Genomic DNA, 57,671 nt, shown 5'->3' with positions numbered 1-57,671 from the left:
AAATCTGTTGGCGTCTGTGTTGGTCAACACAATAATGCCCAGCTTTTCTTCGGGCAGCAGCGTTACACTGGTTACAAAACCATTTACACCCCCGGTATGCGAAACGATCTTTCTGCCGCTGTATTCCTGCAGCATCCAGCCGAGGCCATATAATAAAAAGTGTGCTTTATTGTACCGATGCCCACCATTGCCCATAATTGAATGCGGATACCATGTTTGCGCTAAGGCGCCGGCTGGTATAACCTGTTTTTCGTTATACTTACCGCCATTTAACTGCGCCATTAACCAATGGCTCATATCGTTTATGCTGGAAGAAATACTACCGGCGGCAGCGAGGTTATCAATATGACCGTAAGCGATCTTTTTCAAAATGCCTTGTGCTACGGTATGTGCGGTAGCTTTATTGCCTGCATTGGTAATATCTTTCGTTAATGCCAGCGTACTGCTCATTTCAAGGGGTGCAAATATTTTTTCTTTCAGGAACTCAGCCCAGGTTTGTCCACTCACTTTAGGTATAATTTCACCGGCCGTCATAAACGCGGCATTGGTATAACCCCACTTGCTTCTGAAACCGTACATCGGTTTTACCCTGCTGAATTTTTCCCGCACCTGCGCCGTAGAAAGGTCTGAGTCGAAGTAAATAAAATCGCCCTGAAAGGTTTCGAATCCTAACCGGTGACAAAGCAGATCGCGTACATTGACCTGCTTCGTTACCCAGGGATCGTACAATTTGAAATCGGGTAAATATTTTATAACCGGGCTATCGAGCGATAACTTTTTATCAGCGGCCAACATGGCAAGCGCCGTTCCGGTAAATGCTTTTGTGTTGGAACCGATCATGAATAAGGTGTTTTCATCTACCTTATTGGTTGTGCCCAGTTCTTTAACGCCATAGCCTTTCATTACAACCACCTTTCCATCCTTCACCACGCATACGGCCACACCGGGAATTTGCCAGTCGGTCAATGCCTTTTGTACATATGCATCGAGACTATCTTTTATAAACGAAGGTGTGTCCTGCGCAAACAGGCTGGCAATTTGCACTAATAAGCATGCAAACAGGATGAGGTATTTTTTCATGTTGTAATGAAGGATTGAGGTTATTAATAGTTCATGGCCTGGTAAACCATTACTTTATATAAGTTGCCGAGGCCGCCCCAACTGGTAGGCCATATATTACGGTAAACCAAACCGATCAGTTTTTCTTTGGGGTCAACCCAATAGGTAGTGGCGAACATACCGCCCCACTCGAACGTGCCTTCCCGTGTTGGCAATATGGCACTGCCTTTTTCGGTGGTAATGCCGAAGCCAAGCCCGAATTTATTGGGGCCACGGTTGATATCGCCGATCTGGTTCATGGTCATCATGCGAACGCTGTTATGGCTAAGCAGGCGCTTGCCATTGTACTCACCGCCGTTCAACAACATTTGCAGAAAAATGGCGTAGTCATAAATGGTAGAAGATAAACCGGCTCCGCCTGAATAGTAAGTACCATCCATTTTAGGGTAATCGCGGTACATGCTGGCGTACAGGTTCAGCTTTTCCGCCATTTTAACCGTCTTTTTTGTTATGCTGTCTTCTGTATATAACATTACCAGCCTGTTCTTTTTACCGGCGGGTAAATAAAAATAAGTGTCCTTCATGCCCAGCGGCTCAAATATGCGTTTGTGCAGAAAATCTTTCAGGCTCATACCCGATACCACTTCAACCAGGTAACCCAGTACGTCGGTATTGAGCCCATAGGTCCATTTTTCGCCGGGCTGGTGAAACAATGGCAATCGGCCGAGTATCTTAATTTGATCGGCCAGTACAAAATCGGGTACGCCAATGCCGCCAATTACGCCGGCTTTGTAATAGATGTTTTTTGCCTCAGTTGTACCTATCTGGGCATAACCCAGCCCGCTCGTATGCGTGAGCAGGTCGCGAATGGTGATCTCTCTTTTGGCCGGAACAGTAGTATAAGTAGTATCGGCTTTATTATATTTATCTAAAACCTTTGGGTTTTTGAATTCAGGAATGAAATTGCTGATGGGGTCGTCGAGCATGAACTTTCCTTCTTCAAACAGCATCATCACGGCCACGCTGGTAATGGCCTTTGTTTGCGAGGCTATGCGAAAGATGCCATCCTTTGGAAGTGGCGTTTTGGCATTTATGTCGTTATAACCGAAATTTTTATAATATACGATTTTGCCGTCGTGCACAATCATGGCTACGGCGCCGTTCATGCGGCCTTTGTCAACATATTCTTTCAGGACAGTATCGATGCGGTTTAAACGCTTTGAGGAGAATCCGCCGGCTTCGGGTGTTGCCGCCATACTTAGTACGGGGTGAACGTTTTGGCTGTATGCGATGTAAAAACCGGCTATAATCAATAATAGTGTAAGGCTGATCGTTCTCATGATAGCGCGCATGTTTAATGAAGGAAGTTAGTAAGGAAATGAAAGATTAAAAATTAAAAATAAGGAAGAAAAAGGGGGAGTCGACAGGTTTAGCGTGTGGAGTTTTGTAAGGTGGAAAACGAAAGCCGAAGTAAGAAGAAAGGTGTAAAAAGCCGGTGGTAAAATGTATGAAGGCGTAGAGAGGCGAAACCTGAAAAGGGCGTTCCTTGTCAACCAGTCAACCAGTCAACTCGTCAACCCGTTAACTCGTCAACCCGTCAACCCGTTAACTTACTCTTCCTTCTTCAACTCTCCCATAATTTGTTTCAGCTTCGTATGCTTTTCAAAACACTTCTTAATATATGACTGCAGCTCGTAGTCGGTAGCCGTTCCAATAAACACCAGGTCGGGGCGGTAGCGGTTCATGAAAGTATCCAGTTCGGCGCCGCGTATCTGGGTGAGGCGGATCACCAGCGCCCGGCTAAACCGGTGATCGATGTATTTCTGTTTTTCTTCCTCTATAAGGCGGTCGCGGAAGGCGGCCATCCGGCGGTTTTTGCGGAAATTGAAAACATCGATAAGCTGGTCGAGGTCAACCCCAACGGCCGCATTTTGCGTGGTGGGGGTAACTATGCCCAAACCGGGTTTTTTATAATTGAACGCTTTGGCGTATTCCTGCCGGTTGGCAATGGAATCCAGATGATAGTTCCGCTGTTTCACCATAATGGGCCTCAGCTCAGTGACATTTACATGCAGCGAAATCTCAAAGTTTTGCTGGTTGGGGATAACGGCAACCGGGTATTTGGGGGTGCCTTTGTTTAAGTAAGAGAAATAAATGGAGTCGGTGTCCCGCACATACAGGGAGTACCGGCCGAGGGAATCTGTAGTGGTGCCGGTTCCGCCGGTGCTCATTACGCTCACACCAACCAACGGTATCTGCTGGGTCATGTCGAACACCTTTCCTTTAACCTGAATTTGAACCTGGCTAAACGCTGTTAACGAACCGGAAACCAGTAAGATTAAAATTATGTACCGTTTTAATGTCAAGCTGAAGCGATTGAGTTTGTGATATTACAGCAAGAAAATGATATAAACTGAAATTGCCGGAACGATTTAACGGCGATTTTGCAGTTCGCGCACCACTTTTTCGACAATAATTGGGTAGTGCTCATGTTCCAGTGCATGAATTTTTTGCGCCAGGGAGTCGGCCGTATCGGTTTCATCGATAGCACAGCGGGCCTGGAAGATCAGTTGCCCGTGATCATATAATTCATCAACATAATGTATGCTGATGCCGCTTTCTTTTTCTTTGGCGGTGATCACGGCTTCATGTACAAAACGGCCATACATGCCTTTACCCCCATAATTTGGCAAAAGGGCGGGATGTATATTAATTATAGATTGGGGGAATGCCTGAATTAATGCAACAGGAACTTTCCATAAAAAGCCGGCAAGTACAATAAAATCAACATTATGTTGTTTTAGTTCGTCGACGTAGGCATTGCCGCGGAAGAATTTTTCCTTTTCAATTATTTGGGCGGGAATATTTTCCTTTTCGGCAATCGTTAATACGCCTGCGCCTGGTTTGTTGCAAACAATTAATGCTATTTTAATATCGGAACTGCCTTTGAAATGATCGATCAGCCTTTGAGCATTTGATCCGGCGCCCGATGCGAAAATGGCAATATGAACGGTTTCTGGTTGCTGGTTTTTGGTTTTTGGTTGAGTGGCCGAAGTCTGAGCTCCCTGAATGGGTTCAGCCTGGTTATCGGACATAGCCGATTGCTCCCGCTTTTGAGCGGGACCGAATGCCGGTTGGTTTTTTCCTGTTTCTTCAATCCCCGCGCTTAGCATATTATTGTAATCTACGTTTAGTGTTTGTTTATTATTGGACGACTGTGAGTTACCTATCAGCTTCAATCGTTGAAGGATCTTCTTTTCATAATTCCAGAAGAAATTGAACTGGCCAAATGGAATGGCGAAAAGCAGGATAAGCGCCTGGTAGCCGAAAAGCAGGATCCCTGCTTTAATAGCCCAGTACCAAAACGATGAAGCTTCGAGCTGTAACCAATGGGTGACCTGACGGGTTAACCAGGCCGTAGTTGTTCCGGTAATGGCAAATACACACAGAATTAAAAAAAACTGGGTGCCATTAACGTTCCATTTTTGTTTCAGTTTTTGAAACATGAACGCAAAAGTGCAGGAAAAAATCGGGGTGGAGAAAAGTCAATTTTACTATCCGTTTACGAGATGCGAAACATTCCTTGTCACATTGACAAAAGCATGACATTTCTGACTGAACCGTTTTAACAAACGGGGTAAAATCGGCTGAAACCCGCGCCAGGCCTACATTAAAAAAATTTTGAACAGGTAGTGATTTTGTTAAAATCCTGACTTATTTTTGCACCCAATTCGGGAAATTTTTCCACATAATTTCATCATATCCAACAATATGATTGATCATCGAGCAAATGTTAAGCGAACCCTCTTCAGTGCATTGTTCTTTTTACTATTGTCGTTCGGAAATAAGATCTTAGCTCAGGATGGGAAGGCCATTTTTCAGGATAACTGTGCTTCCTGTCACGCTGTTTTCAAAGATCTTACCGGCCCGGCTTTAGGAGGATTAACAACACGTGGCCCCTGGACTGATCGTAAAAAGCTTTACGACTGGGTTCATAATCCGGCTGGTTTTATGAAAAACGATCCCTATACGCAGGGATTGAAAGCGCAGTTTGGCGGCGCAATGATGACCGCGTTTCCATCTTTAAGTGAAAAAGAAATCGATGCGGTTGTCGATTACGTAGAGAAAACTTTTAAAGCTGGCCCTCCAACAGCTCAGGGTACTCCTTCAGGCGCGCCCGGCGGCCAGGTACTCGACGAGAAAGACAATTCTATCTTATACGGCGTACTCACCCTGATCCTTGCAGTAGTTGCATTGATCATGCTGCAGGTGAACAGCAACCTGAAAAAACTGGCCGACGATAAAGATGGCATTCCTTCTTATGAGCCAATTCCATTCTATCGTAACAAATCCTACATCACTTTATTAACGCTGATCCTTTTTGTAGTTGGCGGTTTTTATATAGTGAAAGGCGCCATTGGTTTGGGCCGCAGCACAAACTATCAGCCTGAACAACCTATTTACTACTCCCATAAAGTACACGCCGGTGTAAACCAGATCAACTGTTTGTACTGTCATGGCGGTGCAATGGAAGGCAAACATGCCAACATTCCTTCGGTGAATGTTTGTATGAACTGTCACATGACCATCAACGAGTACAGCGGCAGCGCCGGTAAATTATTCCGTGAAGACGGTACGGAAGTAAACGGTACTGCAGAAATTCAAAAGATCTACGCTGCAGCCGGTTGGGACCCCGCTAAAAAACAATACACCGGGAAAGTACAGGAAATTTCATGGGTTAAGATCCACAACCTGCCCGACCATGTATTCTTCAGCCATGCCCAACACGTAAATGCCGGTAAAGTACAGTGCCAGACCTGCCATGGCGATATCCAGAAAATGGATGAAGTGTACCAGATGGCCGACCTCAGCATGGGCTGGTGTATCAACTGTCACCGTACAACTAAAGTTGACTTCGGCGGCAAAGGCGAAGAAGGCAACAAGTTCTACAGCATTTACCAAAAGTACCACGACGAGATCAAGGCAGGAACGAGAGACAGTGTAACTGTTAACGATATTGGTGGCCTGGAGTGCCAGAAATGTCACTACTAAAAATTTGCAAATATGCAAATTTGAAAATTTGAAAATGGGATTCCTGATTTTCAGATTTTCAAAACAAAATGTAACAAGCAAGAATTTGATAATGCAGGCTGAATTTTCGATAACCTCATTTTCAAATTGGTAAATTTTCAAATTTTCAAATTAAAAGATAAATGGCTAACAAAAAGTACTGGCAGAGTTTCGGAGAGCTCAATAACAGTGAGGCCTATGAAAAGTCGATTTCAAACGAGTTCAAAGAAGAATTACCGTTTGAAAGTGCTGATAAAAAAGGATTGGAAACCAGTCCAGCCTCCCGTAGAGACTTTTTGAAATATCTCGGTTTTAGTACAGCGGCCGCAATTGCCGCAGCCAGTTGCGAAACTAAGGTCAGAAAGGCGATCCCTTATGTGAACAAGCCTCAGGATATGGTGCCGGGCATTGCTGATTATTATGCTACCACTTATGTTAGCGGCGGCGAAGCGATACCAGTTGTAGCCAAAGTGCGCGATGGACGTCCGATCAAACTGGAAGGCAATACCCTGTCTTCTTTTACAAAGGGCGGTTCTTCTGCCCGCATGCAGGCGTCGGTGCTCGATTTATACGATACGGCCCGTTTACCTCACCCTGTAGCTAATAACACGGCTACCAGCTACGAGGCAATCGACCGCGACATCAAAAATGCATTGGCCGGAATCGGCGGCGGTCAGCTGGTTTTGTTAACCTCAACCATCACTTCACCTTCTACCAAACAGGTTATCGCAGAATTCTTAGCGAAATACCCCAACAGCAAACACGTTCAGTTCGATGCTGTATCATACAGCGGTATGCTGCTGGCTAATGAAGCTACCTTCGGAAAACGCGCTATCCCTTCATATAACTTCGACAACGCTCAAACAATAGTGAGCCTCGGCGCCGATTTCTTATGTACCTGGCTGAGCCCTGTTGAATTTCAACATGGCTACAGCAAAAACCGTAAGGTAAATAAGACCAAGACCGACATGAGCAAACACTACCAGTTCGAAAGCATGATGAGCACAACCGGCTCTTCTGCCGACGAGCGTTTTGTTCACCGTCCGTCTGAAGCTGGTATCGTTGCAGCGGCTTTATTAAGCGCAGTAAACGGCCAGGGTGCAACCGGCGTAACCGGCAAACTGAAAGCCGGAATTGAAAAAGCTGCCAAAGACCTGATCGCCAACAGAGGCAAAGGTTTGGTTATCAGCGGAAGCAACAACGTACAGGTTCAGATCATCGTAAACGCCATCAACGACGCCATCGGTGCTTACGGTGCTACCATTAACTGGGGCAATCCTATTCTGATGCACCAGGGTATCGATAGCGAAATGGTTACCCTCGTGCAGGATATGCAGGCCGGCCGCGTAGGCGCATTGCTCATCTACGGCGCCAATCCTTCTTACGAGTATTACGATGCCGAGAACTTCAATAAAGGGTTGAAAGCAGTTAAACTCACTGTTTCATTCAACGACAGAAAAGACGAAACCACTCAACAGTGTAAATATATTTTACCGGCTCCTCACTTCCTCGAAAGCTGGGGCGATACAGAACCTAAAGCCGGTTACATCAGCTTAATTCAGCCAACCATCAACCCGCTGTTCGAATCAAGACCTTTTGAACAAAGCTTATTGAAATGGGCTGGTAACAACACTACGTGGGATGTATACCTTAAAAATTACTGGATCGCCAAATTGGGCAGCCAGACAACTTTCGATAAAGCATTACAGGACGGTGTAATTGAAACACCGGCTGCTGTTGCAGGCGCCGCCGCTTTCAATGGCGCTGCTGTGGCACAGGCAATTGCTGCTGCCAACACACAAAAGAAGAACAGCGAGTTTGAAGTAGTGATCTACCAGAAAACCGGTGTTGGTAATGGTAAACAGGCTAACAACCCCTGGTTGCTCGAACTGCCTGATCCTATCACCCGCGTAAGCTGGGATAACTACGCAGTTATCGCTCCTGCACTCGCAAAGAAATTCGGTATTGACCTCAGCGACAGAAGATCTGCCGACAGCTACGAGGTGAATGTTGAGAAACCTGTTATCAAAGTAAAAGTTCGCGGTAAAGAAGTTGAACTTCCGATAATAGTAGTACCTGGTACTCAGGAAAACACCATCGCCATTGCCGTGGGTTATGGCCGCGATAAAGGTGTTGGCCGTGCGGTACATGCTGCCGATGGCGGTTCACTGGGTAAGAACGCTTATCCTTTGCTTACCTTCAACGGAGCAACTTTTGAATGGAACGCCCAGGCTGAAATGACCAAAACCGATAAGGTTTACAAAATAGCCCAGGCGCAAACACACAATAGCTACGAAGGCCGTCATGGTGTTATCCGTGAAGTTACCCTCGACGAGTATAAGAAAGAGCCAATGATCGTTCGCAACGAACGGGCTGCGGAACTCAAGAACTGGGGCGGTTTGGAGAAATTTGAAAAAGACGGTACCCACTATCCCGTTTATGAACGTCCGGGCATTAAATGGGGCATGAGCATCGACCTTAACAGCTGTTTTGGTTGCGGCGCCTGCGTGGTAGCCTGTCATATCGAAAACAACGTTCCTATCGTAGGTAAACACGAAGTAATGCGTTACCACGATATGCACTGGTTGCGTATCGACCGTTACTTCAGCGGTAACCCCGATGATGCAGAAAGCATTCAGACCGTATTCCAGCCGATGCTGTGTCAGCACTGCGACAACGCTCCATGTGAAAACGTTTGTCCGGTAGCCGCTACACACCACAGCAGCGAAGGCCTCAATATGATGGCTTACAACCGCTGTATCGGTACCCGTTATTGCGCTAACAACTGTCCTTATAAAGTACGTCGTTTCAACTGGGCCGATTACACCGGCGCCGACAGCTTCGCCAACAATCAGCAACCGCTGGTTGACGAAGGTAAACTCGACGATGTAGTACTGATGATGAATGACGACCTCACCCGCATGGTACTTAACCCCGATGTTACAGTACGTAGCCGTGGTGTAATGGAAAAATGTTCATTCTGCGTACAAAGAGCACAGGCCGGTAAACTGGAAGCCAAAAAACAAAACCGTCCGCTGGAAGATAGAGACTTCCAAACAGCCTGTCAGCAAGCCTGCTCGGCCGACGCTATTGTATTCGGTAATGTGAACAACAACCAGAGCGCGATCTTTAAGAACCGTGCAGAAAACGACAACCGTTTGTACTATGCACTGGAAGACATTCACACTTTGCCAAATATTAACTATCTGGCCAAAGTGAGAAACACCGCTGAGATCAGCAATCATGGTGTGCTCACAGGTCCTGAGCATGTAGCTGCTGCAGCTGAACATGGTGCAGCGCACAAAGGATAAGTTGTATAGGTAAATTAAAATTTTTCAGCTAACGATTCCGCAACGGCGGTGAATAGCTAAAAGCATATAACATGTCATTAATTAGATACGAATCGCAAGTACGACCTCCGCTGGTAGACAACAATAAGGATTATCACCAGGTTACGGAAGATATTGTGCGTCCTATTGAAGCGAACCCGAGCCGCCTCTGGTGGATAGGTTTTCTTATCTCAGTAGCACTGTTACTTTTTGGTGTGTATTCAATTTACCGTGAGGTTACCTACGGGGTTGGCCAGTGGAACCTGAACAAAACGATAGGCTGGGGCTGGGACATCACCAACTTCGTTTGGTGGGTGGGTATCGGTCACGCCGGTACGTTGATCTCTGCGATCCTGTTGCTGTTCCGCCAGGGATGGAGAACGGGTGTGAACCGCGCTGCGGAAGCGATGACCATCTTTGCGGTAATGTGCGCCGGCCAGTTCCCGATCTGGCACATGGGTCGTGTGTGGATGGCCTTCTTCGTATTACCTTATGGAAATACCCGCGGTCCGTTATGGGTGAACTTTAACTCACCGCTTTTGTGGGACGTATTCGCGATCTCAACATATTTCACTGTATCATTATTGTTCTGGTATTCCGGTCTTTTACCTGACCTTGCTACCGTACGTGACCGCGCCAAACTGAAATGGCGTAAATATATGTACGGTTTGCTGTCATTCGGCTGGACCGGTTCTACCAAACACTGGCAACGTCATGAAAGCCTTTCTCTGGTACTGGCCGGTATGAGTACCCCCCTGGTATTGTCAGTGCACACGGTGGTATCTTTCGACTTCGCCACTTCGGTTGTACCGGGCTGGCACACCACCATCTTCCCGCCTTATTTCGTTGCGGGCGCCATCTTCTCGGGTTTTGCGATGGTGCAAACCCTGCTGTTGATCAGCCGTAAAGTGTTGAGCCTCGAAGATTATATCACCATCGAGCATATCGAGGTGATGAACAAAGTAATTGTATTGACCGGTTCTATAGTAGGTGTTGCCTACCTGACCGAGTTGTTTATATCATGGTATGGTCAGAACCCGAACGAAGGCTGGGCGTTCGCTCAGAACAGGTTGAATATCTTCAGCCCCTACGGATGGAGCTACTGGCTGATGATGGGTTGTAACGTGATCTCTCCGCAGATCTTCTGGTTCCGCAAACTGCGCCGTAACCTGGTAGTTACCTTCTTCATGTCGGTGATCGTTAACATCGGTATGTGGTTCGAGCGTTTTGTGATCATTGTAACCTCTATCTACCGCGATTACCTGCCAAGTAGCTGGAGTACTTACTACAGCCCAAGTATCTGGGAGATCGGGTTCTACCTGGGAACGTTCGGTTTGTTCTTTACCTGTTACTTCCTGTTCTCTAAATTCTTCCCCGTTATTGCGGTGGCGGAGATCAAACACATTCTGAAGAGATCAGGCGATAACTATAAGAAAGGCATGCACCAGATCGAAAAAGAAAGTGCCGATCATTTGTATCATGAGATCCATAGCGATCATCACTAAAAACAAAGGCATTACAGAAACAGAATTCTCGAAATAAGAACTATCAAAATCTTTATATGGCTGTTAAAAAATTTGTTGTCGGTTGTTTTGATGAAGAGGGGCCGTTATTTGATGCCGTTAAAAAAGTACGTAAGTCGGGTTATAAGCTGCACGATGTATATACACCGTTCCCTATTCACGGTTTGGATAAAGCCATGGGTTTACGGGATACGAGCATCCACACAGCCGGATTCTTATACGCTATTTTTGGAACTACATCCATGTTGTCGTTCATGACATGGGTATTTACCAAAGATTTTCCTTTGAACGTAGGTGGTAAACCGCATTTCGCTTTACCGGCCTGGATTCCCATAACCTTCGAGTTTACTGTATTATGCGCCTGCGTGGGAATGGTTATCACATTCTGTTACCTGTGCCAACTGGCTCCCTTCGTAAAGAAGCACCACTTTCATCTGCGTGCAACCGATGACAGGTTTGTAATGGTTATCGAGTGTACTCCTAAAACGAACGAAAGTGAATTAAGTTCATTTATGACCAGTATTGGCGCAACAGAAGTTAACGTACAAAATGCCGAAACCGGTTGGTGGTTAGGTAGATACGATAAAGAACAAAAATTGTTTGAAGGTCAAAGCGAAACTGTTTCTGCATAATATCTGAATACTTTAAGATGAAAAAATTATCAATTATTTCTGTTTTAGTGATGGCTGTGATAGTTTGGAGTTGCAGTGACGTACGTAGAAGTCCGGGCAAAGTGTATATGCCTGACATGGCTTACAGCCGGGCATATGAAACCTATGCACCTTATGATACGCTCGCAAAGCAGGGTATTAATTATAACCGCCTGCCGGTAGCAGGTACCATTAAACGTGGTGAATTACTGCCTTTTTCCATAATGGCAGATAAGCCGGGCGACACTGTAAACTATGCGCAATCTGTGCGTGTAGCGAATCCGTTGCCTGCATTGGATGCGGTTCAAATGAAAGAAGCAGAAAGATTATATCTTATCAATTGCGGTATCTGTCATGGTACGGCGCTCGATGGAAATGGCCCATTGTACAATGGCGGTAGTGGTCCGTTCTCGGCAGCTCCTGCCAACCTTACAGGTAATGCAAAATATGTGAACATGCCCGAGGGACAGATGATGTACTCTGTAACTTATGGTAAAGGTCAGATGGGAAGTTATGCTTCTCAGCTGAGCACCACACAACGCTGGCAGATCATTCACTATGTGAAATCAAAACAGGGTGGTGGTAAACAACCTGCAGCAGCAACAACTGCAGCGCCAGCCGATTCAGCATCTGCGAAAAAAGATCCGGGTGCAGGCCCTGCAACAGGTGCGCAACCGGCTGCAGATACAACACAAAAAAAATAACTGACACGAACACAGAACATATAAATTACTGATAATGGCTATTAAAGAATTTTTCGCCATCCCCGCACGATACAGAACCTGGTCATTGGCTTTGATGGGAGTCGGCATTTTATCTGTTATCATCGGTTTTTTCATCTATGGAATTCCGAATGAGCATAACCATCATGGTGCAAGATTTTGGGCCAGCCTGTTACAAAACAGTGTCTACTTTTTGCTGGTAGTTAACGCCTCCATGTTTTTTATCTGCGCCACTACACTGGCTTTTGGCGGCTGGCAAATTGTATTCCGCCGAGTTACAGAAGCTATTTCTGTTGCAGTAATTCCTTTAGGCATTATAACCTTGATCGTATTGATAGCGCTGGTGACTGTAGATCCCCATATCTTCCACTGGCTGCACCCCGAAGGCGATAAAATTCTCATGGGTAAATCAGCCTTTTTGAACCCCACATTTTATATCATCTGGACTATACTGGCCATTGGCCTGTGGATCGTTCTGGGTTACAAAATGCGTCAGTTATCGCGTGAGCTCGATAACAACCCACCGGTTGATGCTGAAGCCGGTCGTAAATACATCTTCAAAAACACCGTTTGGGCTGCCATCTTCATTGTATGGTTTGCATTGACAGTAATGTCTACCGTTCCCTGGTTGTGGCTGATGAGTATCGATGCACACTGGTATTCTACCATGTACAGCTGGTATACCTTTGCCAGTACGTTTGTAGCTGGTATGGCATTGATCACCATCTTTGTGGTTTATCTTAAAAATCAGAGCTACCTCGAGTATACCAACGAAGAGCACATTCATGACCTCGGTAAGTTCATGTTTGCCTTCTCTATCTTCTGGACCTACCTGTGGTTCTCTCAGTACATGCTGATCTGGTATGCGAACATTCCTGAAGAAACTGTTTACTTCAACTCGCGTATTACCAGCAAAAGCCACAACGGCGCCTACTCAGGCCTGTACTGGTTCATGTTTGCACTTAACTTCCTGGCCCCCATTTTAATATTAATGCGCCGGGGATCAAAAAGAAATTATACAACGGTTACGTTTATGGCAATCGTGATCATTTTCGGTCACTGGCTCGATTTCTATCAAATGGTTTTCGCCAGCCTGTTCCCCGATCATGTAACATTGAACCTGTTCGATTTTGGCGTGGCCGCCGGATTTGTAGGGTTGATCATGTTCGCCACAGGCCGTGCTTTAACGAAGGCGCCCCTGCTTGCCAAAAACCATCCGTTCATCAAAGAAAGTATTATACATCATACCTAGTAGAACTATAGGTGTGATACTTGATAAATCAACGAACTCAGTTTCGATAGTATAAAAATTATTGAAAGATCATGACAACTACCGGATTATTTTTGTTAGCTATCCTGGCGCTTGGGTTTCTGATTACGTTTCAGATAGCCAAGGCGAGTGAGTATGTTTCTGTATTAAAGGGAGAAAAAAAGTCTTTCGAACAAAATAACAGGATCAATGGATTTTTGATGGTAGTGTTCCTGGTATTGGGTATCATAGGTGTATACTGGTGCAACAAAGCGTTGTATCCTAAAACCCTGATGCCCTATCCATCAGCTTCTGAGCATGGTGAGAACATCGATACCATGTTGAAGATCACCCTGCTCATTACGGGCATCGTGTTTTTCATTACCCAGATCCTTTTGTTCTGGTTCGCTTATAAATATCAGTACAGCGATAAAAGAAAAGCTTTCTATTATCCCCACAATAACAAACTGGAAGTTTTGTGGACAACCGTTCCTGCTATTGCCCTGTGTACCCTGGTAGGTTTCGGTTTATACTACTGGTTCAAGATCACCGGCGAAGCTCCACAGGATGCTATGCAGGTTGAAATTACCGGCCGCCAGTTCGGTTGGATCTATCGCTATCCGGGTAAGGACAATACATTCGGTAAGAAATATTTCCGCATGATCGATGAGGCCAATGGCAACATGCTGGGTATGTTGTGGAAAGATTCTACCATGCAAACGCCTAACGGCATTCAGAACCTGAAAGCCGATCCTACCGGCTTTGATGATGTTATCACTACCACCGCTATGGTGCTGGTAAAAGATCAGCCGGTTAAACTGATCATCAATTCACGTGATGTAATACATGATGTGGGTTTGCCGCACTTCCGTTTGAAAATGGATGCTGTGCCTGGTACTCCCACTACTTTGTGGTTTACGCCTAAGTACACTACCGAGGAAATGAAGAAGATTACCAATAATCCCAATTTTGAATATGAGATCGCCTGCGACCAGATGTGCGGTAACGGTCACTATTCAATGAAAGGGCTTATTAAGGTAGTAAAACGTGATGAGTTTATTTTGTGGCGCGCCAAACAGGAGCCCAGCTACAAACCTGCAACTGATGTTGCGCCTGCCAGTCCTGCTTCTCCGGCGCCAAATCCCGGAGCGGTAGATACTACAGCGCACGATGCAACAGGCGCCTTGGTTCCTCAGGCAACTATCGCATCTAAAAAATAAAGGCAAACCCGGGTATCGAGGTAAGCACAGAAACTGAATTTTAAATTACGACCTTCAAAATAAGATACAATGAGCCACGGTCACGCAGAAGTTCTCACAACGCATGAAGTGCACCACGACGAACATGGTGCGCATCATCACCATCAGTCGTTTGTTTCAAAATATATATTCAGTCAGGATCACAAGATCATTGCCAAGCAGTTTTTGATCACTGGTATGATCTGGGCCATCATTGGCGGTTTGATGTCGGTGTTATTCCGCTTACAGCTGGGTTACCCCGATCAATCGTTCCCCTGGCTGGAAGATATTCTGGGCAACTGGGCAAGAGGTGGTAAAATTACCCCCGAGAACTATTATGCCCTGGTAACCATGCACGGTACCATTCTGGTATTCTTCGTGTTAACCGGTGGTTTGAGCGGAACGTTCGCCAACTTCCTCATTCCTTTACAGGTGGGCGCCCGCGATATGGCCTCTCCCATGATGAACATGCTGTCGTACTGGTTCTTCTTCGGCGGCAGCATAGTGATGTTGTCATCACTGTTCATTCAAACGGGTCCGTTCAGCGGTGGTTGGACAGCCTACCCGCCATTGAGCGCCCTTGGTGATGCTTCACCCGGCTCTAAAACCGGTATGGACCTGTGGATAACCTCTATGGCCCTGTTCGTAGTGTCGTCACTGCTTGGTGGTTTGAACTATATCTCTACCGTTTTGAACCTGCGTACAAAAGGTATGAGCATGACACGCCTGCCACTGACCATCTGGGCGTTGTTCTTTACCGCTGTATTGGGCGTATTATCTTTCCCTGTACTATTATCAGGTTTCATCCTGTTGCTGTTCGATCGTCACGGCGGCACCAGCTTCTACCTGTCAGATATTTATATTGCCGCTACCAACCAGGCGTTACCAAACGAAGGTGGCAGTGCGATCCTGTACCAGCACTTGTTCTGGTTCCTGGGTCACCCCGAGGTGTACATCATCCTGTTGCCTGCGATGGGTATGGCATCTGAGATCCTCTCAGTTAACTCGCGCAAACCGATCTTTGGTTATATGGCCATGGTGGGCTCCATGTTCGCTATCACCATCCTGGCGTTCCTGGTTTGGGCACACCACATGTTCGTAACCGGTTTGAACCCATTCCTCGGCTCGGTGTTCGTATTGCTGACCCTGTTGATCGCTGTACCTTCAGCCATCAAGGTATTCAACTGGTTAACCACTATCTGGAAAGCAAATATCAAGTTTACCCCCGGTATGCTGTTCGCGTTAGGTTTTGTGAGCCTCTTCATTTCGGGTGGTTTAACCGGTATCTTCCTGGGTAACTCTACACTGGATATTCACCTGCACGATACTTATTTCGTAATCGCGCACTTCCATATTGTAATGGGGGTATCTGCCTTCTTCGGTATGTTCGCCGGTATTTACCACTGGTTCCCGAAAATGTATGGCCGTTATATGAACAATACGCTGGCTTACATTCACTTCTGGGTTACTTTGATCGGTGCTTACCTGATCTTCTGGCCAATGCACTATGAAGGTTTGGCCGGTATGCCACGCCGTTACCTCGATTACAGCAACTGGTCGTCATTCAACCAGTTCGGTGATCTGAACAAATTCATCTCTACTGTAGCAATGATCGTATTCGCTATACAATTACTGTTCGTGTTCAACTTCTTCTACTCTATCTGGAAAGGAAGAAAGGTTACAACGCAAAACCCATGGGGGGCTACCACACTTGAGTGGACCGCGCCAATCCATCCGGGGCACGGTAACTGGGAAGGCGAGATCCCTGAAGTTCATCGCTGGGCTTATGACTACAATAAAGATGATCGCGATTTCATTCCTCAAACTGAGCCGATCAGTGCGAATGAAAGCAAACACTAAGATTAATGTGCTAATGAGATAATATGCTAATGTGCTGATTGGAAAACGCACACATAACAATATTAATAACTGATGGAGCAAGTAACCGTGAAGCAACAGAGTTCTTTAAATATTGCCGGTAAGGTAAAAGACTATATGATGCTGATTAAGTTCAGCCTCAGCTTCATGGTTGTGTTCTCTGCTGTTATCAGTTACCTGCTGGCGCCGAAAGTGGTTGAGTTCGACTGGCTTCACATCATACTGTTGTTTACAGGCGGCCTGCTGGTTACCGGCAGTGCCAATACGGTAAACCAGATCGTTGAAAAAGATACCGACGCCATGATGATGCGCACTTCCAAAAGGCCTGTGGCCTCAGGAAGAATGCAGCCGGCGGAAGCCTGGGCATTTGCCATCATCGCCATTGCAGCCGGCCTGTTCATACTCGGTTATTTTTTTAACTGGTTATCGGCAGGGTTGGCATTGTTCAGCTGGTTTGTATATGCATACATGTACACGCCATTGAAGAAGGTAAGCGCGGTATCGGTGCTGTTAGGCGCCGTACCGGGTGCGTTACCCTGTTTAATTGGCTGGGCAGCGGGGCAGGATGAGTTGAGCGCAGGCGGTTGGGTACTTTTTGCCATTCAGTTCTTCTGGCAGTTTCCGCATTTCTGGGCTATTGCCTGGATCTCGCATAAGGATTACACCAATGCCGGGTTTAAACTGATGCCTTCGGTAGAAGGGCCTACGAAGTATTCAGCCATACAATCCATTATTTATTCGCTGGTATTGATACCGGTTGGTATGTTGCCATACCTGGTAGGCATGAGTGGTATGATAAGTTTCTATATTGTACTGGTGGCGAACCTGATGATGTTGTGGTTAAGCATTCGCCTCTACCGCGAAATGGAGAAGAAAGCAGCCCGCCGCGTAATGTTCGGCAGCTATATTTACCTGGCTGTTGTTTTACTGGCGCTGTTGATGGATAAGATCCCTGTAGGATAGGTTCACATTAAAGAATAATAAAACTTAAAAACCGTGATGGCAGAAGCAGTGAGTACGCAACGAAAAAAAATACATCCTCACAAGTTTACCTTGTGGGTGGGCATAGGCAGCATCATTATGATGTTTGCCGGGCTAACCAGCGCCTATATTGTAAAAGGCAGTATGGCCGGCTGGACGACCATTGAAATGCCGCAGCTTTTTTATTATTCAACCGCGGTAATGCTTATCAGCAGCTTCACCATGCAGTGGGCGCTGAAATCGTTCAAAGAACGGGGCATGCAGCAGTACCGCCGGTTAATAACGGTAACCCTGTTGCTGGGGCTGGGTTTCATAGCTATGCAGATCATCGGGTTTTCACAGCTGTGGGAAGCCGGCACCAAATTGAAAGGAGCGACCGGCGCAGGCCAGTTCTTATATGTTATTTTCGGATTGCACGCTGTGCACGTACTGGGCGGAGTTATTGCATTGGTTGTCATATTCATCAAAGCCTTCAGTGCACGCATCCGTAATTACAATCCGGTACCGGTTGAAGTAATGAGCACTTACTGGCATTTTGTAGACCTGTTATGGGTTTATTTGTTCGTGTTCTTTTTGTTTAAATTATAATTGCAGAACTACTAATATTAAAATAGTAACATGGCACAAGTAGCAACGGCTAATTCAGGCATGTGGTCAGGTGGAAAGAGTCCATTTAAAGTGGAGTATGGAAAGCTGATGATGTGGTATTTCTTAATGAGTGATGCTTTTACATTCGGCGCATTCCTGATCTCCTACGGAACCATTCGTTTTTCAACCAACTCATGGCCCGATCCCAATGAAGTGTTCAAATCATTCCCTGTAGTTGGACACATGGATATTCCGTTGGCGTTTGTGAGTTTGATGACATTCATCCTGATCATGAGCTCTGTAACCATGGTACTGGCAGTAGGCGCCGGCCATGAAAACAATAGAAAAGAAGTGTTGAAATGGTTAGGCTGGACCATCCTCGGCGGTGCTGCCTTCCTCGGTTGCCAGGCATGGGAGTGGACACACCTTTACCATCAGGGTGCATGGTGGGGCCGCAATCCGTTCCTGAACATCGACGGAACACAGGCTTCAACCAACTTTAGCAACTTCTTCTTTACCATTACAGGTTTCCACGGCTTTCACGTACTGTCGGGCGTAGTGATCAACATTGTTATGTTCATCATGACCTGGAAAGGCGTGTTCGACAGAAGAGGCCATTACCTGATGATCGAAAAAGCCGGTTTGTACTGGCACTTCGTTGACCTGGTTTGGGTATTCGTGTTTACCTGCTTCTACCTGTTCTAGTTCGGGGGGAAGAAACGAGATTTGAATAACATTATAGGCAGTTAATTGATTTATATATAATATTGCGATTATGGAAAATGCACATGCAGCAGAGCATCATCACGCTCACGACGAGCAACATACATTCGACAGAAAAGCGATCTGGAGAACCTTCCGCATACTTTTATACATAACTATAGGGGAGCTTATACTGGCTATCGGGTACTATTCGATGACCTTTTCGAATCCCGAGCTCATAAAGCATTTACTGAATGGTATATTCATCATTCTTACACTGGCAAAAGCTTTCTTTATTATAGCCGAGTTCATGCACCTGCGTCATGAGATCAGGAATTTGATCTTAACCATTTCAATTCCTGCTTTGTTGTTCATTTGGTTCATTACCGCTTTTTTGTGGGATGGCAATTCTTACAAGAACCTGCGTAATACCTACGACAGGCATTATCTTGAGCACAGCAAGGAGAAAGCGCCTAAACAGGAACAACATGGTGAAGGCCATGGCGAAGAGAAGAAACATGGTGAAACCCAGGAGCCTGGCAAAATTCATTAATCGACTTTACTGCTAAATGTGATATAAAAAAGAACCATCGCTGCCACAGCGGTGGTTCTTTTTTTTCCTGAATGGTGCGATAGAACCGCCTAGTGTACAAAGAGTTAGGGAGTACATCCTATGGGAAATACATAAATGTATAATATTCAAATAAAAATCAGCATGGCATCGCCTCGTGCGGTACCTTTGCGCTGCAAAAGAAAAAATCGTGAGTCAGAAAGCATTATTAGCACTGTGTATTGCCATTTTCTTACCGGTAGTTAGCTATTTTATAGTGAAAGGGGTAAGCCGTGACGCTATTCATATGCCGCCGCGTTATTATCCCGATGAAGTGGTGGAAACAATAAAGAACGGCAAGAAGGTGAGCGATACCATCTGGCACCAGGTGGGCAACATCACTTTACAAAACCAGTTGGGTGAAACCGTATCATTGCACGATCTGCGGGGTAAAATTGTGGTGGCCGATTATTTTTTTACGCACTGCCCTTCCATTTGCCCTTTTCTTACAAAGAATATGAAGGGACTGCAGGATGCGCTTAAAATGAAAGATGTAACCAAACGGGTCGACACTTCATTTGTGCATTTTGTGTCATTCACCGTAGACCCTGAAAGAGATAGCGTTGCCGCCATCAGAAGATATGCCGATCATTTTGGCGTGAACTCCGATGTGTGGTGGATGCTTACCGGCTCCAAGAAAACGATCTACGATTTTGCCCTCAACGAAGTAAAACTGGGCCTGCAGGACGGGGAAGGTGTTGATTCGAACTTTATACATACCCAGAAATTTGTGGTGCTCGACAAAAAAGGTGTTGTACGCGGATACTATGATGGCCTCGACACCACTGCATTATCGCGCCTTGCAGAGGATATCACCCTGCTGATGCTTGAAAAAGAAAAGGGCGAATCTTCGCCGGTTTTGGCGCAACTGAAAGGCCTTTGGCCGGTTTACATTGCCGTAATTGTAGCCGTTGTGCTTTTTGTATGGATCACCCGCAAACCAGCAAAAGAACCCAAATATTAATAGTATGCTTCCTCCTGTATTGGTAAAAAATGATAAAAAGGCCAACTGGCTCATCCTCCTTTTTTCTTTCGTGGTATTTGCTGCGGTTGTATTGTTAAGCAGAGTTAAACTCGAAGTTGACCTTGGCTTTGATGTACATTTTTTCGCAAAACTGAATGCATTGATCAACTCAGTGGTAAGTGTGTTATTGCTGGCAGGGTTAATGGTAGTAAGACAGGGCAAATACCAGCTGCATAAAAAGATCATGATGGCGGCATTGGTATTATCGGTTATTTTCCTGGTTTCTTACATCTGCCATCACCTGTTTGCCGGTGAAACAAAATTCGGCGATATCGACCACGACGGGTTGGTAAGCGAAACTGAAAAAGCATTGGCGGGTTCAAAAAGAACATTCTACTACATAATTCTTGCTACACATATTCCATTGGCCGGAATCATTCTGCCATTTATATTATTTACAGCCTACAGAGCGTTAACAGGTGAATGGCCTAAACACGTAAAACTGGCCAAAATTACCTGGCCTGTTTGGTTATATGTTTCCGTAACGGGCGTACTGGTGTATTTGCTGATCAGTCCGTATTATTAATCACCGCGCATGCAGCATCAAACCAACGCTTTTAGCGTACTGAAGATCGTGCACATTGGCTTACTCGTAAGTATGGCCATGTTCGATATTGTATCCCTCATCATCGTTCTGGAGGGCATTCCGGTTATAGCCGATGAATCCCTGCAAAGAAGCCTGCAGGTGGGGTGTGTGATGCTTTCCGCTTTATTGCTTATCGGCGGGTTCAGGATTTTTAAGAAAAGGATCTTTACGGCCCGCAACAGTGCCGAAGCAGGAGAGAAAAGGATGGAAATGTACCGGTCAGCCTGTATAATGTGGTGGGCAATGATAGAAGTGCCGGGCATAGTAGCGGGCATTGCTTTTATAATAACAGGCAATTTTGCATTTTTTGCGCTGGCTGTCTTTCATTTACTGGCCATGCTGGTATTCGCTCCGCGAAAAGCGAATATCATCCTGTTCCTGAACCTGAATAGTAATGAAGTGGCGAAGTTGACTGGGAATAGTTGATGGAGGAGTTGAAAGGGTGATAGTTGATAAAGGAAGCAGGTTGACAAGGGGAGTTGAAAAGTTTATAGAGTTGATGTAGTTGATAAAGGAAAACAGGTTGATAAGTTAACAAGGTATAGTCGCTGTAGTTGCGTACGGCCTGCAGCTGTATTCACAGTATTTGCTTGTAGCGTGCGGCTTGAAGCTGTATTCGCCTTCGGCTTTCTGTTTTTGGCTTTATGCCTGTATCTGCCTTCAGCTTTAAGCCTTCAGCCTTTAGCGGTATTTAAGTTTTTCGATCATAAAAGACTTTCAATATAATGAAACAATTAGTTTGCATCACACCCGGCGAGCTCGAGTACCAAAATGCGGAGACGCCGGTAACACCAGCACAACATTCACTCATCAAAATAAAACGCATAGGCATTTGCGGCACCGATCTGCATGCTTATGAAGGCACTCAGCCATTCTTTAATTATCCCCGCATTTTAGGCCATGAACTGGCTGCGGAATATGTAATGGGCGGCGCATCAGGTTTTAAACCCGGCCAGGCGGTTACCATCATACCTTATTTCAATTGCGGTAAATGTATTGCCTGCCGCAGTGGAAAACCCAACTGCTGCTCCAGCATCAATGTATGCGGCGTGCATGTTGATGGCGGTATGCGCGAATACCTGGTAGTTCCTACCTATTCATTGCTGCATGGCGATGGATTGAGTTTTGATGAGTTGGCATTGGTAGAACCGCTGGCGATCGGCGCGCATGGCGTACGCCGGGCAGGCGTTCAACCGGGAGAATTTGTACTGGTGATTGGCGCCGGTCCTATTGGCCTTGGCATTATGGAATTTGCCCGTATTGCCGGCGGCAATGTAATTGCCATGGACATCAACGAGCAACGTTTGGCGTTTTGCCGCGAGAAACTGCAGGTGGCGCACACCATCAATGCCGCCAGCGATAATGTAACGCATCGTTTGCAGGAGATCACCAATAATGACATGCCAACAGTTGTGATCGATGCCACCGGAAGTTTAAAAGCCATCAATAATGCATTTCAATATATGGCACATGGCGCCCGCTATGTGTTGGTAGGTTTGCAAAAGAACGAGATCAGTTTTTCTCATCCCGAGTTCCATAAACGCGAAGCCACCTTAATGAGCAGCCGCAATGCCACCAGGGAAGATTTTGACCTGGTAATGCAAAGCATGAAAAAGAAACTGGTAAACCCGGCTACTTATATTACTCATCGTGTTACTTTCGATCAGGTTAAAAGCGAATTCGCCAGCTGGCTGAAACCGGAGACAGGGGTTATTAAGGCGATGGTGGAGTTGTAGGGGGAATTGATGAATAGCGAATTACCAATGTTGAATGTAGAATGGAATACGCGGAAATGAGAAATGAAGAATAAAGAACAGGGAAATGAAAAAGGAAATACAGGAATGCTGAATATCGAATTTTCAATGTAGAATATCGAAATAGAAGAAGTTTTAAATACCCGGTGTAGCGTAAGCGCAGCCGGGTTTTTAGTTTTTTGTGATTGCCGATTCAGCCCGCCTGAGGCGGGACCGATTGCCGTGCAAAAGCACGAGCCTCAAATTTGAGCGACCCATCTCACGTTTGCCGTTTCCCGTTTCACGATCCCGATTGCCGGTCACAACGCGAGCCCCAAAAATGAACGACCTTTTCACGTTTCCCGTTTCACGATCGCCGATTGCCGGTTCAAATCAGTTCCGTCGCCGGGTCCCAAAATAGATTCTTAAAATCAACCACGGTATCGTTCTTTACCTTCACCCCTTCTTTCTTCAGCATGGTTTCCATTTTGGAAGGCGGGTTGAAATGGTGTTTACCGGAAAGCATTCCATTGCGGTTAACCACGCGATGGGCAGGTACCTTGGGTTTGGCCGATCCGGCCGCATGCATGGCCCAACCCACCATACGGGCGGATAATTTTGTTCCAAGGCAGGAAGCGATGGCGCCGTAAGAAGTTACCCGGCCTTTGGGGATCTGGCGGGCCACTTCAAATACCAGCTCAAAAAAGGATTCATCTTTTTTGCCGGAAGGATGTACGCTGGCCAGTTGCTCCCGTACAGCGGCCTTATTGTTTTTTTTGGGTGTTGCCATCCTGTGTATGTTGATTTAAAAGCTGGCTTTTTCGCGGTTCGGGCACATTGATATATTCAAACGGGCAATGCCTGCATCCGTTCCCGCAACAATACCCGCGCTCGAGATGATATTGGGCCGTAAGCACCATATATCCCTGCGCGTTGTAATAAAAATCAACTCCTTCGGTCAGATTCTTCTTCAAGCAATAATATTTTTAAAGCACTCTCCTTATCGGGCAATGGCTCGGCCGGCAGCATGAATTGCAGGTAATGCACCCTGTTGCTTTGCGCAATATCCAGGCTTTCGTAATGCGTTTTAATTTGCAATACATCGCTCACGGTTTCCTGGTCATACACATCTTCTATATCCTGAATAACCGGCAGATCGTACAATTCGATCACCCATTTTGTAAAACGGTACAAGCTGGGCGAATCGGTTTTCAGGTGAATATAACCGCCCGGCTTCATGATTTGTTGATACAGGCGCAGGAATTTAGGGTGGGTCAGTCTTTTCCTTGCTTTGGAGGTCCTTAGCTGCGGATCGGGGAAAGTAAGCCAGATCTCCGACACTTCACCTTCCTCGAAATAAGTGCCGATGCGATCGATCTGGGTGCGCAGGAAGCCTACATTGCCCAGGTTTTCCTGCAGGGCTTTTTTGGCGCCAACCCATATACGGTTTCCTTTGAGGTCGACCCCCAGGAAATTTCGTTGCGGGAACAGGCGGCCAAGGCCAACGGCATATTCGCCCTTGCCGCATGCCAGTTCAAGCGTTATGGGATTTGAATTATGGAAAAAGGTTTTCCAGTTCCCCGGCATGTTCTCGGGGTATTGCAGCACATTCGGGAACGTGCTTACTTCTGCAAAGCGTTGTAGTTTTTTCTGACCCATGAAGCGGCAAAAATAGGCGAGAAAAAGAATGGAAAAAAAAGACAGGTGTGAAAAGCGGGCTCCTGTTAGAAAATCCTCAGCCAGGCAAGGATCGCTACCAGGCCATTTTCTTTCTTTGTATCATGGGTGTAATTGCCCTGGCCTTATAAGGGGCGGTAAAACATAAATGCCGCCAATATACTGATAGTCAATATAAAGACGGCATTCGAAGCTGTAGAGGGAGGATTCGAACCTCCACGGGGCAGTTAGCCATGGCGCAATTCTAAAGTGGTCAACCCTAGTCGGCCTAATTGCTTAAGCCGGCATTACACCACGTTTATCCCGAACTCCCCACCCCCGAGACAAGAGGGCATGTCTGCCAAAGTTCCATCACTCCACAAGATAAAAACGTGTAAAAAAAACTGCTGTAGGAGGAGGATTCGAACCTCCACGGGGTTGTTAGCCACGCCCGAAAGCGTAATTTGTCCTTCCTGATGAATCAGTATTCCCCACCCTCGAGACGAGAGGGCATGTCTGCCAAAGTTCCATCACCCCACAGTGTATTTGCTTTTTTAAAGAGCTATTTCATGGCAATATTAAAGAAATCAGCATTATTCTTGTAAATTATTCAAGAAAAATTTTGAAAGTTTCGACAATATGCAAATATTTGCATACTTGCTTGAAATTTGTAAAAAAACGATTGCAAAAATGGCGACTAAATTGAATTTAGATAAACTGGACTTGCAGATAATCCACGAGATGATGGATAATGCTGAAATTTCCTATGCGGATCTGGGTAAGAAATTATTCGTATCAGGAGGTACCATACATGTACGTATAAAAAAATTGCAGGAAGCGGGTATAGTCAAAGGTACTAAATTAAATGTGGACCTAAAAGCGCTCGGATATGACGTCATTGCATTTATTGGCATATATCTTGAGAAAAGCTCCCTGTACGATTCCGTAGCCAAAGAACTGCAGCGCATCCCCGAAATTGTACGATTGAACTATACCACCGGTAATTACAGCATGTTTGCGGAAATAGTTTGTAAAGACATTAATCAATTACGGTTTGTATTACATGATGAGTTACAGAAGATAAAGGGTATAGAACGAACAGAGACCTTTATCTCATTAGAAGAAAGTTTCAGCCGTAACGTGCAGGTTTTTACACAATGACAACATTCCGGTAACACAGGTATGTACAACCAGGCGTATTTTGCGTTTTAATAGCATTACTATAAAATTTTATCTTTACCTATTATGAAAAAAATTATCCTTGGTTTGTTCGTACTATCTGTGATTGCGGTTACTGTTAGCTGTAAAAAGAAAAAAGGTGATGATGGTGGTGACAGATGTGGAGAACAGGAAATAAAAGTAGCAACTATACCTGCCGTTAATACTATCGATCCGCCGGCTCCCGGCACTTCTTTTCCTTTAGTTGTAAATATCGAAACCATGCCTGTTGCAGGCGCTTCTATAACTGTAACTGCAAAAGAAGATGGCGGTGCGTCTTATTTTACGACCACGCTTGAAAATGCATTATCTTCCAATAGTTTCACCATTACCGGTACGCCTGTAGGTAAGCAATGTGTGGTGGATGTTGTAGTAACTTCCAAAACCTGTAATACCAATCAGTGGAAAGGCAGCTACCGTTATTCAGCGAAATAATTCAGGGTTACAGGTTCCAGGTTTCAGGTTGCAGGAAATACGCCCTGTAACATGGAACTTGCAACCTGGAACTTCTTCTCACTCTTTCACCTGTAACGCATCGCGCAGGCCATTTCCCAGCATATTGAATGCCAGCACCAATAGCATGATGGCGAAACCTGGCGCCAGTGCAAGCATGGGGTTATGGGTAATAATGAAATTATAGTTCTCTTTTATCATCAATCCCCAACTGGGTTGCGGAGGTTGAACGCCAACACCAAGAAAGCTTAAACCGGCCTCTATCACTATTGCAGAAGCGAAATTGGAAGCTGCAACTACCATAACCGGCCCCATTACATTTGGCAGCACATGCCGTAAAATGATGCGGGTATGCGAAAATCCAAGTGCTTTGGCCGCTTCAACATATTCCAGTTCACGCACGCTCAGCACCTGTCCGCGAATAATACGCGCTACACTTACCCACATGGTTAGTCCAATGGCAATGAATACCTGCCAGAAGCCTTTTCCCAATACGAGTGTGATCGCAAAAACCAGCAGAAGCGTAGGAATGCTCCAGATTACATTAATGAACCACATGATGGTATCATCGGTTCTGCCCCTGAAATAACCGGCAAGCGCTCCCAACAGCACGCCGATGCTTAATGAAATAATTACAGTTACCAAACCTACACCAAGGCTCACCCGAACGCCAACCAGTAACCTGCTTAAAATATCGCGGCCGTACTTGTCGGTACCCAGCCGGAATTTTTTTGTGCTGACCCTGTAGTCGCCCGATACCGCGCCTTCCTGCCACCTTGTTTGGGAAACCGGGTAAGCAAGCCGTTCGGTTAAACCTTCGTCGATATATTTTTGAACGATCAGGCTGTCGCCTTTGAGCTGATAATCCTGTATGGGGATATACTGGTATTTATCTTCCTCGCCAAAGAACAACCGGTTGAAAAACGAAGTGGACGGTATTTTTCTATCGCGGGGTAACTGCAAAAATTGTTGTGTATAACCGGGCTGCTGCCCGCCTATTTCAACAATCATTCTATTCGCATTGGGCGAACCATCGGGAGCCAGTAAATACGCAAACAGGGCTGCCAGTATCGACAGAACGATAATGGTAATGCCTATCAGTGCCCCCTTGTTTCGTTTAAGTCGCCGCCAGGTCGTTCTTGTGGTGGCTGAAGCCATTAGTGAAATATTTATTGATTGCTGATTTAGGGATTTTGAGATTTATATCTCAAATCCCTATATCTCAAATCCTGAAATTTATTTTTTGATGCGTCTTCCCTTCCACTCATAATGACCGAACTTTCCCAGCCAGCCTGCAATGATGGTGTACCCTATATGCAGGGGTTGCAAAAAAGGAAAATACTTCATTAACTTCTGCCGGCCAAAAAAGATGGCCACTGAATTCACAAATGGAAATTCGATCAATACTTTCGCAAGCAACAGCAGCAACACCAGCATTAGCCAGGTTGTTTTAAAGAACGCTGCAACAGCCCCGGCCAGAAAGAAAACGTTTAGCAGGTATACGAGTAAAAGCACAATGAAAATGCGCTTATCGTCGTATTTATCGGCCTTGCTTGCCCAGCGAATGCGCTGGTGAAAGAATTGTTTCCAGGTGGTAACCGGGTCGGTGGTAACAATGGCCGCACGGTTTTTAAGATAGAAAACTCCGTTGGGGTATTGTTTGAATATTTTATGCATCAGCAGCATATCATCGCCCGATGCAATATTGTCGATATTATTGAAACCGTTCACTTCATAAAACGCCGACTTTTCATAAGCCAGGTTGGCGCCATTGCACATGGAATGGAATCGCTTATATACTGAAGCGGCGGTTATTCCCTGCAGGGTTAAAAAATCGAGTGATTGAAAAACGGAAAGTAAGGTGTGCTGGTTATGAAAAGTTACCGGCGCTGCAATGAACTTCGCATTATTGGCTTCATAAAAACCGGCGATGGTTTGCAGCCACATTGGGTTGAAGCGGCAATCGGCATCGGTGGTTACGATCAGCGTTCCTGCTGCTGCATTGATGCCGGTTTCAATGGCCTTTTTTTTATAAGAGGCAATAGCGCTTCTTTCCTCTATAAAATCCTGCAGCTGCAATGGCTTTACCTGCATGGATGAAAAACGTTGTTCCTGTAATAAAGGCCAGGTATTATCGGTTGAATGGTCGTCGATAATGATCACTTCATACAACGCTTTGGGATATCGCTGAGCGTATAACGATTGAAGGAGGCCGTTGATATTGTTCTCTTCATTTCGGGCGGCAATGATAACCGAGATGAATACCGATGCATTCTTTTCCGGTAAAACAAATTCCGGTAAGCGGTTCCAGGCAGAATGATAGTAAGCTATCAGTACTGCATAAACCACCATAAGCAGGAAAAACAGGAAAAAGAAAAGCGGCATCATTCAATTGGATTTGGAAATATATGCTATGATTGTATTAATTGTATTATTTGATTCACGTGTTTTTCCTGTAATACCTGGTGGCCCGTCTGAATAATATGCAACGTACAGAAAGATTCAATACCCCTGCGAAATTTTTCTCCCCGTTGATGCCTGATGATGCGGTCATACCGGCCATAGAGTAAACGAACCGGTATACGATGGGCACGAATAAGCTTTTTTATGGATGCAAGATCGGGTTTAATAGTGCGCATACCCGTCCAGCGTTCATATAATAACCGGCGAACTGAAATATCATGAATATAATAGCGGGTAAATTTTAGTACGCTTTGATTGATGAGCTTAAGCCGGCTGCCGGCCTGCAACAGCGAGAAGAACCAGGCCGGGTGTTTCATTGTAAATGAGAACAGGCGGTTGCCGATATAAGTTTGTGTTGCCAGCCAGTACCAGAAATTAACTTTCAGGCCATCGGGTGCCAGCAGCACCGCTTTTTCAATTTTGGCCGGAATTACCTGCAACAACTGCAATGCCACTCTGCCGCCCATGCTGTAACCCAGCAGGGTAAAACGGTTCATTCCAAGTGTATGTTTTAAACACAGTGATTCAATTATTGCCAGCAGATCGGCAGCAGCAAACCGAAGCCCTTCCTGCCATTGCGTTTGTCCATGAAAAGGCAGGTCGATGGCGAAGAGGGTGTATTCGGCAGAAATGTATTTTTCAAGAAAGTGAAAGGTTTGTTCAGATTCGCCATAGCCATGAAAACACAATAATACTTTTTGCCCGGCGCCGGCCCGGCTGTAATGCACTCGCGACGACCGGTATGAAATAAAATCTGTTTGCATGTGACCCAAAATTATGGGCAATATAAGGGAAACACAGATAAACCGCGGTTTTACAAAGCTTCCGGTTATACAGGATCTGTTACTGTTTACATGGCACATTAATTAAACCAGTTTAAAAGCACTTTGGTATTTGCCGCCTGCACTGCCATATAATTTTACTGTGTTTTCATATGAGGAGATGTTACTCCTATGCTTTCACTATGATTTCATATGAAAATGGTACTCCGCCATATATTTTTGATACTGTTTTGAAACAGCAATGATCACGTAAGAAGTTGTTTTTCAGGTTGATATGCAAAAACGTATCTGTAAATAATGCAATTATGCCCGTTTAAAATTTTACCGTGTAAAAAATTGCTTAAGTGGACGGAATATCCTAGATTTGGATAGTTGTATAAGCAACTATATGTCAAACAACCAATTCAAGCGAGGCGAATTATACAGTTTTATTACCGGAAAGGCATCAACGGCAATTGCGCGGCGGCTGCAGAAAAAGTTCAATTCGGCAAACCTGAATTTAACTATTGAGCAGTGGAGCGTGTTATATCATTTATGGAAGCAGGACGGCATCAGTCAGCAGGAGTTGTGCAATGCCTCTTTCAGGGATAAACCAAGCATTACCCGGTTAGTAGATAACCTGGAAAAACTGCAGCTGGTTAAACGCGTGCCGTCTGAATCGGACCGCCGGATGAACATGATCTATTTAACCAAGCAGGCGCAGAAGTTACAGGAACAATCCATGGACCTGGCCAATGAAACCCTGAACGAAGCGCTGGAAGGGGTATCGCCCGAAAGGATCGATATCTGCCGCGAGGTACTACAGATAGTATATGATAATTTGAAATAGGGTTGACAAGTGAGGGAAAAGGCCTGCGGCTGAATTTGTATTTGCTTTTGGCTTTCGCCTTATGGCTTTAAGCTGTATTAACGATTGCAACAATATTTACCCAACATAAACACGTTTTTATGAGCACCACCACACAACAAATACTCAAAGGCGGAGAATGGCTTATAAAAGAAAGCTCGCCCTTTGACACCTTTATCCCGGAAGATTTCAGTGAAGAACAGCAAATGGTAAAAGATATGTGCGCCTCATTCCTCGATACTGAGGTAATGCCTATATTGGAGCGTATCGATAAACTGGAACCAGGCCTTATGCCTTCCCTGGTAGCCAAAGCCGGTGAGCAGGGATTGCTGGGCGCTTCCATTCCCGAACAATACGGTGGACTGGGTAAAGATTTTATCACCTCCAACCTGGTAGGTGAAGGGCTGGGCGGCGGTTTTTCATTTTCAGTAGCCGTTTCGGCCCATATGGGTATAGGCACCCTGCCGATCCTTTATTTCGGCACCGATGCACAAAAAGAGAAATATATTCCCAGGCTGGCTACCGGCGAATGGAAAGGTGCTTATGGCCTTACAGAGCCCAATAGCGGTAGTGATGCGCTGGGCGCCAAAACAACGGCTACCCTCAGCGCCGATGGTAAACATTATCTCCTCAACGGTCAGAAATGCTGGATCACCAACGGCGGTTTTGCCGATGTGTATACGGTTTTTGCCAAAATAGACGGCGACAAGTTCTCCGCATTTATAGTTGAACGGGGTTTTGAAGGTTTTACGCAGGGCGCCGAAGAACATAAAATGGGTATTAAAGGATCCTCTACCGTTCAATTGTACTTTCAGGATTGCAAGGTGCCGGTTGAGAACCTGCTGGGTGAAGTTGGCAAAGGCCACATCATTGCCTTCAACATCCTGAACATAGGCAGGTTGAAATTATGCGCAGCTGCACTGGGCGGCGCAAAACGGGCAACCACTACTACTATTCAATACGCCAATACCCGCGAACAGTTTAAAACACCCATCGCCAATTTTGGCGCTATAAAAAACAAACTCGCCGAAATGGCCATTGCCATGTGGGTATGCGAAAGCGCGCTCTATCGTACGGCCAAGTGGATAGACGATAAAGAACATGAGCTGCTGAGCTCGGGTAAACCGTTTAATGAAGCGGTGCTGGGTGGCGCCGAAGAATATGCTATCGAGTGCGCCATCTTAAAAGTATTTGGCAGTGAAGTGCTCGATTTCGTAGCCGATGAAGGCGTGCAGATCCACGGCGGTAACGGCTTCAGCGATGAATACGTTATTTCCAAGGCCTATCGCGATAGCCGCATCAACCGCATTTATGAAGGCACCAACGAAATAAATCGCCTGCTAACGGTTGATATGGTGCTGAAGCGCGCCATGAAAGGCCGGCTCGATCTGATGACCGCTGCCATGAACGTACAAAAAGAATTGATGAGCATTCCCGATTTCGGCAGTGGTGATGAAGAAGCGTTTGCAAAAGAGAAAAAGACGATTGCCAACTTTAAAAAGGCAATTCTGCTTACTGCCGGCGGCGCCGTGCAAAAGCTGATGATGAAGATAGAACAGGAGCAGGAAATACTGATGCATATAGCCGATATGGCCATTCAAACCTTTGCAGCGGAAAGTGCCCTGTTACGGGTTATGAAGCTGGCCGAACGGAAAGGCGAAGCAGCAGTTGCTTATGAGCTGGATATTACAAGAACCTGGTTGTACGATGCAGCCGACATAATAAACAAACATGGCAAAGATGCTATCAATGCCTTTGCCGACGGCGACGAACAACGGATGATGTTGCTGGGATTGAAACGTTTTACCAAGGTTGATCCCATCAATACCAAGGAAGCCAAACGCCGCATTGCTGCGAAGCTTATTGGCGAAAACAGGTATCCGCTTTAAAATATTTATCAGGATGGTATCTTAAAAAACCTTTTGCATCGCTTCGCCGAAGTTTCAGTGCAGGCGGCCAGCAGAAGGTTTTTTTATTGTACCTCCTCACCCTCTTCCTCGCTTTCGTCTGATTTAAACGCGGCGCGGGCAAGTAATAAGAAACCACTGGTGGCGTGAAGAATAAAACAGGTGTGTGATACTTTGTCATTGTAGCCTGTTCCGGTCATCATAATAGCCATTGAAGCAATAACAGCCAAAAAAGTAACGACGAGCAGACTGTTAACAAAAGGTACGATACGCATAGGGATTAGTTTTATAGGGCAAATTTCTGTTTCAATATAATACCTGCCTTGCAATTTTTATAGTGTTTGTGGAAAATCAGGCCCGTTTTGTACAAAATCTAGGGGTTTGCACCTGCCATTAAATGGGTTTCAGGTAAAACGGCAGGCAATTCCCTGCTCAGCGTCAGTACTTTGCAAAAGGCAGGGTGTATTGCGAACCGGCAGGGTTTTTCGGTTATTTTTGTCGGCATATGAACTGGCAACAACTTAATAGCAGCAAAAGAAGTGGCTCCGAACACAAAACAGCCTATACCGACGCTGTGCGAACTTCCTTTGTGCGCGATTACGACCGCCTTATTTTTTCGAGTGCCTTCCGCCGCCTTCAAAACAAAACCCAGGTATTTCCATTGCCCGGCCCCGGGGTATTTGTTCATAACCGGTTAACACATAGTTTGGAAGTGGCATCTGTTGGCCGTTCATTGGGCAAGGCCGTTGGCGATGCTATTGCACAAAAATACCCGCACGAGAACGATTATTTTTGCGAGTTCTACAAATACGAATTACCCTCGGTAATTGCCGCCGGCTGCCTGGCGCATGATATCGGTAACCCGCCGTTCGGGCATTCGGGCGAAGATGCTATTCGTACATTTTTCAGGGAACTGGCCGGAACCGAAAAACAACAATTTACCGACCTGTTGAGTGAGAACCAGCAGCGCGATTTTCTATACTTTGAGGGAAATGCCAATGCGTTCAGAACGCTTACCCATAGCTTCAATGAAAAAACAGCAGGTGGCTTTCGTTTAACGTACGCCACGCTTGCCTCCATTGTAAAGTATCCTTCCGATTCGCTGAGCGGTTTCAACAAAAAGCAACTGGTAACCAAAAAATCGGGGTTCTTCGATTCGGAAATTACAACCTATAAACATATTGCCCGGGAGTTGGGCATACCGCAGCTTGAAGCAGGCAAAAATGTATATGCGCGCCACCCGTTCGTATACCTGGTTGAAGCGGCTGATGACATCTGTTATCGCATTATCGATTTTGAAGATGCGCACCGCCTTAATATTATATCCATCGATACTATTAAGGATCTGTTCCTGCAGTTCTTCAACAATGAAGAAGGGTACGATGCGCGGCACCGCGTTGAGCAGATCTTTAACGACATAAACGACCATAATCAACGGGTGCAGTTCCTGCGTGCCAAACTCATTAACCTGCTCATCAATCGCGTTACAAATGTTTTTATGGAGCATGAGGATGATCTGTTGCAGGGAAAGTTGCAGAAATCATTGATCGATTATTTACCCGAAGCAGAATTGCAGCTGATACAGACCATCGATGATTTTTCGATTGAACACATTTACAATCACCGTTCGGTAGTGGAAATTGAAATTGCCGGTTACAATGTAATCGGCGGTTTGCTGAAAGAATTTTTTGCGGCCGTTATCAATCCGCACACTGCCAAATCGAGAAAACTGCTGCAACTGATATCACAACAATTTGTAATTACCAACGATCCCAAAAAACTGTACAACGATATTCAATCGGTAGTTGATTTTATTGCCGGCATGACCGATCTGTTTGCAGTGGATGTGTATCGAAAGATAACCGGTATCGCCTTTCCGCAGATAAGATAAAAAGAAATGCCATTCGCGCAACGGCGAATGGCACATACTATTTGTAATACAATAATTTTAGTTCACCTTCTCCAAACGCATATCGAGGCGTTTGTCTTTTTTAAAATATTCCAGGATCATAATAGAGCCGGTTTTTGCCGGCATTATACGCATGCTGCTTGATGATGTTTTCAGGTTGATCTTGTCTGTTGTTATATTGTTATTGTAATAGGAAATAGAATTGAAGGTTAATCCCTTGTATTCTTTTGACCTTACATAATCGGTATACCCAACCGTAAACATGGTATGCCCTTTATCGGTTTGCGAAAAAGCATAATCAAATCCGTTGTATACGTATTTTATCATAAATGCCAGCAATGGCGCACTGGTAAAGTCGGCTCCCAGCATTTCAATACTGTTGCTGTTTTTATCAAAGATCTGTGCATTTACCACATCGAACTTATTGTCGAACTGAAGCATGACCATATCGGTTATTTTCATTTTGGTAGTGCTGTTATGTCCGTTATAACCACCTGCAGCGGCGTTCAATACAGTTAAGCCAATTCCCAATGCGCTGGCCACTTTCTTATAGCCTTCACCAATGGCAAATATTTTCCCGTCTTCGGTTTGCATTATTTTATGGAAGAAAATGTAGCCAAGCTCATCTACCCGTCCGCGTGCATCGATCTTTAAATGTTTGCTGATGTCGCCGTTCCACGAATTGTATTTCGAATTGATGAGCTTGCCCTGGTTGTTCATTACCCATACGCCGAGACCCAGGCTTTTGTCTTTTACAACGCGGTCGTCCTTGTCGTAGTACGGTCCCATTAACATAAAGCCGGTGTTGTTACGTACCGAAGTAACGTTCATGGGGTAGAAATTATATTTCTCTTTGTCTGTCTCGAATTCAAATGCTTTCTTCCCGTTATGAAGATATAAACCAAGCAGCCATGATTCCATCTTATTGCTCATGACCTTGTTGCGCTTCAATACTTCAAACACAACAATGCTATCGCTGTACCCAAGGTATTGCGGACTGGCCACGCGCTCCACATCCTCAGGAGTGTATGTCCAATGTTTTTTCTTGTCGGTTTGGTAAAAATGTACTTCGTAGGTATACTGCCTTCCTTCGCGCAGTGGTATGTAAGTAACAAAGCCTTTGTCTTCTATACCGTATAAACTTTTATTCTGTGTTTCTTCGGTATTACGTGCAAGCACCTGCTCAATATAGGCTTTCGACTTTTTGTCGAGCGGCTGCTGATAGCTGGATTTTTGCTTGCCATCCAAACCATACGTGCGGTAGTCAACCTGTTTCTGGTCTTTGTCGTAAAACATAAACATGATGTCAGAGCCATTGTACGACGATTCTACCAGTATAATATTCTTTGAGTCGGTGAACTTGAAGTTCTTGACCTTATTAACATTTTCATCGAGTATTTGCAGCGTATACTCGTTGGTATGTTTATCAATTTTATCAGACTGATAAAATACAAAGTATCCTTTTATTTCTTCATTGGCGACAATGGGGCCCGAATTACGTACGTACACCGATTTAATGTTATCGATGCTCATTTTTGACTGGGCAACAATGCTTTGCTGCAGTATCAGCAGGCTGATCAACAGCAAAAGGCTTAGGTGACTTTTCATTTGTAATTAGTGATGTTTAAAGGTTTTGGAAAGCGTTTAAAAACGATATTTTCCTGTAGGGAACTGTTTTTTATAAGTTTCGATGAAGTGTTGTCTTTCTTCCGGCTTGTTGTAATTGCCTTTACTTTCAATAAGGGCCGCCAGGAAATCTTCATTGGCTAACAGGCCCGCGGGCTGTTGTTTTAAATAATAATAACTGAATGCCCCAAGGTCAGGTAATCGCAGCCGTTGTATAAACTCAAGCAGGTTGTTATAGTTTTTATCATTATAAGGCGATGGCAGGTCGGCAACCTTACTTAAGGTATGGTTTTTTTGGGCATTGAACAGCTTATTGATACAGCGGCCGGTATTGGTTATTAAATAAGCATTGGTTGGCTGGCTTTCGAGCATTTGCAATGTATAATACAGGCTTCTTGAAACATTGTCTGACCGGTAGCAGAAATCAATGATCTCGTAATCGAAATCATTTTGCAGTTGCCTGAATTGTTTTTCGTTGATCACGAAGGTACGGCTGTTTGAATTATAATATTGCTGAACCCTGTCTTTTAGCCTGGCAACACGTAAGCTGCAGTCGGGATGCGTTTTTAAAGAATCCCGCTCTTTTTTGCTTTCTTCCTCGCTAAGGGCAGCCATAGTGCTGAACAGCGTTTTTTCTTCTTTGGTCCATTTTTCCTGGAAGGGGTATTCCGGGAAGCTGAACACCTGTTTCAGTGGCAGCGTTGCATTGTACTTGTCCCGGTCTATGCTATCCAGAAGGGCTAAACAGGAGAGCGATTCCCTTACATCAAAAGAGGTATTTTTCAGCCATTCCAGCGCCAGCGAATCAGCTTCCGCTTCATGTTCCCGGCTATGGCGCCGGTTATCAAAAGTGATTGACCTGGTGAGCGCATCGAGCTGCTGATTCTTTTGATACTGGCTTTTATTTATCTTTTTAAGCTCGGCCTGAAATTCGTTGGAGTAAACAGTATTTACATACCGGGTTATATTGTTGTTGCTATGGTTCAGGAACAGGTGCGCCAGTTCGTGGCAAATAACAAAAGCGGCCTGGCTTTCATTTTGAAGTTTATAAAATAGCCCGATGTTGAACAGGATTGTGCCTTCGCCCATGCTGCTTGCATTGGGCCACCAGGTGCGGGAAAAAGCAACCCGGGCTTCGAGCGGGGCGAGAGATTGATTTGACCTTACGATCTCACTCACCAGTGACTGTAAATAGCCGTTGGCAACCGCTTCTGTTACGATCTCTTTGCGATCGTACATCTTCCTGATATTCTCATAGCGGTCTTTGAATAACTGTTCGAGGTATTTTTTATTCCCGCCTCCCAGGCCGGATACATCTGCCTTATACCTTTTTTCGGTGGCAGCCATCCATTCGGAGTATTTGCCGGCATCGTCTTCCGGCGTATGGTAATAAGTAAGATCCTGGCAAAAAGTATTGCTTATGCAACAGCATAAGATCAGGCAGATAACAGTGTGTAAGGGTTTCATGGTCTATATCAAAATGTGAGCTAAGTAAAAGTATAATATCCCGTTGTATAATCAATGAAAACGGTTTTAAATTTCTTTACCCATGGATGACCGAAATCCGTACTGTCAAACGGCCTGAAAGTCATCCTGGAATTGAATGGTATTCTTACCAACTTTCCTTAGCTTTACGAAAACTGTAAAAAAATGTCAACCAGACGTGAATTCATCGCCCATACCTCAAAAGCTGTGGTTGCCGGCGGATTGGTTACCTTAGCAGGAAAACAAGAACCCGTTATGATCGAAAACAAGTTTATACATCACGTTTATTTCTGGTTAAAGAATGCCGGCAGTAAGGAAGACCGCGCCAAACTCATAGAAGGCCTTACAAAACTTTCGAAAGTAAAGACTATAAAAACTTTCCATATTGGTCAGCCTGCAGATACCAACCGCGATGTTATCGACAGCTCTTATGCCATATCATGGTTTACCATGTTCGATAATGCCGCCGATCAGCAGCGTTACCAGGTTGATCCCATTCACCTGAAATTCGTTGAAGATTATTCGCACCTGTGGAGCAAAGTGATCGTGTACGATTCGGTTGATGCCAAATAAGCGATATGAACGGATACCTTTTGCGCGAGCAGGCCTATACGGCCGGTGACAGTACGTTTGTTGAATGTACCAATGAGGAGAACAATTTCGCTGTTGTTTTTGAAGACGATACCGATACCGGCTATTTTTATGCGATGGAAGTAGAGCCGGGTACAGGAAAACAAACCATTCTCGACGCCGTGCATATTTACAATATTGAAGAAGTGCCGGCGCAGCAACGGCAAGGCACTATCAGGATCATCTGGTCGAAAGACTGGCAGCGCTGTGCGCTTATCATCAACAATTATTGCCACGCGGTTTTTGATTTTGAAAACCAGGGCGGCTATTGCCGGAATGAATTCCCGCCGCCCAATTCCATTTGGACAAAAGGAGAAAGAACGCTTACCAATGAAATGGTAGCGGCCTTTTTTAAATAATTACTGCGTTATATTATTTTGCCAGGGGAGCCTGTTTCGATGGTTTTGCGTGACCGGCCTCATTGAGCTGGCGGGGTTCCGGAGGTTTGGCGGCTGAAACCATTTGCCACATAGTGGTAAAATCACCTTCTGTTTTCAGGTCTTTTATAAGCCGGTGCAGGCGCTGTTGTAATTTCTCGCCCGACCATCTTTTTGCATACCCCGGTATTTTGAATTCCCAGATATCGGTGAACTCCCAGGGGTGAAAATACAGGCACAGGTACCCGTCTTTTTTCAGCGTTTGTATACACAGGTATTTGAAAAGGCTGTAAGGCATATTCTTAAAGGCCAGCCAGAACAGCGGTATGCGCAGGCCCGGACTAACCGATGCGGGCACCCGCAGCATATTTTCATCATAATACATAGTGCGCGGCAGGGAAAGATCGTTGTACCGCCCCGGGATCCATGTTGGGTTTATAGATGAATCGTAACTATAACCAGCCTGAATGACATCCTGCATAGGCACTTTCTTCAAACGCGGCATTCTCAACCCATACACGGGTTGCGCGGTTATGTTTTCAAGCTCGAGCCTGCTTTGTAAAAGATCGGCCGTTTTATATTGGGTATGAAAGAAGGTATGGGACGCAATTTCATGCCTGCGCGATATTTGTCTGATGCTGTCGGGATACCAGTTGGCAAAATGTGCCGTGGTAAAGAACGTACATAGTGCATCACTGCCGTTTATAACCGACATCGTGGCCTCCAGCCCCTTGAAACCGGTTTCCATTTGTTCGTAAACGGTAAGCGTTTGATCATACTCTAACGGCATATCAAATTCTTCTACATCAAAACTCATTAATATGTATCGCTGACGGCTCATGAATATTTGATTCTTTAACAATGTAAATAGGTCGGTGTTTGTTCTGCATGAACAGCTTGCCAAGGTAAATGCCAATGATGCCGAGGATCATCAGCTGCAGGCCGCCAAAGAACACGATGGTAACAATTACAGAGGTCCAACCGGAAATCGTATACCCGAAATAATAACTGTATAACGCGTAAGGGAAGTATAATACCGACAGGGCGGCAAACGAAAAACCAATATACGTGGCTGCATACAACGGCCTGATGCTGAAAGAGGTAATGCCCTGCAGGGCAAACCTTATCATCCTTTTTGATGTATATTTTGTGGCGCCCGATTTGCGCTGATCGGGGTCGTATTCAACCGGCGTTTGTTTGAAGCCCGCCCATTTTACCAGCCCTCTGAAAAAAGGCTCGAACTCCTGCAAATTACGCAACACATCCACAACGTTGCGGTTCATCAACCTGAAATCAGCAGTGCCTTTTTCAATTTTGATATCACTGAGCCAGTTGATGAGCCGGTAAAAAAGATTGGATGTCACTCTTTTTGTGAATGGCAGGTTTTTATCTTCTTTACGAACCGTGTAAACCATGTCGTAGCCTTCTTCCCATTTCTCAAGCAATTGCGGTATCAATTGAGGCGGATGTTGCAAATCGCCATCCATCGAGATCACGCAATCGCCCTCTGCTTTATCGAGCCCGGCTTTGAGCGCGGCCTGGTGACCGAAGTTCCGTGAAAATGAAATAAACCTGATATGTTCATCCTGCAGGGCCAGTTTCTTTATTTCGTGTAACGTTAAATCGGTGCTTCCGTCATCGATAAAAACGAGATGGTAACGATAAGGCAAACCTGCAAACGTGCGCTTGATGGCTTTTGCCATTACGGTCACATTATCTTTTTCGTTATGAACCGGAACTACTATGGAAACCAGCTTAGCCATGCTTCAATTGATTTTGAGGATCAACGATCGGGAATGAAGCATAAACAGCCGATAGTATGCGGGATGAAAGCAGGAAAGTATATTGCAATAAACAGCCGGCCTGCAAGTGTGTTCCTGGCAAGTTTTTGTATGTACGCTTTGGGGAAACGCTGGTGGGTGTTAACATCTCAATAACTACTTATAATAACAGCCTTTCTGCATTTTCCCCTATGCAGAAAGAGGTAAATTTTTGTCCAGTCAGGATAAAAATTTCATTAATTATTGAGCCACTTTAAAAACTAAGTCTATTGATTTGATTAGCAGAAAAGTATGATTTGGGAAAAAAACAACTACGGTTGTTTTACCAGGCTGGCGGCCGCTTCATCAACAAACCAGTGCAGTTCGCCGCTGGCCGGCTGAATGATCTGCGATGGGTATTGGTCAATATTGCGGGCGCCTTTTAAAACTTCAAACAAGGCATTGGCTTTGTTGGCGCCAAAAGTGAGAAAGGCCACTTTTGCAGCCCGGTTCACTATGGGGGCGGTTAAGGTGATGCGGTGCATCTGTTGGGGCTCGAGGTAGAAGGAGCTGACCCAGGCTTGTTTTTCGTGAATGACCGGGGTATGAGGGAACAGTGATAAAGTATGGCCATCGTCGCCCATGCCGTTCAACACCAGGTCGAAGCTGGCGCCTTCATTGCCGAAGTAGCGATGTAATATAGCTTCGTAGGCTTTGGCTGAATCGTTGGGCGAAAGGGTAGTGTTCATTATATGTACCTGCTCGAGAACAACCGGCACTTTACTGAGCAAATGCTCAAAGGCCATTTTTGCGTTGTTGCGGCTATCGTCGAATGGAACTGCACGTTCATCGCCCCAGAAAATATGCAGTTTGCTCCAGTTTATACGCTCACGGTAAGGCGAAGCGGCCAGCAGTTCGTACAGTTGTTTGGGCGAATTACCGCCTGTTACTACCCAGGTAAAACGATCCTGTTTTTGCAGGGTGGTTTCAATGGCCTGGGTAATCCATTCTGCAAGGGCATGGCTAAGTTGGTCAGTACTTTTGTATATATGAAGCATATCGATTCTGTGTTTAGGTTTCAGGTTACAGGTTTCAGGTTACAAGGAAATGCACCTAAAACAACCCGGTAACCTGAGACCTGTACCTTGAAACAATGTTTTAATGACCTGCCTGTACTCCCTGGTGAGCCGCCGGCAATGTGATCCAGTTGCGGCCATCGCGGGCAATAAGCGCTTCTGCATCTTCAGGGCCCCAGCTATCGGGTGCATAGTTAGGGAAATCAACCGGCGGCCGGGTTTCCCATGCTTCCTGAATGGGCATTACCACTTTCCATGCAGCTTCAACCTGGTCGCTGCGCATGAATAACGTAGCGTTGCCTTCCATTACATCGAGCAACAGGGTTTCATATGCTTCGGGATCATCGTCGCCGTAAGTGTCTTTATAATTGAAGATCATATCAACCGGGTTCAGCGTTACGGTTTGTCCGGGGCGTTTTGCCTGGAAGCGTAAGCGGATATCCATTTCGGGCTGAATGCTGATGGTAAGCCTGTTGGGCCTCCAGGTAAGTGCCGCTTCCTGCGGGAAGGCATAGTTGGGCGCCGGTTTGAACTGAATGGTAATGATGGTTGATTTTTCATGCAGGCGTTTACCGGTGCGTACATAAAAAGGAACATCCTGCCAGCGCCAGTTGTCGATATAAAATTTTACTGCTGCAAACGTATCGGTGGGCGAGCCGGGGTTCACCTTGCCTTCATTGCGATAGCCGGGAACTTTTTTGCCCTGCATCCAGCCATCGGAATACTGTCCGCGTACTGCATACTTATGCACCTCTTCTTTGCTGTATTTGCGAATGGCGTTCAATACATCTACTTTTTTATTTCTGATCTCGTTGGCGTCGAATGAAACCGGCGCTTCCATGGCTATCATGCACAACAATTGCAGAATGTGGTTCTGCACCATATCGCGCAGCGCCCCGGAGCGTTCGTAATAATCGCCGCGGTTTTCAAGGCCAACGGTTTCGGCAGCGGTAATTTGAATATGGTCAATGTAGTTCCGGTTCCAGATCGGTTCAAACAGCGCATTGGCAAAACGCAACGCAAGAATGTTTTGAACGGTTTCTTTACCGAGGTAGTGATCTATGCGGTAGATCTGTGTTTCATCGAACATGGAGGTAAGTAAACCGTTCAGTTCATGAGCGCTTTTAAGATCATGACCGAATGGTTTTTCAACCACTATGCGGGTGCATTTGGTATCGTGACAAATATTTAAAGCGCCCAGTTTGCTGGCAATTTGGGGTACCAGGTGCGGGGCTACAGACATGTAGAAGATAACATTGGGGTGTTCGCCAAACTCCTGTTCTTTTTGTTTTACGATGTCGGCAATTTTCTGGTAATCGGCTTCATTGCCGGCATCCATTTGCAGGTAGGTGAGGTTTTTTGAAAATTCCTGCCATTTGCCGTTCTGATCGTCTTTACGGCGCGAGAACTGCTGAATGCCGTCGTGTAAATGTTTTCTGAAACTGTCATCGGAATAAGCCGTTCTGCCGATGCCCACAATATGGAACTTTTCGGGCATCCAGTTATCGATGAACAGGTTATATAAAGCGGGTGAAAGTTTACGCTGGTTCAAATCGCCACTGCCACCAAAGATAAATAGCAATGAGGCCGGCGGGCATTTATGGTTTGTCATATGCTGAATTGAAATATCTTTTCTTATTAGCTCCTGTCTGCTTTAACGATCGTTATTTCTTACCCCAGGATGTATGGAAACTGCCTTCCTGGTCGATACGCTGATAGGTATGTGCGCCAAAATAATCGCGTTGCGCCTGCAGCAGGTTAATAGGTAATTGATTGCTTCTGTAGGTTTCGAAATAGCTCAGTGCGCTCATCAATGCCCCCGCAGGTATGCTGTGCTGAATGGCCAGCGCCGCTACCGCGCGAAGACCGGCTGCTTTTTCCTGCAGTATTTTGGCAACACCGCCATCTAATAACAAATTCGACAACTGAGGGTTCGTTTTGTAAGCGTTTCCAAAAAGACCGAGCAGGGTGGAACGGATAATACAGCCGCCGCGCCAAACGCTTACAACCTGCGGCATGGGTATCTGCATATCGAGCTCGGTGCTTGCTTTGTGCAGTTGCGCCAGCCCCTGTGCATAACTGATGATGGTGGCAAACAGCAGGGCGTCGTGCACCTGTTGAATAAATTGTTCTTTAGGCACGCCAATCAAACTCCTGTTTTCAGGGTACAAAGTAGAGGCGTGAACCCGTTCATTTTTTAAAGCCGACAGGTTACGCATGGTAACGGCCATATCGATAGTGGGAATGGGAACGCCCAGGTCCATAGCGTCCTGTGATGTCCATTTACCGGTGCCTTTTGCGCCGGCTTTATCGAGGATCATGTCAACAAGGCGGTTAGGCGTTTTATCATCGGGTTGTAAAAATATGTCGGCAGTGATCTCTATAAGGAAAGAACGCAGATCTCCTTTATTCCACGAATCGAAAACGGTATGCAGTTCATCATTGCTCAATCCAAGACCGCGGTGCAGCAGGTCGTAGCTTTCGCTTATCAGTTGCATGATGGCATACTCTATGCCGTTGTGCACCATTTTAACATAGTGGCCGGCAGCGCCTTTTCCGAGGTGGGCCACGCAGGGAATTGAATCAACTTTGGCGGCAACGGCCTCGAGCATGGGACGTACATGCGGATATGCTTCGGGATCGCCGCCGGGCATAATGCTTGGACCGGTACGTGCACCCTGTTCGCCGCCTGAAACGCCTATACCCATAAAATGAATGCCTTTGCCCTGCAGCCAGGTAACACGTCTCAGCGTATCGGTAAAATGACTGTTCCCACCGTCGATAATGATATCGCCTTTTTGCACCAGGGGCAGCAGGCTTTCAATGACATCGTCAACGGGTTTGCCGGCAGGCACCAGCATCATGATCTTCCGCGGAACTGCCAGCTGGCTGATCATATCCTGTAACGAACCAACGCCTTTTACCGTAGTACCTGCGGTAGCATCCGATTCAAGGGCCGAGGTTTTCTGATTGTCTTTGTCGAAACCGATTACTTTAAAACCGTGGTCGGCCATGTTCAACAGAAAATTTCTGCCCATAACGCCGAGGCCAATCATGCCAAAATCAAATTGTTGTGCACTCATTGCAAATAGATAAGGTTGCAAAAGTAGGTAAATTGCAAATAGGGGGGAGGGGAATGCGAAATTTGAAAATTATCAAATTACTGCCTGCAATGTTGCAGCCGGATGGCGAAACACAAACCATTATTCAAGAAATAGTTTGGGTTTATCTAACGTAAACGTTTGCGGAACAAGCAATCCCCGACTCCATTGGGGCAGGCTGTGAAAGGTGAAACGGCAAACGTGAAAGTCCGTACGCATGACTCATGATTGGCAATTGGCAATCCGCCTATGCCAGGGCTTCAGCCGTGCATCGCCAAAGGCTTTGCCGGCGGCGCGAACAGATCGGCAATCCTTGTCTGCCCACAGCGTAAGCGACCGCGTGCCGCCATAGCTTTAGCGGTGGCGCAAGGCGGGTGCAAAGCGTTAAAAGATCTTTGGCAGTACAAGGTTGGAAATTTAATTTCGAATATCGCGAGCCTTCATGTTTCACGGCTGCCGTTTCACATTTTATGCAATGTTATTTACCGGCGGTTTGCGGAACTGCCGGCGGCGCTTTTCTTTCTGCTTTCGGCGCCTGCGCTTCAGGGTGCGGGCTACCATGATGACAGGTCATACAACCTACCGGCGGAATACTTTGTTGATCGCCTTTTTTGAAATTGAAGAATTTTTTGTTGATGCGGTCGGTCATACGCATCATATCGCGGGTTACGTTCTTTTCACCTTTTTCATCGCTTGCAAAATCAAGCTTACGGGGATTGTCTTTTTGGGAAGCATGGCAAAAATTACATTTAACCCCCAGCGAACTGTTGAACTGGTGCATGACGCTGTCAAGCTCGTCGTGACTAATATTTTTAGGCAGTACTTTCAGGTTTTTGTAAGTGGGTTCGGCAGGAGCGCTGGCTGCAATACCCAGTACTACCAGGGCAACCAACGTGCCGGCAACCGTAATTTTCTTTTTGAAAAGCATAGCGGATGGTGTTTTAGCTATTGAATGGGTTAAAAAACGATTAAATACAAGATACAGGATTCATGTTACAACGCAAGACGCGGGTTTCGGAAGGCAGCGAAAACCAACGCGATCTGATAACAGATGTAATGCGGTTATAGTAAAAACCGCCAATTTTGGTAATGGTAACCGCTTATGTTTTTTGAAACCGGCTGCAATCGATTATTGCATCGATTGTACGAATTTCAGTTCCGTTGTAAACCATTAGATGTTTTTGAAGCGGGAAACATGTGTTGGAATAAATTAACGTTCCGGGAACCCGGATGCGCATTGTAATTCAACGTGAATAAAGTATCTTTGCCTCCACATTTGAGTGATAATAGCATATGGTAAGTGAACGATATATCTCGCTACGCATTTCTGCTAATAGTTGTTAGTCTTCATTTTCTCCCTGCTTTTCCTCAGATCCATTAAAAATTTTTAACCAATTTTAGTTAGTAGTATGAACATTTATGTTTCGAATTTAAGTTTCAACGTAACAGATGACGACTTGGAAGGCTTTTTTGCTGAGTATGGCGAAGTTTCTTCTGCCCGTGTAATCACCGATAAATTCACTGGCAAAAGCCGTGGATTTGGTTTTGTTGAAATGCCTAATGATGAAGCTGCCAGAAAGGCAATCGCTGAACTGGATGGCGGAAGAGTAGAAGGCCGGGAGATCAAAGTTGCCGAAGCTCGTCCTCGCGAAGAGCGTGGTAGCAATGGCGGTGGTGAAAAACGTTCATTTAGCCGTAACAACAGCTATAACAACCGTTATTAATCCTGTTAGGTTAAAATATTAGCCCCGACGGTACCGTCGGGGTTTTTTATTATGTGTTTGACCGGCGAATAAAATTGAACAGGGCGAAGCTGCCTTAGCAAATTGTTTGAACGGGTACAGCCATTGAAAAAGTGAGCGTAGTGCCCTCGTTGTGCTGATTGTAGATGCTGATATTGCCGCCTAGTTGCCGGGCAGCCTGCACCACGTGCGAAAAACCGTTCGAAACTGTACTGTAGAAATAAGTACCATTATTACGAACACGTACCTGTACCCCCTCCTTATTACAGATTGCTTCAACCCTTATACATACATTTTCAGAACCATTAATTGCGCCGCTTAGCAGGTTGCCCAGCACATAGGCCAGCAAATTCTCATCGGCCTGAAGGTGGAATGTTTGGTCGACGTCATTGATAATGAAGCTCTTTTTACCGGTTACAAGCGGTAATAGGCCTACCATTAGTTGATCAATAAGCCGGTGAAGGGGAACAGGTTCTGTTACGGTTTGAGAGGATGGTACGGTGTGAGTTAATTGCATCAGGCTTTTCATACAAAGGGACTTTAATTAAATGTAATTATGCTTCACAGGGTACAATTAAAACGTAGTACGGATTGTAAAAATTTTCAGGACCTTAACCATGGACTTCGTATAAAAAAAGTGCAAGGCAAATTAACGAACTTAAAGTGTGAAAAAGACAGTTGAGGATATCTTCTTTTCAAAATCTCTTTTTTCTTAGCATAAATCAAGTTCAGCGTATACATGTTTATATGTAATGCAGGTTTTTACAGAGGGGAAAGTAATTACAAAGTACGGCGGCATAACACTACCGGCAAATTACCGCAGCTTATGATGTCAAAAGCTGTTGCACATATTGAGCATTTTGTATAGCAGCGGTTTGCGCCGTGTTATTGAAGTATATAAATATCTGTTTTGCCTGTTTAGCTTTTTGTATAGCATTTACAACCAGTTGTAAAAAACTATCATTGTAAACAGAGTAATATAAATGCGGAACACCATGAAAGCGGTAATAAACTGTTTCAGTATTTACAACCACGTCATCGGGCAATAAGGGGTGGCTGATGCCGCAAAAACTTATGTTATGCCTGCTCAATGTATCCCTAACTTTCATTTGCCACCACGAACTATGCCGGAACTCAACGACGTTAACAAAAGCAGGGTTCAGGTGCTGTACGATCTTTTGCAATACTTCTTCGGAGAAATGAATTTGTGCGGGCAACTGAAATAAAACACAGCCTAATTTTTCTTTTAAACCTTCCTGTATGGTTGCGTAAAAATCGCCAAGCGGCGATTCCACGGCTTTGAACTTTTTGTAATGTGTGATAAGGCGGGGCGCTTTTACTGCAAATGAAAAATTTGCAGGTGTTTTCTGATACCAGTTAAGTAAAAAAGATAATTGCGGAAAGCGGTAAAAAGTAACGTTCAGCTCAAGTGTATTGAAATGTTTACAATAGTGATCGAGCCACAAACGCTGAGGCAGCCCTTTGGGGTAAAATATTTCTTTCCATTCCTTATAATGAAATCCCGAACAACCGATATGCCATTGCGGGTTGGACATTGTTTTACGTGGCTTATTTCAAATTAGTAATGTTGCATATACTAAAATAATTATACCACCATAGTTAAAAAAAGCCTTTTACTTTGCAGCAACTTTGTAATATATGAAAACAGGACGCTCAGCAGCATTGAAATTTATCTTCATTACCATTCTGGTAGATGTTATTGGCTGGGGATTGATTATTCCTGTAATGCCCAACCTTATATCGGAGCTTTTACATATACCGGCAGGTGAAACCAGTAAATACGGCGGCTGGTTGGTAACGGTATATGCGCTTATGCAATTTTTGATAGCTCCTTTATTGGGCGCTTTAAGCGACAAGTATGGCCGCCGGCCCGTGCTGCTGTTTTCATTATTTGGTTTTGGGATCGATTATTTGTTTATGGCCTTTGCCCCAACATATGCCTGGCTGTTCGTTGGCCGGGTTATTTCAGGCATAACGGGCGCCAGTTTTACAACGGCCTCTGCCTACATCGCCGACATAAGCGATGCCGATAACAGGGCGAAGAATTTTGGAATGATCGGTGCGGCATTTGGATTGGGATTTATTATTGGCCCCGTTATAGGCGGTTTGTTAGGCGGGTTCGGGCTGCGTGCGCCATTTTACGCTGCAGCTGTTTTGTGTTTGGTGAATTGGTTATACGGCTATTTTGTTTTACCCGAATCACTCGATAAAGCGCACCGCCGTCAATTCGAATGGAAACGTGCATACCCGTCAGGTGCGTTAATGCAATTGAAAAATTATCCCGGCATAAGCGGCCTGGTGCTTTCGATGGTGCTTGTATATATTGCCGCCCATGCCGTGCAAAGCAACTGGAACTATTTTACCGTTTACAAATTCAACTGGAGTGAAAGAATGATCGGTTTTTCGCTGGGTGTTGTAGGTGTGCTTGTGGCGCTTGTACAAACCTGGCTGATGGGGAAGGTGCATCCGATACTGGGTAATACCCGAAGCATTTATATCGGCCTTTTATTGTATTCTGCAGGAATGTTCCTGTTTGCATTTGCCACCCAATCGTGGATGATGTTTGTTTTTTTAGTACCTTATTGCCTCGGCGGTATTGCGGGGCCGGCATTACAGGCTACCATATCGAGCCATGTGCCGCCGAATGCGCAGGGTGAATTACAGGGTATACTTACCAGTTTGATGAGTTTAACGTCGATAGTTGGTCCATTGTTAATGACGCAGCTTTTTAATTATTTTACAAAGAAATCGGCTCCCATAGAGTTTGCCGGCGCGCCATTTGTTTTGGGCGGTGCACTGATGCTGTTGAGCGCGTTGTTTGCATACCGTTCTTTATATAAAGAAAAACAAATAATACAAACATCGAAATGAATTTTCTAGGTAATATCATCTGGCTGGTATTTGGCGGCTTTTTGGCCGCCATCGGATATATAGTAGGCGGTTTCGTCCTATGCATTACCATCATTGGCATTCCCTGGGGTTTGCAGTGTTTTAAACTAGCCGGTGTGGTATTATGGCCTTTTGGTAAAAGTATCGTACCTAAACAGGGTGGCGAAGGATGCCTGCCGCTATTATTCAATATCATCTGGCTGGTATGTGGCGGACTATATACGGCAATCGTTCATTTAGTGTTTGCCGCCATTTTTTATATCACTATCATTGGAATTCCTTTCGGCCGCCAGCATTTGAAATTAATGGAACTGTCTCTGTTACCATTCAGCAGGAATGTAATAGGATAGGGGATGTTAATTCATTTTTAAAAAAACCGCGATCAATAAATAATCCCGAACACATTTCCGTTCTTAACCGTATTGCAGCTGGCATGTAAATTAAGGCCGGCTAACGTATTTTTACGATTCCTGCCAATGGATGCCGGCAAATGGCAGGCATATATCATGCTTAATTAATTACTGTAACTGCCTGACTTTAAAATGAAATAAAAAAGGCATACGTTAAAACACCGCCGGGCATTGTTTTTGCGCTAACAAGCCGCTTAACAAAACCGGCAATTAAACATATATGTTTACACACAGGGATTGGGGCATTGCTTTTTCACTTATGGCCATCTTAATTGTGGCGGTAATTGTATTGAGCAGTTTGAACCTTTCTTTACCGGGCGAAAGAGCACCCCAGGCAAAAAAAGATTCAACTGAAAAAATAATTCCGCGCCGGTTCGGCCTTCCGCTCGATTCATTTAACGTTACCGAAAGCGTTATTCAACGCAATGAATACCTGGCTTCCATACTGGAATTGTATAATGTAGATACCAATACGATATCGAGGCTGCAGGCGAAATCGAAATACGTTTACGATGTACGTAAAATGAAAGCCGGTGCGCAATACACCGTGTTTGCATCAAAAGACACTACACATAAAGTATGTTACTTCGTTTACCAGCCTAACGCTATCGACTATGTTATGTACGACCTGCGCGATTCGGTAAAAGTGGTTGCCGGAAAAAGACAGGTTACCGCCCGGCTGGAAACAGCTTCAGGCATTATCGACGGATCGGTATATGAAACATTTCAAAGATCGGGCATCGATCCCTCACTGGCGATGAAAATGGCCGACCTGTACGCCTATACGGTAGATTTTTATTCAATACACGATGGCGACTATTTCAAAATATTATACGAACAACGGTATATAAAAGATGAACCGGTTGAAACAGGCGCTATTCAGTCGGCTGTGTTTTCGCATAACGGTGAAAAGTTCTATGCCTTTTATTACAGATCCGATACAACAGAAGCAGGCGACTATTATGATGAAAAAGGAAAAAGCCTGCGTAAATCGTTTTTAAAGGCGCCGCTTAAATTCAGCCATATAACTTCAGGTTATTCATTAAGGCGTTTTCATCCTGTACAAAAAAGATGGAAAACGCATTTGGGTACAGATTATGCTGCGCCCGAAGGAACGCCTATTATCGCTACCGGTGATGGTGTAGTTATTGAATCGGAGTTCACTAACAACAATGGTAATTTCGTTAAGATCAAACATGATGATACCTATTCAACCCAATACCTGCACATGACCAAACAGGCGGTTCGCGCCGGTCAAAGTGTACGGCAGGGACAGGTAATAGGATATGTGGGCAGCACCGGTTTGGCTACCGGCCCGCACGTATGTTATCGCTTCTGGAAAAACGGTAAACAGGTTAATCCGCTTCAGCAAACATTTCCTCCTTCGGTTCCCTTACCTGATTCGGTAATGACCCGCTTTTCAGGCTATGTACTTAAACAACAACAACAGCTCAATACGGTTAATATGGGTGTTGTGCAAACACTCTCAATGAATTAACAGGTTGCTTCAACACATAACATTAAATGGCATAAGCTTTGCCCGCCTTGGACGCAATAAACTAAACTACCTTTCAACATGAAAAAAGATGTTTTAGCCCTTACCATGTTTCTTATACTTGGTATGAGTACGCAAGCCCAAAGAAAAATTATGACCGTAGGAATAAAAGGCGGACTTAATATCTCAGACATTGCAGGTTTCAATGGCGATAACAGGTTGAGCGGGCATGTGGGCGTTTTTTTAAATGGCCGCCTCAGTTCGCAATGGCGCATTCAACCCGAGTTGCTGTATTCAGGACAGGGTCAGCAATTTATTTCTTTAGGCGATGAATATACGCTGGCGCTGAGTTACCTGCAGTTGCCGGTGATGTTCCAGTTTCATCCCATAAAAAAGTTTTATTTGGAATTTGGGCCGCAATTAGGTTTTTTGCTGGCAGCAAATTATAAAAACGATGATGATAAATGGGAAGGAGACCAAAACTTCAAAAAAGTAGATATCGGCCTTGGATTCGGCGTTGGCATTCAGGCTACCCGCAGTGTAGGTTTTTATGCGCGCTACAATCTGGGATTAGCTGATATTTCGAAAAACAATTTGCCCGATTATTCGAACCGTGTAGGTCAGATAGGCGTTGCTTTCAGTTTTAAATAATTCGGAACGGCTGGCATACAGCAGCCCGTTGCAATACAGAGTGGGTTTCGGCCGGTTGGCGGAGACCCACTCTTTTTTTTGCAGGCGATATCCTGATTGTGCCGTTATCATTTCTTCCAACACTTGCATACTGAGCGCTTATTTGATCCAGCGTTCAAAGAATTCCCAGGTGCGTAACATCTGGTCTATGCGTTGGCGGTTATCGCCGCTGCGGGTAATTTCATGGCTAGCATTGGGATGCCGTACATATTCAACGGGGCGGCCCAGGACTTTCAGGCTGCGGTACAACATTTCGCTTTCTACAAAACCGGTACGGCGGTCATTGTCGCCGTGAAAGATGATATATGGTGTTTTGATGTTTTGTACATAAGTGATGGGCGATTCACGTTGCAGGTTGGCTTTTGCGGCCGCCTCCCAGGGATAGCCGCCAAAATAATTAGGTACCAGCCGCCAGGCATTGCCTTCGCCGAAGAATGTGCTTAGATCGTATACGCCCCGCTGTGAGCAGGCCGCTTTAAACCGGTGATCATGTGCAATGATCCAGGCCACCAGGTAGCCGGCATATGATCCGCCGGTGACTACCATTTTCGAGGTGTCGATCCACCCTTCTTTAACTGTTTTGTCCAATGCGGTCAATACATCGCCAGAAGGGCCCCTGCCCCAGTCGTTGATGTTGGCGCGAAGGAATTTTTCGCCATACCCGCCACTGCCGCGTGGGTTGCAATACACAACGCCATACCCTTTACTGCAAAAGAACTGGTATTCGTGCCACATAGAGCTTTCGCCGGGCCCCCACATAGCTGAAGGGCCGCCATGAATTTCAAGTACAACAGGATATTTTTTGCCGGGTGTATAATTGGCCGGTTTCATCATCCAGTACTCGATGGTCATTCCCTTATCGTTGGTAAATGTTTTTTTCTCAGGGAAAGAAAGTTGTTTGGTTTTCACCCAATCGTAATTGAAGCTGCTGATGCGTTTGGCATTCTTTGCACTGCCGTCGGCCAGGTATAACTCAAAAGGACTGGCCACCTCTGTTTTTACAAAAACCAGTTTGTTGTTGACGATATCGAAACTGCCGATGCCCGAATTATAATCGGTTAATTGTTCAACCTGTTTGGTTTTTACATTCACCCGGTAAAGTGGAAAACCGCCATTGGCGGGAGCGGTGATGTACAAATAATTTTCATCCCCGCTCCAGGTAATATTGGCTTTCGACCGATCGAACGGAATATAAACGATATCTTTTTCTGACCCATTCACCGGCATTACAGCCAGTTGCGGCACCCGTACAAATGAGGTTTCGGAAACCTGGAATGCCATCCATTTGCCCGAAGGGGAAATGGTTGGTGAAGAATACACCATTTTGTCTTTGCCAATGATCCTGCGCAAACCACTGCCATCTGCATTGGCAATATAGATCTCGTTTTCCAGCGCCCTGTTGGGATGTTGCAGTGAATCGATATGCGCCGATAGTACAAGCTGTTTGCCATCAGGGGTATAACCGGCGGAGGCAAAAGAGTAAAATCCATGCGTTACCGCCACCGGCGAATCGCCGGGTTGTGTGCCGGTAACGAAGAAATGAATAAAGCCAAGGTCGCCATTGATATTGAGCTCATCCTGAAAATTGAGTTTATTGATGACCCTTGCTTTTTTGTCGGTCACGTTATTATTGAGGTAGGCTCTTACTTCTTCAATTGAACCATCGGGGTTGGCTTTTGCAGTTAATGGCCTGAGTTGTTCATTGCGATCGAACCCTGGTTTTTCGTAAGGCCACACGGGAATTTTTCCTTCGGGGTTCAAAACAGAATCCTTTATAAGATCGGCCATGGGAATGTTGCAGGCAAACAGTATTTGTTTTCCATCGGGGCTCCACCTGGGCGAACTGGCGCCATATTTATATTTCGTCAATTGCCTGGCCTCGCCGCCATCGAGGGAAAGCAGGAAGATCTGGGCTTTTCCATCAGCGGCGCGGGTAAAGGCCAGTTGTTTTCCATCGGGGCTCCAGGCAGGTTGTGAAGCGTTGTCGCGGGTGGTCAGTTGCCGGGGAGCGGAACTGCCATCGGTGGGTACCATCCAAAGCCGGGTAACGTACCTGTAATCCCATTTGCTGTCGCCATCATTTTCTATTTCGGTCACCGTAAATGCGGCCCTGCTACCATCGGGCGATAGGGTCACATTGCCGATAGATTTGATTTTAAGCATATCCGTAACGGAAACAGGTTGTTTATCTTGCGCGCACACCGAAACAGAAATGAGCAAACAAATTAAAAATGCGAGCCTTTGCATGCGATGGATTTTAGGCGTTGAATGTACGAATTCAGCCTTATTTCCGCCTTAAAAACCAACAAATTATGACCGGCGGTCACCCCTTTGTCATATTAACGTTCCATGCTATTAATATTCCTTGTTCAATGTTCGTTATTCCGATAATTTTGCAGTAATAATATAACTATGAGTGAAACTACAGCGCCCGCTCTGACGCCAAAGGATTTTGCCACCGACCAGGAAGTACGGTGGTGCCCCGGTTGCGGCGACTATTCAATTTTGGCACAGGTGCAAAAGATCATGCCGGGTTTGGGTATTCCAAAGGAGAACATCGTTATCATTTCAGGTATCGGCTGCAGCAGCCGTTTCCCCTATTATATGAACACGTATGGTATGCACTCGATCCATGGCCGTGCTACAGCTATTGCCAGTGGATTGAAAGCTACCCGTCCTGAATTGAGTGTATGGATCGTTACGGGCGATGGCGATGGATTGAGCATTGGTGGCAACCATACCATTCATTTGCTGCGCCGCAATTTCGATGTGAATGTAATGCTCTTCAATAACCAGATCTACGGGTTAACAAAAGGCCAGTACTCGCCGACATCGGAAGAAAACAAAGTAACCAAGTCAACGCCATTCGGTAGTATCGATCATCCGTTCAACCCGCTGGCATTGGCAATGGGGGCAGATGCCACGTTCATTGCCCGTTCAATGGACCGCGATCCCAAACACCTGCAGGAAGCATTGATAAGAAGCCATAAACATAAAGGCGCTTCTTTCCTGGAGATCTATCAAAACTGTAACATCTTTAATGATGGTGCATTTGAAGTGTTTACTGAAAAATCAAGCAAACCCGATAACACGCTTTTCCTCGAACATGGCAACCCACTTGTATTTGGCGCCAAACAGGACAAAGGCATAAAGCTGGAAGGTTTTAAACCTGTGGTTGTTGATTTGAACGCGGGCGCTTCTGTAAACGACCTGTGGGTTCATGATGAAAGAGATTTCTACAAGGCGCAAATACTTGTGCGGATGTTCGACGATCCCCGTTTACCCGATCATTTGCCCCGCCCGTTCGGCGTGTTTTATGAAACCGACCGTCCGTGTTATGAAGATGGCATGCAAATGCAAATAGATGAAGTGATGGCGAAAGGAAAAGGAGACCTGGACAAACTGTTGCGTGGCAAAGAAACCTGGACCATTGCGTAATCCTTCTAACTCCGCTCAATACAATGCGGCCTTTCATTGTGAAACAAAAATACCCAGTTACCAGTGCGGGTGTTTTGGTATAGAAAGATGACGGTAATCAGTAATTGAAATTTCTTTTCGGTAAAATATAGATGGCCTTCCCGTAAAACGGGCGGGCTTTTTTATTTTCAGCCATTACGACCCCTGTAAAAAAAGGAGCCAGCGATGGATATCGCCGGCCTGTGCTTACCTCTGAAACCACAAAAAGAAAGAAGTTAAGCTATCTGTTGTTATATAATAATTTAATTGAAGCGGGGTTCAATGGATGATGGACAAACCTGGTATCACACTGTAGCGGAAGGAAATGCATCGGTACATGCCGGCAAAAGGCCTTTTGCATGCCTGGGCGAACTCCCTGCTTCTACGATAGTATTTTAGAAAATTGACTGCTGATACAGGAGTAAAAGCAGTTAGTTTCAGTTATTGGTACAATCTTTTATTTGCAGTTTCTAAGCACAAAGGATCAGCAGCACGATAAACAGAGATATAATTAAAAAGGGTGGCGGACAATTATGGTACGAACATGTGAATATCCGTACTTAAAAAAGTTATTTATGATTTATATGGGAAATTGGAGGGTTAACGGAAATTGGATGGTTGGAAAACCGGAGATTGGATTAGAACATCAGAGTGCGCTGCCGGTGAGAATATTACTTCAGCACATAGCCCGGTAAAAATAAAGACTGTTTTGCTAAAAATCAATATTTTTCTTAAAATTTTTTAATGTCCGCGCTTCCTGGCAGTTTTCTTAAGTTCGATCAAATGACAATTAAAAAGTCCATCTTTTTTTATCTGGCGTCAAAAGCTTCCAATTCTTTTTCGGCGGCCTTCAAAAGACTGGTCTTTTTGTACTCGTACCACCATTTGGGCGCTGTTCTTTTCATCAGCGTATCGATATTACGCATTCCAAACAGATTCCAGGCTCCTTTGAGCTTGCCACCGATAGAGGATTGTAAAGCTCTAAGGCTCATGGCAAAACCGCTATCGAGGTATTCCATATGATGCCAGTAACCGGCAGGCATAAAGAGGGTATCGCCATGGTTGAGGATCACTTCATAACCCCGGGCGAGTTTCAATGCGGGGAACTGGGTATAATCGGGTTTGTTTTCCTGATCATAGTTAGAAAAATCGGCCAGGCTCAATACCTCGAAAGGCTTACGGTAAAGCTTATGTTGTTCTTCAAAAGGGAAGAGAAGCACTTTTTTACGGCCTGCAAACTGGGTATGCAAAATGTGCGACATGTCAATGTCGAAGTGCATATGTGTTATGCTGCTGGCCCCGCCCACAAACAACATGGGGTATTTTTTCACGAATCCTTTCAATAAATGATCGGGCCAGGTGAAATCCTGTGTTAACTGTGGTGCATGATCAAAAATATTAAAAAGGAAGATACGCCAACCTGCAGGCCCCTTGCTGATCATATCAACATATTCACCAAAGGTCTTGTAATCATCAGCGGTGTTGATTGGTGTGTAGGCGTCGCTTTTAACGTTATTGTACAGCCCAACTCTTTTACTGCCTACAATGTCCTTGAAATATTGCCAGTTCCATTTGTTATAGGCCGGCCAGTGGTGTGCCAGGCTGGAAATGACAACTGGTTTCAGCGGCATGTAAAAATACTGCTGAAAGTCTTCTGCGCTGATCTTATCTACGCGGTCAACATGTTGTAGCTGCATGAAAAAAGTTTGCACAAATTTAATATTAAAATCATGCCCACTGTATAAAGAGGTAAGGATTACATAAACGGCTTTAACATTTTTATAAAATATGAAATGTGACACCCGGGCGCACATTTTGCCGTTAGAGTTATGTGGCTTACATTAAAAACTATAATTTGCCGATATGTTGTTACATCTTCATCCTGAAAATCCACAACCGCGAAACATTTCTACAATCATAAAAGTTTTGTCGAAAGGCGGAATAATTATTTATCCCACCGATACGATCTATGGTTTGGGTTGCGATATTTTTCAGCACAAAGCGATCGAGCGCATTTGCCGCATCAAAAATATCGATCCGCAAAAGGCGCAGCTTTCCTTCGTATGTTACGACCTCAGCGATTTAAGCAGGTATACAAAAAGCATCAGCACGCCGATGTACAGGATGTTAAAACACTATTTGCCGGGGCCATATACATTCATTTTGCCGGCCAGTAAGGAAGTGCCCAAAATACTGCAAAGCAAAAAAAATACGATCGGCCTGCGTATTCCCGATAACCTGATTGCCCGTACCATTGTGAAAGAACTGGGCCGTCCGATCTTAAGTACTACTTTGCCTGGTTCTATGGTCGAAGAATATACCGATCCTGAGATCATGCACGATAATTTTGAAAAACTGGTTGATGTAGTGGCCGACGGCGGAATTGGCGGCATGGTTCCTTCTACCGTTATCGATTGCACCGGCGATGAACCCGTGTTGGTGCGCCAGGGAGCCGGCGTGTGGGAGACCAATGTGATAATGTGATAATGTGATAATGAGATAATGTGATAATTAAATACACCATATTTTGAAAAGGTTCGAGATACATAAGCCTTAATTTTACGAAAAAGAAGCTTGCACAAACATGAAGACCGAGTACCAGACATTCTTCCCCGACCACTTTACACTCGAAACGCCCAGGGTATTGTTACGACTGATGACCATGCAGGATTATGAAGTGTTCCTGCCCCTGTCGAAAGAGGCTGAAATATGGAAATACTTTGTAAAAGACCTCAG

General features: G+C 45.2%; 54 protein-coding genes (2 of these 54 running past the window's edge). 31 read left to right on the top strand and 23 right to left on the bottom strand.

Translation table 11 applies throughout. The annotated features are described in order from the left end of the window. The 4 genes from A4R26_RS03675 to purN all read right to left on the bottom strand — a co-directional run. Window positions 1-1,080 carry the 5' portion of a serine hydrolase gene (locus tag A4R26_RS03675; protein WP_081160537.1) on the bottom strand. The gene continues 441 nt to the left of window position 1, outside the view, so only the first 1,080 of its 1,521 coding nucleotides appear in the window; its start codon is at window positions 1,078-1,080; the stop codon falls past the left edge of the window. Window positions 1,081-1,103: 23 nt separating this feature from the next. Beyond that, window positions 1,104-2,399 (bottom strand): serine hydrolase domain-containing protein, encoded by a 1,296-nt coding sequence (locus A4R26_RS03670; protein WP_165760130.1) that lies wholly within the window; start codon window positions 2,397-2,399, stop codon window positions 1,104-1,106. A gap of 270 nt (window positions 2,400-2,669) precedes the next feature. Continuing rightward, window positions 2,670-3,326 (bottom strand): hypothetical protein, encoded by a 657-nt coding sequence (locus A4R26_RS03665; protein ID WP_133054519.1) that lies wholly within the window; start codon window positions 3,324-3,326, stop codon window positions 2,670-2,672. 165 nt (window positions 3,327-3,491) lie between these two features. Next, on the bottom strand, window positions 3,492-4,565 hold the full coding sequence (gene purN, locus A4R26_RS35555; protein ID WP_242674810.1) for a phosphoribosylglycinamide formyltransferase: 1,074 nt from the start codon (window positions 4,563-4,565) through the stop codon (window positions 3,492-3,494). Window positions 4,566-4,830: 265 nt separating this feature from the next. Between purN and A4R26_RS03655 the strand changes: the two genes are divergently transcribed. The 16 genes from A4R26_RS03655 (at window position 4,831) to A4R26_RS03580 (ending at window position 22,945) form a co-directional block, all read left to right on the top strand. Further along, complete coding sequence (locus A4R26_RS03655; protein WP_081160526.1) at window positions 4,831-6,111, top strand: c-type cytochrome; 1,281 nt, start codon at window positions 4,831-4,833, stop codon at window positions 6,109-6,111. 161 nt (window positions 6,112-6,272) lie between these two features. Further along, a complete protein-coding gene (locus A4R26_RS03650) occupies window positions 6,273-9,440 on the top strand; it encodes a TAT-variant-translocated molybdopterin oxidoreductase (RefSeq protein ID WP_081160522.1) in 3,168 nt (1,055 codons plus the stop codon). Between the two features lie 71 nt (window positions 9,441-9,511). Continuing rightward, complete coding sequence (gene nrfD, locus A4R26_RS03645; RefSeq protein WP_081160517.1) at window positions 9,512-10,963, top strand: NrfD/PsrC family molybdoenzyme membrane anchor subunit; 1,452 nt, start codon at window positions 9,512-9,514, stop codon at window positions 10,961-10,963. 56 nt (window positions 10,964-11,019) lie between these two features. Beyond that, entirely contained in the window at window positions 11,020-11,613 is a 594-nt protein-coding gene (locus A4R26_RS03640) for a DUF3341 domain-containing protein (protein ID WP_081160513.1), read from the top strand. 17 nt (window positions 11,614-11,630) lie between these two features. Beyond that, window positions 11,631-12,335: a c-type cytochrome gene (locus tag A4R26_RS03635; protein ID WP_081160509.1), complete on the top strand. Its 705-nt coding sequence runs from the start codon at window positions 11,631-11,633 to the stop codon at window positions 12,333-12,335. Between the two features lie 34 nt (window positions 12,336-12,369). Next, window positions 12,370-13,605: a quinol:cytochrome C oxidoreductase gene (locus A4R26_RS03630; RefSeq protein ID WP_081160506.1), complete on the top strand. Its 1,236-nt coding sequence runs from the start codon at window positions 12,370-12,372 to the stop codon at window positions 13,603-13,605. Window positions 13,606-13,676: 71 nt separating this feature from the next. Further along, window positions 13,677-14,822, top strand: a complete 1,146-nt coding sequence (locus A4R26_RS03625; protein ID WP_081160502.1) for a cytochrome c oxidase subunit II — start codon at window positions 13,677-13,679, stop codon at window positions 14,820-14,822. Window positions 14,823-14,891: 69 nt separating this feature from the next. After that, the gene (locus A4R26_RS03620) at window positions 14,892-16,700 is read left to right on the top strand and encodes a cytochrome c oxidase subunit I (RefSeq protein WP_081160497.1); all 1,809 of its coding nucleotides are present in this window, start codon (window positions 14,892-14,894) and stop codon (window positions 16,698-16,700) included. Between the two features lie 72 nt (window positions 16,701-16,772). After that, window positions 16,773-17,681, top strand: coding sequence for a heme o synthase (gene cyoE, locus A4R26_RS03615; RefSeq protein WP_081160493.1), 909 nt, complete (start codon window positions 16,773-16,775; stop codon window positions 17,679-17,681). A 36-nt stretch (window positions 17,682-17,717) separates the two neighbouring features. Further along, a complete protein-coding gene (locus A4R26_RS03610; RefSeq protein ID WP_081160489.1) occupies window positions 17,718-18,287 on the top strand; it encodes a cytochrome c oxidase subunit 3 in 570 nt (189 codons plus the stop codon). A 30-nt stretch (window positions 18,288-18,317) separates the two neighbouring features. Then, entirely contained in the window at window positions 18,318-18,992 is a 675-nt protein-coding gene (locus A4R26_RS03605) for a cytochrome c oxidase subunit 3 (protein ID WP_081160484.1), read from the top strand. 70 nt (window positions 18,993-19,062) lie between these two features. Next, window positions 19,063-19,542: a cytochrome C oxidase subunit IV family protein gene (locus A4R26_RS03600; RefSeq protein WP_081160480.1), complete on the top strand. Its 480-nt coding sequence runs from the start codon at window positions 19,063-19,065 to the stop codon at window positions 19,540-19,542. A 208-nt stretch (window positions 19,543-19,750) separates the two neighbouring features. After that, window positions 19,751-20,563: an SCO family protein gene (locus tag A4R26_RS03595; protein ID WP_081160628.1), complete on the top strand. Its 813-nt coding sequence runs from the start codon at window positions 19,751-19,753 to the stop codon at window positions 20,561-20,563. 4 nt (window positions 20,564-20,567) lie between these two features. Further along, on the top strand, window positions 20,568-21,149 hold the full coding sequence (locus A4R26_RS03590) for a DUF420 domain-containing protein (protein ID WP_081160475.1): 582 nt from the start codon (window positions 20,568-20,570) through the stop codon (window positions 21,147-21,149). Between the two features lie 9 nt (window positions 21,150-21,158). After that, complete coding sequence (locus A4R26_RS03585; RefSeq protein ID WP_081160471.1) at window positions 21,159-21,635, top strand: hypothetical protein; 477 nt, start codon at window positions 21,159-21,161, stop codon at window positions 21,633-21,635. Window positions 21,636-21,934: 299 nt separating this feature from the next. Continuing rightward, window positions 21,935-22,945 carry a zinc-binding alcohol dehydrogenase family protein gene (locus tag A4R26_RS03580; RefSeq protein WP_081160466.1) on the top strand — a complete coding sequence of 337 codons (1,011 nt, stop codon included), beginning with the start codon at window positions 21,935-21,937 and terminating at the stop codon, window positions 22,943-22,945. Window positions 22,946-23,330: 385 nt separating this feature from the next. Here the strand turns inward: A4R26_RS03580 and A4R26_RS03575 are convergent, their stop codons facing one another. From A4R26_RS03575 to trmB, 3 genes are read right to left on the bottom strand one after another with little or no spacing between them, the layout of a single operon-like run. Then, on the bottom strand, window positions 23,331-23,732 hold the full coding sequence (locus tag A4R26_RS03575) for an MGMT family protein (protein WP_081160462.1): 402 nt from the start codon (window positions 23,730-23,732) through the stop codon (window positions 23,331-23,333). Next, window positions 23,707-23,916 carry a C1orf53 family protein gene (locus tag A4R26_RS03570; RefSeq protein WP_081160458.1) on the bottom strand — a complete coding sequence of 70 codons (210 nt, stop codon included), beginning with the start codon at window positions 23,914-23,916 and terminating at the stop codon, window positions 23,707-23,709. Before A4R26_RS03570 ends, A4R26_RS03575 begins: the two co-directional genes overlap by 26 nt. Then, window positions 23,888-24,601, bottom strand: coding sequence for a tRNA (guanosine(46)-N7)-methyltransferase TrmB (gene trmB / locus A4R26_RS03565; RefSeq protein ID WP_081160454.1), 714 nt, complete (start codon window positions 24,599-24,601; stop codon window positions 23,888-23,890). The genes A4R26_RS03570 and trmB overlap by 29 nt, the downstream gene beginning before the upstream one ends. A gap of 687 nt (window positions 24,602-25,288) precedes the next feature. Here trmB and A4R26_RS03560 point away from each other — a divergent pair. After that, on the top strand, window positions 25,289-25,759 hold the full coding sequence (locus A4R26_RS03560; RefSeq protein ID WP_081160625.1) for an Lrp/AsnC ligand binding domain-containing protein: 471 nt from the start codon (window positions 25,289-25,291) through the stop codon (window positions 25,757-25,759). Between the two features lie 84 nt (window positions 25,760-25,843). Next, complete coding sequence (locus A4R26_RS03555; protein WP_081160451.1) at window positions 25,844-26,251, top strand: hypothetical protein; 408 nt, start codon at window positions 25,844-25,846, stop codon at window positions 26,249-26,251. A gap of 78 nt (window positions 26,252-26,329) precedes the next feature. On the opposite strand, the gene A4R26_RS03550 is transcribed toward A4R26_RS03555, so the two are convergent. The 3 genes from A4R26_RS03550 to A4R26_RS03540 form a co-directional block, all read right to left on the bottom strand. Further along, window positions 26,330-27,427 (bottom strand): ABC transporter permease, encoded by a 1,098-nt coding sequence (locus A4R26_RS03550; RefSeq protein ID WP_081160448.1) that lies wholly within the window; start codon window positions 27,425-27,427, stop codon window positions 26,330-26,332. Between the two features lie 78 nt (window positions 27,428-27,505). Then, window positions 27,506-28,657, bottom strand: coding sequence for a glycosyltransferase (locus A4R26_RS03545; protein WP_081160445.1), 1,152 nt, complete (start codon window positions 28,655-28,657; stop codon window positions 27,506-27,508). A 23-nt stretch (window positions 28,658-28,680) separates the two neighbouring features. Continuing rightward, the gene (locus A4R26_RS03540; RefSeq protein ID WP_165760129.1) at window positions 28,681-29,496 is read right to left on the bottom strand and encodes an alpha/beta fold hydrolase; all 816 of its coding nucleotides are present in this window, start codon (window positions 29,494-29,496) and stop codon (window positions 28,681-28,683) included. Window positions 29,497-29,902: 406 nt separating this feature from the next. Here A4R26_RS03540 and A4R26_RS03535 point away from each other — a divergent pair, with 406 nt between their 5' ends. Continuing rightward, a complete protein-coding gene (locus A4R26_RS03535) occupies window positions 29,903-30,343 on the top strand; it encodes a MarR family winged helix-turn-helix transcriptional regulator (protein ID WP_081160439.1) in 441 nt (146 codons plus the stop codon). A 119-nt stretch (window positions 30,344-30,462) separates the two neighbouring features. Next, complete coding sequence (locus tag A4R26_RS03530; protein ID WP_081160437.1) at window positions 30,463-32,250, top strand: acyl-CoA dehydrogenase FadE; 1,788 nt, start codon at window positions 30,463-30,465, stop codon at window positions 32,248-32,250. A gap of 83 nt (window positions 32,251-32,333) precedes the next feature. Here A4R26_RS03530 and A4R26_RS03525 read toward each other — a convergent pair whose 3' ends face one another. Further along, entirely contained in the window at window positions 32,334-32,543 is a 210-nt protein-coding gene (locus A4R26_RS03525; protein ID WP_081160432.1) for a hypothetical protein, read from the bottom strand. A 230-nt stretch (window positions 32,544-32,773) separates the two neighbouring features. On the opposite strand from A4R26_RS03525, the gene A4R26_RS03520 reads away from it, so the two are divergent. Beyond that, entirely contained in the window at window positions 32,774-34,159 is a 1,386-nt protein-coding gene (locus A4R26_RS03520) for a deoxyguanosinetriphosphate triphosphohydrolase (protein ID WP_081160621.1), read from the top strand. A 57-nt stretch (window positions 34,160-34,216) separates the two neighbouring features. Here A4R26_RS03520 and A4R26_RS03515 read toward each other — a convergent pair whose 3' ends face one another. Further along, complete coding sequence (locus A4R26_RS03515; RefSeq protein WP_081160427.1) at window positions 34,217-35,785, bottom strand: DUF6770 family protein; 1,569 nt, start codon at window positions 35,783-35,785, stop codon at window positions 34,217-34,219. A gap of 36 nt (window positions 35,786-35,821) precedes the next feature. Next, window positions 35,822-37,270, bottom strand: coding sequence for a M48 family metalloprotease (locus A4R26_RS03510; protein WP_081160422.1), 1,449 nt, complete (start codon window positions 37,268-37,270; stop codon window positions 35,822-35,824). Window positions 37,271-37,453: 183 nt separating this feature from the next. Here A4R26_RS03510 and A4R26_RS03505 point away from each other — a divergent pair, with 183 nt between their 5' ends. Both A4R26_RS03505 and A4R26_RS03500 read left to right on the top strand, forming a co-directional pair. Then, window positions 37,454-37,861, top strand: a complete 408-nt coding sequence (locus A4R26_RS03505) for a Dabb family protein (RefSeq protein WP_081160417.1) — start codon at window positions 37,454-37,456, stop codon at window positions 37,859-37,861. Between the two features lie 5 nt (window positions 37,862-37,866). Next, the gene (locus A4R26_RS03500) at window positions 37,867-38,277 is read left to right on the top strand and encodes a DUF2251 domain-containing protein (RefSeq protein ID WP_081160412.1); all 411 of its coding nucleotides are present in this window, start codon (window positions 37,867-37,869) and stop codon (window positions 38,275-38,277) included. 13 nt (window positions 38,278-38,290) lie between these two features. Here A4R26_RS03500 and A4R26_RS03495 read toward each other — a convergent pair whose 3' ends face one another. The 6 genes from A4R26_RS03495 to A4R26_RS03470 all read right to left on the bottom strand — a co-directional run bounded on the left by A4R26_RS03495 (window position 38,291) and on the right by A4R26_RS03470 (window position 45,160). Continuing rightward, window positions 38,291-39,136, bottom strand: coding sequence for a polysaccharide deacetylase family protein (locus A4R26_RS03495; RefSeq protein ID WP_081160407.1), 846 nt, complete (start codon window positions 39,134-39,136; stop codon window positions 38,291-38,293). Continuing rightward, complete coding sequence (locus tag A4R26_RS03490) at window positions 39,102-40,058, bottom strand: glycosyltransferase family 2 protein (protein ID WP_081160403.1); 957 nt, start codon at window positions 40,056-40,058, stop codon at window positions 39,102-39,104. Before A4R26_RS03490 ends, A4R26_RS03495 begins: the two co-directional genes overlap by 35 nt. Before the next feature lie 329 nt (window positions 40,059-40,387). Next, window positions 40,388-41,113 (bottom strand): 6-phosphogluconolactonase, encoded by a 726-nt coding sequence (gene pgl, locus A4R26_RS03485; protein ID WP_081160398.1) that lies wholly within the window; start codon window positions 41,111-41,113, stop codon window positions 40,388-40,390. Window positions 41,114-41,213: 100 nt separating this feature from the next. Then, window positions 41,214-42,743, bottom strand: coding sequence for a glucose-6-phosphate dehydrogenase (gene zwf, locus A4R26_RS03480; RefSeq protein ID WP_081160395.1), 1,530 nt, complete (start codon window positions 42,741-42,743; stop codon window positions 41,214-41,216). A gap of 52 nt (window positions 42,744-42,795) precedes the next feature. Then, a complete protein-coding gene (gnd, locus tag A4R26_RS03475; protein WP_081160392.1) occupies window positions 42,796-44,214 on the bottom strand; it encodes an NADP-dependent phosphogluconate dehydrogenase in 1,419 nt (472 codons plus the stop codon). A gap of 496 nt (window positions 44,215-44,710) precedes the next feature. Further along, window positions 44,711-45,160, bottom strand: a complete 450-nt coding sequence (locus A4R26_RS03470; protein WP_081160387.1) for a c-type cytochrome — start codon at window positions 45,158-45,160, stop codon at window positions 44,711-44,713. Between the two features lie 481 nt (window positions 45,161-45,641). Between A4R26_RS03470 and rbp the strand changes: the two genes are divergently transcribed. Further along, complete coding sequence (rbp, locus tag A4R26_RS03460; RefSeq protein ID WP_081160376.1) at window positions 45,642-45,956, top strand: RNA-binding regulator; 315 nt, start codon at window positions 45,642-45,644, stop codon at window positions 45,954-45,956. 94 nt (window positions 45,957-46,050) lie between these two features. On the opposite strand, the gene A4R26_RS03455 is transcribed toward rbp, so the two are convergent. Together A4R26_RS03455 and A4R26_RS03450 are read right to left on the bottom strand one after the other, a co-directional pair. After that, window positions 46,051-46,503 carry a sensor histidine kinase gene (locus A4R26_RS03455; protein ID WP_081160372.1) on the bottom strand — a complete coding sequence of 151 codons (453 nt, stop codon included), beginning with the start codon at window positions 46,501-46,503 and terminating at the stop codon, window positions 46,051-46,053. A 295-nt stretch (window positions 46,504-46,798) separates the two neighbouring features. Beyond that, on the bottom strand, window positions 46,799-47,530 hold the full coding sequence (locus A4R26_RS03450) for a DUF72 domain-containing protein (protein ID WP_081160367.1): 732 nt from the start codon (window positions 47,528-47,530) through the stop codon (window positions 46,799-46,801). A gap of 103 nt (window positions 47,531-47,633) precedes the next feature. Here A4R26_RS03450 and A4R26_RS03445 point away from each other — a divergent pair, with 103 nt between their 5' ends. The 4 genes from A4R26_RS03445 to A4R26_RS03430 all read left to right on the top strand — a co-directional run bounded on the left by A4R26_RS03445 (window position 47,634) and on the right by A4R26_RS03430 (window position 51,440). Next, window positions 47,634-48,866 carry a TCR/Tet family MFS transporter gene (locus tag A4R26_RS03445; protein ID WP_081160362.1) on the top strand — a complete coding sequence of 411 codons (1,233 nt, stop codon included), beginning with the start codon at window positions 47,634-47,636 and terminating at the stop codon, window positions 48,864-48,866. Next, the gene (locus A4R26_RS03440) at window positions 48,863-49,234 is read left to right on the top strand and encodes a YccF domain-containing protein (protein ID WP_081160357.1); all 372 of its coding nucleotides are present in this window, start codon (window positions 48,863-48,865) and stop codon (window positions 49,232-49,234) included. Before A4R26_RS03445 ends, A4R26_RS03440 begins: the two co-directional genes overlap by 4 nt. Before the next feature lie 280 nt (window positions 49,235-49,514). After that, window positions 49,515-50,792 carry a M23 family metallopeptidase gene (locus tag A4R26_RS03435; protein ID WP_081160352.1) on the top strand — a complete coding sequence of 426 codons (1,278 nt, stop codon included), beginning with the start codon at window positions 49,515-49,517 and terminating at the stop codon, window positions 50,790-50,792. A 78-nt stretch (window positions 50,793-50,870) separates the two neighbouring features. Next, complete coding sequence (locus A4R26_RS03430; protein WP_081160347.1) at window positions 50,871-51,440, top strand: porin family protein; 570 nt, start codon at window positions 50,871-50,873, stop codon at window positions 51,438-51,440. A gap of 138 nt (window positions 51,441-51,578) precedes the next feature. On the opposite strand, the gene A4R26_RS03425 is transcribed toward A4R26_RS03430, so the two are convergent. Then, entirely contained in the window at window positions 51,579-53,642 is a 2,064-nt protein-coding gene (locus A4R26_RS03425; protein ID WP_242674809.1) for a S9 family peptidase, read from the bottom strand. Window positions 53,643-53,891: 249 nt separating this feature from the next. Here A4R26_RS03425 and A4R26_RS03420 point away from each other — a divergent pair, with 249 nt between their 5' ends. After that, window positions 53,892-54,917, top strand: coding sequence for a 2-oxoacid:ferredoxin oxidoreductase subunit beta (locus tag A4R26_RS03420; protein ID WP_081160338.1), 1,026 nt, complete (start codon window positions 53,892-53,894; stop codon window positions 54,915-54,917). An 827-nt stretch (window positions 54,918-55,744) separates the two neighbouring features. On the opposite strand, the gene A4R26_RS03415 is transcribed toward A4R26_RS03420, so the two are convergent. Next, window positions 55,745-56,632: a cupin-like domain-containing protein gene (locus tag A4R26_RS03415; protein ID WP_081160618.1), complete on the bottom strand. Its 888-nt coding sequence runs from the start codon at window positions 56,630-56,632 to the stop codon at window positions 55,745-55,747. A 166-nt stretch (window positions 56,633-56,798) separates the two neighbouring features. On the opposite strand from A4R26_RS03415, the gene A4R26_RS03410 reads away from it, so the two are divergent. Further along, window positions 56,799-57,419, top strand: a complete 621-nt coding sequence (locus A4R26_RS03410; RefSeq protein ID WP_081160333.1) for an L-threonylcarbamoyladenylate synthase — start codon at window positions 56,799-56,801, stop codon at window positions 57,417-57,419. 100 nt (window positions 57,420-57,519) lie between these two features. Next, window positions 57,520-57,671, top strand: the beginning of a protein-coding gene (locus A4R26_RS03405; RefSeq protein ID WP_081160329.1) for a GNAT family N-acetyltransferase. 451 nt of this gene lie beyond the right edge of the window; 152 of the gene's 603 nt are visible here — the first part of the coding sequence; its start codon is at window positions 57,520-57,522; the stop codon falls past the right edge of the window.

Origin of the sequence: Niastella populi (assembly GCF_002078015.1) — a bacterium.
GTDB classification, from domain to species: Bacteria; Bacteroidota; Bacteroidia; order Chitinophagales; family Chitinophagaceae; genus Niastella; species Niastella populi.
This window is presented reverse-complemented; position numbering and strand designations above follow the sequence as displayed.

What these genes read in the sequence shown, in the direction of transcription:
- A4R26_RS03515 (WP_081160427.1), bottom strand. Translation starts at nt 35,785, where the DNA reads ATGAAAAGTCACCTAAGCCTTTTGCTGTTGATCAGCCTGCTGATACTG.
- A4R26_RS03435 (WP_081160352.1), top strand. Translation starts at nt 49,515, where the DNA reads ATGTTTACACACAGGGATTGGGGCATTGCTTTTTCACTTATGGCCATC.
- A4R26_RS03495 (WP_081160407.1), bottom strand. Translation starts at nt 39,136, where the DNA reads ATGAGCCGTCAGCGATACATATTAATGAGTTTTGATGTAGAAGAATTT.
- A4R26_RS03575 (WP_081160462.1), bottom strand. Translation starts at nt 23,732, where the DNA reads ATGGCAACACCCAAAAAAAACAATAAGGCCGCTGTACGGGAGCAACTG.
- A4R26_RS03560 (WP_081160625.1), top strand. Translation starts at nt 25,289, where the DNA reads ATGGCGACTAAATTGAATTTAGATAAACTGGACTTGCAGATAATCCAC.
- A4R26_RS03510 (WP_081160422.1), bottom strand. Translation starts at nt 37,270, where the DNA reads ATGAAACCCTTACACACTGTTATCTGCCTGATCTTATGCTGTTGCATA.
- A4R26_RS03585 (WP_081160471.1), top strand. Translation starts at nt 21,159, where the DNA reads ATGCAGCATCAAACCAACGCTTTTAGCGTACTGAAGATCGTGCACATT.
- A4R26_RS03445 (WP_081160362.1), top strand. Translation starts at nt 47,634, where the DNA reads ATGAAAACAGGACGCTCAGCAGCATTGAAATTTATCTTCATTACCATT.
- A4R26_RS03665 (WP_133054519.1), bottom strand. Translation starts at nt 3,326, where the DNA reads ATGACCCAGCAGATACCGTTGGTTGGTGTGAGCGTAATGAGCACCGGC.
- A4R26_RS03640 (WP_081160513.1), top strand. Translation starts at nt 11,020, where the DNA reads ATGGCTGTTAAAAAATTTGTTGTCGGTTGTTTTGATGAAGAGGGGCCG.
- A4R26_RS03470 (WP_081160387.1), bottom strand. Translation starts at nt 45,160, where the DNA reads ATGCTTTTCAAAAAGAAAATTACGGTTGCCGGCACGTTGGTTGCCCTG.
- A4R26_RS03420 (WP_081160338.1), top strand. Translation starts at nt 53,892, where the DNA reads ATGAGTGAAACTACAGCGCCCGCTCTGACGCCAAAGGATTTTGCCACC.
- A4R26_RS03490 (WP_081160403.1), bottom strand. Translation starts at nt 40,058, where the DNA reads ATGGCTAAGCTGGTTTCCATAGTAGTTCCGGTTCATAACGAAAAAGAT.
- A4R26_RS03415 (WP_081160618.1), bottom strand. Translation starts at nt 56,632, where the DNA reads ATGCAGCTACAACATGTTGACCGCGTAGATAAGATCAGCGCAGAAGAC.
- gnd (WP_081160392.1), bottom strand. Translation starts at nt 44,214, where the DNA reads ATGAGTGCACAACAATTTGATTTTGGCATGATTGGCCTCGGCGTTATG.
- A4R26_RS03450 (WP_081160367.1), bottom strand. Translation starts at nt 47,530, where the DNA reads ATGTCCAACCCGCAATGGCATATCGGTTGTTCGGGATTTCATTATAAG.
- A4R26_RS03580 (WP_081160466.1), top strand. Translation starts at nt 21,935, where the DNA reads ATGAAACAATTAGTTTGCATCACACCCGGCGAGCTCGAGTACCAAAAT.
- A4R26_RS03600 (WP_081160480.1), top strand. Translation starts at nt 19,063, where the DNA reads ATGGAAAATGCACATGCAGCAGAGCATCATCACGCTCACGACGAGCAA.
- cyoE (WP_081160493.1), top strand. Translation starts at nt 16,773, where the DNA reads ATGGAGCAAGTAACCGTGAAGCAACAGAGTTCTTTAAATATTGCCGGT.
- A4R26_RS03590 (WP_081160475.1), top strand. Translation starts at nt 20,568, where the DNA reads ATGCTTCCTCCTGTATTGGTAAAAAATGATAAAAAGGCCAACTGGCTC.
- A4R26_RS03520 (WP_081160621.1), top strand. Translation starts at nt 32,774, where the DNA reads ATGAACTGGCAACAACTTAATAGCAGCAAAAGAAGTGGCTCCGAACAC.
- A4R26_RS03530 (WP_081160437.1), top strand. Translation starts at nt 30,463, where the DNA reads ATGAGCACCACCACACAACAAATACTCAAAGGCGGAGAATGGCTTATA.
- A4R26_RS03650 (WP_081160522.1), top strand. Translation starts at nt 6,273, where the DNA reads ATGGCTAACAAAAAGTACTGGCAGAGTTTCGGAGAGCTCAATAACAGT.
- A4R26_RS03630 (WP_081160506.1), top strand. Translation starts at nt 12,370, where the DNA reads ATGGCTATTAAAGAATTTTTCGCCATCCCCGCACGATACAGAACCTGG.
- A4R26_RS03545 (WP_081160445.1), bottom strand. Translation starts at nt 28,657, where the DNA reads ATGATGCCGCTTTTCTTTTTCCTGTTTTTCCTGCTTATGGTGGTTTAT.
- A4R26_RS03440 (WP_081160357.1), top strand. Translation starts at nt 48,863, where the DNA reads ATGAATTTTCTAGGTAATATCATCTGGCTGGTATTTGGCGGCTTTTTG.
- A4R26_RS03625 (WP_081160502.1), top strand. Translation starts at nt 13,677, where the DNA reads ATGACAACTACCGGATTATTTTTGTTAGCTATCCTGGCGCTTGGGTTT.
- purN (WP_242674810.1), bottom strand. Translation starts at nt 4,565, where the DNA reads ATGTTTCAAAAACTGAAACAAAAATGGAACGTTAATGGCACCCAGTTT.
- trmB (WP_081160454.1), bottom strand. Translation starts at nt 24,601, where the DNA reads ATGGGTCAGAAAAAACTACAACGCTTTGCAGAAGTAAGCACGTTCCCG.
- A4R26_RS03430 (WP_081160347.1), top strand. Translation starts at nt 50,871, where the DNA reads ATGAAAAAAGATGTTTTAGCCCTTACCATGTTTCTTATACTTGGTATG.
- A4R26_RS03500 (WP_081160412.1), top strand. Translation starts at nt 37,867, where the DNA reads ATGAACGGATACCTTTTGCGCGAGCAGGCCTATACGGCCGGTGACAGT.
- A4R26_RS03535 (WP_081160439.1), top strand. Translation starts at nt 29,903, where the DNA reads ATGTCAAACAACCAATTCAAGCGAGGCGAATTATACAGTTTTATTACC.
- zwf (WP_081160395.1), bottom strand. Translation starts at nt 42,743, where the DNA reads ATGACAAACCATAAATGCCCGCCGGCCTCATTGCTATTTATCTTTGGT.
- A4R26_RS03610 (WP_081160489.1), top strand. Translation starts at nt 17,718, where the DNA reads ATGGCAGAAGCAGTGAGTACGCAACGAAAAAAAATACATCCTCACAAG.
- rbp (WP_081160376.1), top strand. Translation starts at nt 45,642, where the DNA reads ATGAACATTTATGTTTCGAATTTAAGTTTCAACGTAACAGATGACGAC.
- A4R26_RS03620 (WP_081160497.1), top strand. Translation starts at nt 14,892, where the DNA reads ATGAGCCACGGTCACGCAGAAGTTCTCACAACGCATGAAGTGCACCAC.
- A4R26_RS03555 (WP_081160451.1), top strand. Translation starts at nt 25,844, where the DNA reads ATGAAAAAAATTATCCTTGGTTTGTTCGTACTATCTGTGATTGCGGTT.
- A4R26_RS03505 (WP_081160417.1), top strand. Translation starts at nt 37,454, where the DNA reads ATGTCAACCAGACGTGAATTCATCGCCCATACCTCAAAAGCTGTGGTT.
- A4R26_RS03635 (WP_081160509.1), top strand. Translation starts at nt 11,631, where the DNA reads ATGAAAAAATTATCAATTATTTCTGTTTTAGTGATGGCTGTGATAGTT.
- pgl (WP_081160398.1), bottom strand. Translation starts at nt 41,113, where the DNA reads ATGCTTCATATATACAAAAGTACTGACCAACTTAGCCATGCCCTTGCA.
- A4R26_RS03670 (WP_165760130.1), bottom strand. Translation starts at nt 2,399, where the DNA reads ATGAGAACGATCAGCCTTACACTATTATTGATTATAGCCGGTTTTTAC.
- A4R26_RS03550 (WP_081160448.1), bottom strand. Translation starts at nt 27,427, where the DNA reads ATGGCTTCAGCCACCACAAGAACGACCTGGCGGCGACTTAAACGAAAC.
- A4R26_RS03540 (WP_165760129.1), bottom strand. Translation starts at nt 29,496, where the DNA reads ATGCAAACAGATTTTATTTCATACCGGTCGTCGCGAGTGCATTACAGC.
- nrfD (WP_081160517.1), top strand. Translation starts at nt 9,512, where the DNA reads ATGTCATTAATTAGATACGAATCGCAAGTACGACCTCCGCTGGTAGAC.
- A4R26_RS03525 (WP_081160432.1), bottom strand. Translation starts at nt 32,543, where the DNA reads ATGCGTATCGTACCTTTTGTTAACAGTCTGCTCGTCGTTACTTTTTTG.
- A4R26_RS03425 (WP_242674809.1), bottom strand. Translation starts at nt 53,642, where the DNA reads ATGCTTAAAATCAAATCTATCGGCAATGTGACCCTATCGCCCGATGGT.
- A4R26_RS03410 (WP_081160333.1), top strand. Translation starts at nt 56,799, where the DNA reads ATGTTGTTACATCTTCATCCTGAAAATCCACAACCGCGAAACATTTCT.
- A4R26_RS03455 (WP_081160372.1), bottom strand. Translation starts at nt 46,503, where the DNA reads ATGAAAAGCCTGATGCAATTAACTCACACCGTACCATCCTCTCAAACC.
- A4R26_RS03655 (WP_081160526.1), top strand. Translation starts at nt 4,831, where the DNA reads ATGATTGATCATCGAGCAAATGTTAAGCGAACCCTCTTCAGTGCATTG.
- A4R26_RS03605 (WP_081160484.1), top strand. Translation starts at nt 18,318, where the DNA reads ATGGCACAAGTAGCAACGGCTAATTCAGGCATGTGGTCAGGTGGAAAG.